Below are 48,224 nucleotides of genomic sequence, written 5' to 3'. Positions count from 1 at the left end.
TTGACTGCTCGATATCCACTCGCAAGGCCTCCATCTGCCCCGCGAAATTCACGCCCACCCCAATCCGCACAAGGCCGGGTTCCGTCGGCGCTTACGAAACAAGTTCAGCATGACGATAGAGGCGGGATCAGTTCATATGCCCCTGCCGTTCAGCCTTGCGACAGCCTGTCCCGGCTATGCCTCCATCCATCGCAGGAGACAGGCAGATGATCGGGACCAAGGCACGCTGGATGACCGGAGCGCTGGTAAGCGCGGGGCTGATGCTGGGTAGCGTCGGCACGGCACAGGCGCAGCCCGGTTGGGGCGGTGGCTATGGTGGCCGTGGTGGCTGGGACCATCATCATCGCCATCGCGGCAATGGCTTTGGCTTCGGCGATGCGGTGGGCGTCGCGGCGCTGGTTGGCGCGGTGGCGATCGTTGCCTCCTCGCTGAACAAGGACAAGCAGGCGCAGACCGCCCGCAACGACAGCTATGACGGCGATCAGGATGCGCCGCCGCCCAGCAGCGGCACCGACTATGGCGCCGACGTCCATAGCGCCCCCAGCAGCGACGATGCCGACTTTTCCGATGTCGCCGCCGGGGATGACGCGCTGACCGACGCCTGCGCGCTCGCCGCGCGGGACGAAGCCCAGGGCCAGAGCGGCTATGCCGAAATCCGCCATATGGAAGCGCCCCGCGCCGGACAAAGCGGCACGACCAATATCGATGGCGAAGTGGAAACCCGCGCCAGCTATCGCGCCGCCAGCGGCACCACCCGTCGCTTCACCTGCGCGATGAAGGATGGCCGCGTGGCGCAGGTCTATCTCAGCCGCGACGTGGTGATGCAGTAAAATAATACACCTGAGTCGCTTTGTCCTGTCCCTGCCTCCATTCGTCGGTTAGCATCGCTGGCGAATCAGGAGGTTAGGAGTGGAGGCCTTTCTTTTCGCGCCGGAAAATATCGTCTTCGTGTCGGCGCTTGTGCTGATGCTGCTGATCGGCGCCGTGCAGGCGCTGGGCTTTGCCGGCGATGCCGGTCTGGATCTGGATACGGATGCCGATCTGCTCGGCTGGCTGGGTCTGGGCCGTCTTCCCTTGCTGGCGCTGGTCGCCCTGTTCCTCACCCTGTTCGCCATCATCGGCCTGCTGGGGCAGCAGGCGGCGCATGATATGTTCGGCGGCATGATCACGCCGTGGATCGCCGTCCCCGGCGCGGCGGTCGCCGCCCTGCCCGCCACCGGCGTTGCCGCGCGCATCGTCGCCCCCTTCCTGCCACAGGATCACACCACCGCCATTTCGCTCGACCATCTGGTCGGCAGCCGCGCGACGATCGTCACCGGCCGCGCCACCGGCGGATCGCCCGCCCGTGCGCGGGTCGAGGATCATCATGGTCAGGCCCATTATGTCATGGTCGAGCCCGACAATGGCAATCAGACACTGGAAGAAGGAGAAACCATCCTGCTCGTCCGCCGGGAAGAGCATCTGTTCCGCGCCATTTCCCATGGCGACCATTATCTGCCGAGAATTTAAATCCCCACAAAGTCCAGGAGACAGACATGAACCTGCCTGCCGTCCAGCAAAGCTTTTCCATCCTTCCCTATGTCGTCCTGCCGGGCGTCGGCGTTATCGCCCTGCTCGTCATCGGCGTCATCATAGCCCGCCTCTATAAACGGGCATCGAAGGAAATCGGCTTTGTCCGCACCGGCTTTGGCGGGGAAAAGGTCGTCATGAACGGCGGTGCGCTGGTGCTGCCGATCTTCCATGAGACGATGCCGGTCAACATGAACACCGTGCGCCTGGCGGTGGAGCGCAAGAATAGCGACGCGCTGATCACGCTCGACCGGCTGCGCATCGACGTGAAGGCTGAATTCTATGTCCGCGTCCGTCCCGATGCCCAGTCGATCGCCACCGCCGCGCAGACGCTGGGCATGCGCACGATGAACCCCGAAGCCCTGAAGGAACTGGTCGAAGGCAAGTTCGTCGACGCGCTGCGTTCGGTCGCGGCCGGCATGACCATGAACCAGTTGCACGAACAGCGCGGCGATTTCGTGCAGAAGGTGCAGCAGGTGTCGTCGGTCGATCTCGCCATGAACGGTCTGGAACTGGAGAGCGTTTCGCTCACCGGCCTCGACCAGACGTCGATCGAGCATTTCAACGCCAACAACGCCTTCGATGCCGAGGGTCTGACCAAGCTGACCGAACAGATCGAGCTGCGCAAGAAGACCCGCAACGACATCGAGCAAGATACGCGCGTCCAGATCGAGACGAAGAATCTGGAGGCCGAGCGCCAGTCGATGCTGATTGCGCGCGACACCGAATTCGCCCGGCTGGAGCAGCAGCGAGAAGTGGAAATGCGCCGCGCCGTGCAATCGGCCGAGGTCGCCCGCGAACAGTCGCTGCGCAGCCAGGAGGCCGAGCAGGCCAAGATCGAGGCGAAGAAGCTGGTCGACAGCCAGCAAATCGAGGCTGACCGCGCCGTGCAGCAGGCGAAGATCGCGCAGGCGCAGGCACTCGAACTCGCCCGGCAGGAACAGCAGATCGCAGTGCAGAACAAAAGCCGCGAGGAAAGTCAGGCCAAGGCGCAGGCCGACGAAGCCCGTGCCAAGGCGGTCGCCGCCGAGGAGCAGGTGCAGACATCCCGCGCCACTGAAATCGCCGAGCGCGCCAAGCGCATCGAACTGATCGACGCCTCCCGTGAGGCCGAGCGCGCCGCCATTTCGATCCGGGTCGAGGCGGAGGCCGAGAAGCATGTCGCCGCCGACCGGGCCGAAGCGCTGCGTGTCGCGGCCGAGGGTGAAGCCGAAGCCGCCAAGCTGCGCGCGGAGGCCGACCGGGTCCGCTTCGAAGTGGAAGCGGCCGGCCAGCGCGCGGTCAATGAGGCCGCAAACCTGCTGTCATCCGACCAGATGTCGCTCCAGACCAAGATGGCGTTGCTCAAAGTGCTGCCCGACCTGATCCGCGAGGCCGCCAAACCGATGGAATCCATCGACTCGATCAGGATCGTGCAGGTCGATGGGCTGACTGGCGGTCATGGCGGTGGCGACGGCGCGATCATCGGCGCTGGCGGCGACCAGAATCTGGCCAGCGCCGCCGTCTCCGCTGCCCTGCGCTACCGCGCGCAGGCTCCTGTGATCGACGGGCTGATGAAGGAACTGGGCCTTGATGGCTCCAGCCTCGACACGCTGGTCAAAAGCGCCGTCGATCCGGTGCCGGTCGCCCCGGTGATCGTGGAAAAGATCCTGCCGGAACAGCATAGAGAATAGGGATCGATAGCAAGCTGCCTCTTTCCCGCAGCATGGCCCTGCTCCGGAAGAGAGCAACAGCTTATCCGCCAGACCTACCCATCAGGCGTGGCGCACATCATCACCGCCACGCCCGATCCCGGGTCATTTTTGCCTGATGACCAGCGTCTTTCCGGCATAGCGCGCCGGGGCAATGTTCCGCACCGTCTGTAGCTTGCGTCCCGTGCGGCTCATCCAGGTCACCTCGACCGTCACGGCATCCATCGACTTCAGGCCGAAATGCAGAGGCGCGGCATTTTCCGAATTATAGCCGTCACCGGTCGAAAGCTGGCGCGTGGCCAATATCTTGCCCGCCTTGTCATACAGGCGCACTTCCGCCCCCATGCGGGTGAAGCGGCCCTTCACGTCGAGCAGCGTTACCGACAGGCCGCGCTTTGCCGCCGCCCGATCCAGATCATTATGGAACAGGAAATGCCCGCCCTGGCTGGTGTAGCCCCGCATGACCGACAGGTCGAGCGCGCCGTCCCGGTCATAATCGACCCATTGCACGCCATGATCGCCGACATTCAGCTTCGACGTTTCGGTCAGAACCTGCCGGAACCCCTTGCCGCCTTCATTGTGGAACAGGCTGTCTTTGGGCTGCTGCTGGTCACGCGGGCCATGATAGGAAGTGACATAGAGGTCAAGGAAACCGTCATTGTCATAATCGCCCCATGCGGCGCCCACGGCATGATTGTCGATCTCCACGCCCATTGCCCCGGCGACGTTGGTAAAGCTGCCGTCGCCATTATTATGGTAGAGCGTGTTCACGCCATAATTGGGCACGAACAGGTCGAGAAAGCCGTCATTATCATAGTCGCCAACGGCGCAGCCGACCCCGCCTTCCTCCTTCGTGCGGCCCGGATTGTCCATGCCCAGTGCAGGCGCGACATCGGTAAAGCTGCCGTCGCCATTGTTGCGCCAGAGCGCATCCGTGGCGCCAGACTGATTGGCCAGGAAGACGTCGAGAAAGCCGTCGCGATTGTAATCGAACCAGCAGGCGCCGACCGTGGGCCGGGAGTCCGACACGCCGGTGCCCGCCGAAACCTGGACGAACTTGCCCTTGTCGTTGCGATAAAGGCTGTTCGGGCCGATGCGGTTGGCGGCATAGACGTCCAGATTGCCGTCATTGTCAAAATCGACCCAGCTGGTCTGGCGCGCCGAGCGGTTGGGAATGGTCAGTCCGATTTCGGGCGCGACATTGGTGAATGCCTTACCGCCGTCATTGTGGAAGACCAGGCTCAGTTCACCCGGCATGGTCGCGCCACCCAGCAGGTCGACCCAGCCATCGCCATCATAATCGCCCCAGGCGACGCCGCGCATTTCCGGCCCCGATGTCGGCAGGCCCAGTTGCGGCCCGACATTGACGAACCGGCCATTGTCGTTGCGGTAGAGACGAATGTCGCCGCCCTTGAGCGACACAGCGAGATCGAGATCGCCATCATTGTCGAAATCCGCCCAGCTGTTGGACAGCGATCCGGCAATGGCAAAGTCGCCCGGCTGGACCGAGGTGAAGGCCGGCTCGACCGGCGATGGGGCGTCCTGCGCCGTTGCCGGCTGGCACAGCAGCATCAGCGGCAGGATATGACAAAGCGTCCGGTTCAGCGATGGCATGGGCTTCTTCTTCCCTCTCTTCAGATTTGGCTGATTTTGCGCGTATCGGGCATGCGCAGATAGACGATCAGCGACACGGCGATCATCGCCGTGACATACCAGTAGAAGCCGCCTTCCATCCCCGCCTGCTTCATCCAAAGCGCGGCATATTCGGCCGTGCCGCCGAACAGGGTGTTGGCAAGGGCATAGGGCAAGGCGACACCCAGAGCCCGGATATTGGCCGGGAACAGCTCCGCCTTCACAATGGCATTGATCGACGTGTAGCCAGTGACGATCACCAAACCGGCCAGCACCAGCAGGAAGGCGCCGAAGGAGGATGTGACGCTTTCCAGCGCGGTGAAGATCGCCGTGGTGAACAGCACCCCGCTGACGCCGAAACCGATGAGCAGCGGCTTGCGTCCGATCCGGTCGGACAGCCACCCCGCCATGGGTTGCAGGAGCATGTAGATGAACAGCGCCGACGCCATGATGGCGGTCGCGGTCTGGCGGCCGAACCCAGCGCTGTTGACCAGGAATTTCTGCATATAGGTGCTGTAGGCATAGAAGGCGAGCGTGCCGCCGGCGGTCAACGCCATCACCAACAACACTTCGCGCGGATGGCGGCGGATGAGATTCCATCCGCTTGACTGCGGCTGTTCCTTCACTGCCGCGCTTTCTGCGAACGCTTCGGTTTCCTTGAGGCCCCGGCGAAGGCGATAGACGCCGATGGCCATCACCCCGCCAATGACGAAGGGCACGCGCCAACCCCAGCTTTCCAGTTGATGTTCGGTCAGGAACAGCTGGAGCAGCAGCAGCACGCACAACGCCAGCAACTGCCCTGCGATCAACGTGACATATTGAAAGCTGGAAAAGAAGCCGCGCTGGTCGCTCTGCGCCATTTCCGACAGATAGGTGGCGCTGGCGCCATATTCACCGCCGATCGACAGCCCCTGTATCAGCCGCGCGAACAGCAGCAGCACCGGCGCGGCGACCCCGATCGCACCATAGCTGGGGATGGCCGCGATCATCAGCGATCCGCCCGCCATCATCATCACCGACAGGGTCAGCCCGGCCTTGCGCCCCCGGCGGTCGGCATAGATGCCCATCGCCCAGGCACCGATCGGCCGCATGAGGAAACCGACGGCGAAAATCGCCGCCGCGTTCAGCAACTGCGCCGTGCTGTCGTCCGAGGGGAAGAAGATCGGCGCGAAATAGAGGGTGAAGGCCGAATAGACATACCAGTCATACCATTCGATCATATTGCCGATCGATCCGCCCAGAATCGACCGCAAGCGATCCTGGCGGGATATGGTGGTTTGCCCGGCCGTGCCGGAGGACGGCGATAGTCTGGCTGACGCGAAAGAAGAAAGCTGATCCATCCCCGTTGATACGGGCGGCGGGCGCCATTCTGCTAATCGCCGTTGGCAGAAACCAATATTATCGAATTGTCGCTGCCCGGCACGGCCCGAATGGCAAAGCCGCTTTCCAGCGCATCGACGAAATCCTGCGACCGGTCGAGCCGGAAAGCCCCGCCCACGCGCAGGCTGGCGATTTCCGGATCGCCGATGACCAGCGGCGTCGCGCGGTATCGGTTGAACTCTTCGACCGCCTGCGCCAGCGTATCGCCTTCAAACTCGACCATGCCGTCCTGCCAGGCGATGCGCTGCTTGATCTTGGCGGGTTCCAAATGGGTAACGGCGATGCTGCCGCTACGCACGGCGGCACTACGCCCGCTTTCGATCCGTCGTACGGCGGAATCGCCGTTGCGCACCGCCACGATCCCTTCGATCACCGTCAGTTCGGTCACGTCCGCCCGCAGGCGCACATTGAACATGGTGCCGACCGCGCGCACCAGAGTCCCGTCCGCATTCACGATAAACGGCCGTTTTGCGTCATGCGCCACATCGAAACGCGCTTCGCCCCGCAGCAGCTTGATGGACCGCATATCATCGCGCAGGGCGACCTCGACCGAACTGTTGGTATTGAGGTGGATCAGCGATCCGTCGGCCAGGCGCACCGTGCGGGTTTCGCCCAGCGCCGTGCGATAATGGTCGACCGTGTCGAACAGCCGCAAGGCGACGGTAGAGGCCACGCCGATGGCTGCGGCGGCCGTCGCCAGACCGACGAGCAGACGGCGCCTGCCGATCAGCGGCCTTGCTTCCGCCTGCGCAATGACGGCCTGCGGTGCGGGGGCCTCATCCTGGCTGGCCGGCAGTTCGTTCAGCCGTTCGGCCAGTTCCCATCCGGCCTCTGCCTTGGCAAAGGCGAAGCCATGGGCCGGGTTTTCCGCTACCCAGGCATAGGCCGCGTTCCAGTCATCGGCCGCGTCGCTCGCCCGCGCCTTCAGATACAGGCGCGCCGCTTCGGCCTCGATCGCCTGCATGTCCTGTGCGCTTGTGTAGCGACCAACCAAATCCGGAACCCTCAAACTGACCGATGGCCTGCATTATCTTCACAGCTGCGCGCGTCAAATGCTTGTCTACCGTAAAGACGGATAGCTCCATCTCCTCTGCTATCTCCTTCACGGATTTTCCATGAACCCGGCGCATTATGAAGGCCCGGCGACATTGCTGCGGCAATGTGTCGAGAATAGCCTGAAGATGACGCAACTCGTCGCGCGCCTGTAAGGCTTCTTCGGTCGAATTGTCGACCTGAAGCATGTCGAGTTCGGCGACAAGTTCCAGCGAAACGATCTTTTCCCGCCGCGCTTCATCGATCAGCAGGTTACGGGCAATCTGGAAGAGAAATGCCTTGCCGCTATGCGTGCGGTGAATGTCACCGTTCGCATAAGCGCGGGTCATGCATTCGGCCACCAGATCGTCCACATCATGGCTGCGCGACACGATGCGGCGCAAGCGCGATCGCAATGCCCCTTCATGCGGCAGGATCGCCTGCTTGAACCAATCCAGCCTTGCCCTGATCGATTCCATGTTCACGCTGTTCCCCTGTTTTCTCATCTCTCCTGTTTCGCCTTCATCCCCGTGACGGTGAAACAGGATGCCCCGATAGCCGCAGCGCCGGGGTCACAAAAATGAGATATTTTTAAGCGTCGTTAGCAGAAACGCGATCCGCCTCCGTATCCACCACTGAGATTTCAAATATTTCACGGGGGGTAATAGATGCGGAATTTTCGTAACCTGTCCTTGTGCGCGACGGCGGCGATCGTCGCCCTCGCCACCCAGTCTTCCGCCAGCGCGGCCGAACCGGCAAAATTCAAGATTCCGGCCCAGTCGATGCAGACGGCGCTGACATTGTTTGCGCGCCAGTCCGGCGTCCAGTTGCTCTTCCCCTATGATCAGGTCGCGGGGCTGCATGCGCAATCCGTCAACGGCAAGATGACGCCAGACGTCGCCTTGCAGCGGCTGATCGCCGGATCAGGCCTGAAGGTCACGCTGAACAGCAAGGACGTCATCGCATTGTCGCTCAGCAATCCGGCGCAAAAGGCACGTGGCGTGGAAGTCGCCAGCCTTGGTGTCACCGGCCTGCCCTTTGCGGCGCAGGCGAGCAGCGCGGCGCTCTCTCCGCAAGCCAGTCTGGCCGATGAGCCTGCCGCCCCCGCCATCGTCGTCACCGGGTCGCGCGGTCAGGCGCGCACCGTGACCGACAGCCCCACTCCGATCGACGTGATTTCGGGCGAAGACCTGACCCGCACCGGCAAGGCAGGCGTGTTTCAGGCGCTCAATACGCTGGTCCCTTCCTTCAACCTGCCGGTGCGCGCGGGTGGCGCGACCTCAACGGTGATCGCGACCGGCGGCCTGCGCGGCCTCAACCCCGATCAGGCGCTGATCCTGGTCAACGGCAAGCGTCGGCACAAGACGTCGCTGATCAACGCCGTGTCGTCCCTCTATAATGGTTCGGTCCCGGCCGACCTCGACATGATCCCGACCTCCGCCGTCGACCATATCGAAGTGCTGCGCGACGGCGCCGCCGCCCAATATGGGTCGGACGCCATCGCCGGGGTCATCAACATCATCCTGAAGGACGATGCGAAGGGCGGATCAGCCAATTTCACCGCCGGCCAGAATTTCGACCGGTCGGACGGCGAACTCTATCAGGCGGACCTGAATGTCGGCATGAAGCTGGGCGACAATGGCTTCGCCAATTTCTCGCTGAACCTCAAGAAACAGGCAATGTCGAACCGGGCGCTGCCGCTGGCCGACTGTTCGGTGACGGCGACCACGACCTGCCTCTATCCGCTGGTGAATGGTGCGCTCGATCCGCGCGATGCGGCCGCTGTCGGTACGGAACGGATCGTCACCACCAGCTATGGCGTCATGCCCTCGCGCAGCATCAACACCGCGCTCAACGCCGGTTATGATCTGGGCGGCGTGCAGCTCTATGCCTTTGGCACCTACAGCCAGCGCCGTTCGGACCTGTGGTACAGCTATCGCTATCCCAAGGACATCAACAATGTCATGGGCATCTATCCGACCGGCTATCGCCCGCATGTCATGATCGACGAAGAGGATTTCGAACTCACCGTCGGCGCCAAGGGCGAACTGTCCGGATGGGACTGGGACTTCTCGACCGGCTATGGCCGCAACCGGGCCCGACAATCGTCGGAAGGCACGCTCAATCCCTCGATGGGGACGCTCAGCCCGACCGAATTCTATATCGGTACACTCAAGTCGTCGGAATTCGTCACATCGCTCGACATCACGCGCGGCTATGACGTCGGCGGCGGCAATCTTCAGGTGTCGGCCGGCGCCCAGCATCGGCATGAACGCTACCAGACCTTTGCCGGCGACGAAGCCAGCTATCTGGTCGGCGACTATATCGTGTCGGGCATGACGCCCGGTGCGCAAAGCTCGGCAGGTTTCCAGCCGGAAGACGCCGCCTATATGTCGCGCGACAATCTGTCCGTCTATGCCGATGTGGCGTGGGACCCGACCAAGGATATCACGATCGGCGCGGCCGCCCGGTTCGAACATTATGACGATGGCAGCGGCAATACGCTGATCTGGAAAGTGAACGGCCGTTACGCCGCGACCGACTGGATCGCCTTCCGCGCGGCGGCCAACACCGGTTTCCGGGCCCCCGCCGTGGCCCAGCAAATCTATACCCAGACGACCAACCAGTTCCGCACGGTCAACGGCGTTCCCAACCAGCTGCTCCAGATCAAGACGCTGGCGGTCGATGATCCTGCCGCCATCGCGCTGGGGGCCAAGCCGCTCCAGCCCGAAACATCCTTCAACATCTCGGCGGGCGTGGTGCTGACGCCGCTGCCTAATTTCAGCCTGACGATCGACGCCTATCAGATCGACGTGGATGATCGCATCACCATCACCAGCACGCTGACCGGTACGGCCATCTCCAACATCCTGATCGCCAGCGGCATCCCGGCATCGGAAGCCAATACGCTGACGGCGCAATATTATACCAACGCCATCGATACCCGCACCCGCGGCATCGATGTCGTCGCCTCCTACCGGCACGACCTGTTCGATGCAGTGAAGATGCAATGGAACCTTGGCTTCAACTATAACCGGACCAAGATCACCCATATCATCGACAACCCGGCCGAACTGGCATCGACCGGCTATGTCCTGTTCGACCGCGCGCGCCAGAGCAACATGACCAACAATCTGCCGCGCACCAAGCTGTCGATCAGCAATCTTGCCACGATGGGCGACTTCACCCTGTCGTCCCGCCTGACCCGTTTCGGCGGTTTCAAATCCTATCAGAATGGCGTGACCAGCAATGGCGTAACCACCTATCCCAACGACCGCAGCTATGGCGCCAAGTGGATCACGGACCTGGAGGGAAGCTGGCAGGTGACGCCGATGATCAACATCGCGATCGGCGCCAACAATATCTTCAACGTCTATCCTGACAAGAACCGCGCCAGCGACGTCAGCGCCACGCTGGGTCAGGGCTTATACGCCGGCACGTCGCCGATCGGCTTCACCGGCGGCTTTTATTATGCCCGTGTCGGGCTGACCTTCTGATCGATCGGCAGGAATGCGCCGTCCCGGCTTGGGACGGCGCATCGTCTTTCCTAATCCTCGCCGAAATGCACCCGATTGGCCTTGATCACCGCCTGCGTGCGGCTGAGGACGCCCAGCTTCTGGAGGATCGCAGAGACATGCGCCTTGATCGTCGTCATCGACACGTTGAGGTCGTGGGCGATCTGCTTGTTGAGGCGACCGTTGACGAGATGGCCCAGCACCGTCTTCTGCTGTGGCGTCAGGCTGTCGATGCGGCGGGCGATATCATCTTCCTCGGCTGAGGGCGCCGCCCCCTCCCCCATGGTTTCGGGCAGGTAGATTTCGCCCGACACGACCCGGTGCAGGGCGTCGACGATCGCGCTGCGCTTGAGCGATTTGGGGATGAAGCCAGCCGCGCCGGCGGCCAGCGCCTCCTGCACGATGGCGCGGTCGAACGCGCCGGACACCATCACCACCGGCAGGATCGGAAACCGATCGCGCAGCAGCTTCAGGCCATCGAGACGGCGGACGTCGGGAATATTGAGGTCGAGCAGGATCAGGTCGAAATTATCCTGCTTTTCCAGCGTCGCGACGGCCTCATCCAGACCCGCCGCCTCGAAAATCTCGATATTGTCGAAACTGATCGCGATCACGCTGCGCAATCCATCCCGCACCAGCGGATGATCATCAATGATCAGCACCCGCTCCATGATCGCGTCCCCGCCCATATAATGTCCCATATCCTGCCCCTGCACATGATGATCGGACACATCATGGGACGTGGCAAGCCGCATTGCGCCGGGCGGGATGGCCGGAGCGGATTGCGCATAGTGTCCACGTCCCATGACGATCATTGTCCTGATCCTTTCTACTTAGGCAGCTTGAACACCCAGAGGGCGCCGCCCTGGTTGATATCCTTGAACGACTTGGCGACTTCGCCGCCCCATAGCGGCACCGCGCCGCCCCAGCCGGACATCACCGCCACATATTGTTCGCCATCCTGTTCCCAGGTGACGGGCGAACCCACCACGCCGGAGCCGGTCTGGAATTTCCACAATTCCTGTCCGGTCTTGGCGTCGAAGGCCTTCAGATAGCCTTCGGGCGTACCGGTGAAGACGAGGTTGCCGCCCGTGGTCAGAACGCCGCCCCACAAGGGCGCCTTGTTCTTATATTCCCACATGATCTTGCCGGTCTTGGGGTCCATGGCGCGCAGCGCGCCGATATGGTCCTCCGCGATCGACTTGATGGTGAAGCCTGCGCCCAGATAGGCCGCGCCCTTCTTGTAGGCGATCGGTTCGTTCCAGATGTCCATGCCCCAGTCGTTGGACGGGATGTAGAACAGGCCGGTATCCTGGCTATAGGCCATGGGCATCCAGTTCTTGCCGCCCAGGAAGGAGGGCGAGGCGAAGACCGGCTTGCCCTTGCCTTCGCCGGGGGCTGGCGGACGACCTTCGGGGATATAGTTGGGCTTGCCGGCCTTGTTGAAGCCGTTCGCCCAGGTCGTCTGCATCACAAACTTGTTGGCGCTGATGAACTTGCCGTTGGTGCGATCCAGCACGAAGAAATAGCCGTTGCGGTCAGCCTTCGCGCCCAGCTTCATCGGCTTGCCGTTGATCGTGGCGTCGAACGGAATGAATTCATTCACCCCGTCGAAATCCCAGCCGTCATGCGGCGTGGTCTGGAAATGCCATTTGATGACGCCGGTGTCAGGGTCGATCGCCAGCGTGGAGGCGGTGTAGAGATTGTCGCCGGGGCGCAGATGGCTGTTCCAGGGCGCCGGGTTGCCGGTGCCGAAGAAGAGCAGGTTGGTTTCCGGGTCATAGGTGCCGCCCAGCCAGGTCGCGCCGCCACCGCTCTTCCACAGGTCGCCGGTCCAGGTCGCGTTGAGCTTGCCGGTGATGCCGTTATCCTTGCCCTTGAGCGTGCCCATATGGCCTTCGATCACGGGGCGATGCCAGATCAGCTCGCCGGTGTTCACATCGCGGGCTTCAACAGCCCCCACGACGCCGAATTCGCCGCCCGAATTGCCGGTGATGACCATGCCCTTGACGATCAGGGGCGCGGCGGTGGCGCTATAGCCTTCCTTATAATCGGCGATCTGCTTGTTCCAGATCACCTTGCCGGTGTTGCGGTTGAGCGCCACAAGCCGCGCGTCCAGCGTCGCGAAGATGATCTTGTCGCCATAGATGGCCGCGCCGCGATTGACGACGTCGCAGCAGGGCATGATGCCATCGGGCAGGCGGGCGTCATATTGCCATTTTTCCTCGCCGGTGCGCGCGTCGAAGGCGAAGACGCGCGAATAGCTGCCCGTCACATAGATGGTGCCGTCATAGACGATCGGCTGGGCTTCCTGCCCGCGCTGCTTCTCGCCGCCCAGCGAAGCGGCGAAAGCCGGGACCAGCTTCGACACGTTGCTCGTATCGATCGCCTTCAGCGTGCTGAAGCGGTGCGCCTGCGGCCCCATGCCATAGGTCAGCACGTCGCCGGTCGAGGCCGCGTCGTTCATCAGATCCGCGTCCGTCGGCCCCTGCGGAGCCTGCGCAATCAACGGCGCCGCAGCGACCGCCAGCGACAGTGCGGCAGCGCCCGACAGCGCCCGCATCATCGGTCCTTTCATAACCATCCTCCCTATTGAAACGGGCGCTCTACGCCCCCCGTTTGTGTGCAGACTATGCCGCCCCGACAAAGCGGCAATTGGACCTTGGGTCGGCCCTTCACCCCGCCGCGTTCGCCGGCGTCCAGGTGACGCCATAGCGATCGAACAGCGCCTTCATTTCGCCACTCGTGCCCATGGCGGTGACGATTTCCTCCACCGCGTCGCCCAGCGTGCGGCTATTCTCCTTGACCGCCATGCCGATGTCCCAGCCGGGCGAAGCGAAGGCGGGCAGTGGCCCCTTGCGCAGTGCCAGCGGCTTGCCGCCGGACCGGTGAGCGCCCTCCTCGATCTGGGCGCGGCTCGCCAGAACGGCATCGGCCTGCCCCGCCATCGCCGCGGCGACGGCATCCGACCCGGTCGGATAATGGGTGACATCCTTGGCCAGCACGCCGCCGAAGCTGCCGATCAGGTAAAAGTCGGGAATGGAGTCCAGCTCGACCGCCAGCTTGCGGCCCTTCCATTCGGTCGGCATCGCTTCCACCGCCATGCCGCCACTACCGGCCAGACCGAAGCTCTCGCGATAATATGGCGCGATGATCGCCACCTGATCGTTGCGCGCGGCGAAGACCCGGTCGAACGGAACATGCAACATGATGTCGCCGGGCGTGAAGCCGAGCAGCCCGCCCTTCCACACGCCGTTGCGCAGATCATCGTCGGCGCTTTCGTCCGCCACCAGCTGGGCTACATCCGCGCGCACGCCCAGTTTGGTCGCGATCGCCTGCGCCAGATCGGCGTCGAGGCCGACCAGCTTGCCGCCCTCCTCCCAGGACCATGGGCGATTATTCTGATAGACGACCACCCGGATGGTGCCGAGCGCCTTGACCTTGGCGAGCGGTGCGGCGCTGAGGCCGCCGGGCATCAGCCCGAGCGCCAGCGCCGCCCCCGCCCCGCCGATCAGCCTCCGCCGCGAGAGCATGGCGATCAGCCTTCGTGCTTGGTTTCGAGCCAGGCGCGAATCGCCCAGCCGGCCTTCTGGCCCAATACGTCGCCGAAGGGCGGCATATAGACCTTGCCATCATGGCTGGAGCCATGACGGAAGCGTTCGGCAAACCACTGATCGCCCGATTCGCCTGCTTCGAGGTAGCGCAGATCGGGGGCGATGCCGCCGCTCTCCGCGTCCAGCCCGTGGCAGCGCGCGCAATTCTGGCCATAGGCCGACTGGCCGATCTCGATCGCCTTGGCATTGCCGCTATAGGGATTTTTCTCCAGCCAGGCCTCGCCGATATCCGGCAGCGCGGACGTATCCACCGCCTGCGGCGTCACGTCGCCATGCGCCATCAATGCACTTGTCGCGGTCATGCCCAGAGCAGCCATGGCACCCAGCAACGCGACCCTTCCCACATTCATCATTATATCCTCACCCGGTCGGTTTTCCCCTGATGAGCCCGAGTGTAGGCAAGGGCGGGCCGCGCCCCCATTGGCCATTGGTACAATCCCGTAGAGACAGGGCTGCGGATAGACCCTTGGGGCAAGAATGAGGGCATGGAGAGGAAGAGAATGAAATGCATCGTCATCGCGGGGTTGATGCTGCTGCCCGCTGCGGCTCAGGCCGAAACCCTCTATGTCTCCAATGAGCGGGGCGACAGCGTCAGCGTGATCGACGCGACAGCGGGCGCGGTGAACGCGACATGGAAGGTCGGCGGTCGGCCGCGCGGCATCACCGTGTCGAAGGATGGGCGCTATATCTATCTGTGCGCCAGCCTGGACCATGCGGTGCAGGTGATCGACCGGGCGACCGGCGCGGTCGTGGCGGAACTGCCGTCGGGCCAGGACCCGGAGCAATTCTTCCTGTCGCGCGACGGCAAGACCCTGTTCGTCGCCAATGAGGATGATTCGGCGCTGACCGCAATCGATCTGGCCAGCCGGAGCGTCGCCTTCCAGGTCGATGTCGGCGGCGAGCCGGAGGGGGTGGCGCAAAGCCCGGACGGCAAATGGGTGGTCGTCACGTCCGAGGAAGATAATGTCGTCAACTGGATCGATGTCGGGGCCAAAGCGATGGTCGCCGAAACGCCGGTCGACCTGCGCCCGCGCCATGTGGAATTTACCGCCGATGGCGCGCAGCTATGGGTCGCGGCGGAAGTGGGCGGCACGGTGCAGATTGTCGACACCGCCACCCGGCAGGTCAGCGACACGCTGCACTTCGCCATAACCGGCATCCCCGATCATCGCATCCTGCCCTGCGGCATCCGCTTTACCCCCGACGGCAAGACGGCGGTGATCGCGCTGGGCCGGGCCGATCATGTCGCCATCGTCGATGTCGCGACGCGCAAGGTGCGGGCCTATGTGCCCGTGGGCAAGCGCGTGTGGCATGTCGCGATCAGCGCGGATGGCGCCCGCGCCTACAGCGCCAATGGCCTTTCGGACAATGTGTCCGTGATCGATCTGGCCAAGGCGCAGGTCACAGGCACCATCGCGGTCGGCGCAGCACCGTGGGGAATCGTCGCCGCGCCCTGATGTCCCGCCTGTCCGAAGGGACGAGAACCTAAGTTCAATTTCTTGGGTCCCCCTTCCGCCGCACTCTCCGCCCCAGCCGGAGAGAACACGGCGTGAAGACAGGGAGGATGATATGAAGGGGACGTTGCGCCTGATGAGCGCGGCTGGAGCGCTGATGCTCGCCGCCACCGCAGCGCCGGCCATGGCCGGCACCACTGCGGATCTGCTGAAGCGGCTGCACGAAAAGGGCATCCTGACCGACGATGAATATCAGGAACTGGTGAAGGGGCAGGCTACCGAAACGGCGCAGGCCGCCGCCGCACCCGCCCCGGCCGTAACGCCCGATGCATCGGGCGGCGCGGGCTATGTGCGGATGACAGAAAGCGGCGTGGGGCTTCAGGTCGGCGACGTGACGCTGAAATTCTCCGGCTCCGTCAACGGTTTCTATGTGCATGACAATGGCGATGCGCCCAGCGCGACCAATGCGGTGACGGGCGGCGTCGCGACCGTGGGCGGCAGCACCTCGGCCGTGCGCAACGGCCTGCTCCCCGGTTTCCTGAAGGTGGAGGCAACCACGACGCAGGGCGGCTGGGACGTGGGCGCGCATTTCGGCATGTATCCCGGCATCAACAGCGTCAGCTATTCGGGTGGCGGCGCGAACAGCGGCGGCAATCCCCGCGCGCTCCAGACCAGCGGCATCGATTTCCGCCAGACCTATCTGACGTTCGGCCGGGCCGGTTTCGGCGAGGTGAAGATCGGCCGCGACATCGGCCTGTTCCAGTCCGAAGCGATCCTGAACGATATCACCCTGCTGTCGTCGGGCACCCCGGCCGGCAATGTCGCCCCGTCCAACACCACATTGGGGCGGATCGGCACCGGCTATATCTACACCGATTTCCAGCCGCAGATCACCTATACCACGCCCAGCTTCAGCGGCTTTACCGCCAGCATCGGCATTTTCGAACCGCTCTCTTCGCTAACCGGCCCGGCCGAAACCAACAAGCAGCCCGGTTTCCAGGCCAAGTTCATCTATGACGGCAAATTCGGCGACGTCGCGACCCGCCTCTGGCTGTCGGGCACCACGCAGAAGCATAATGTCGACCTGGGCCCCGACTATACCGGCTGGGGCTGGGATGCGGGCGCGAAGGTCACTTTCGGCCCGGTCACGGTGGTCGGCACCTATTATGATGCGTCAGGGCTGGGCACGACCGCGCTCAACCTGTTCGACACCGATGGGCTGGGCAACAAGCGCGACAGCCATGGCTTCTATCTTCAGGGACTGGCGACCTTCGGCAAGATTTCGGTCGGCGGCAGCTATGGCGAGAGCAATCTCGACTATGCCAATGCCGCCGATGCGCTGGCCAACCCGACGCTGGTGGACAAGAATAGCAGCTGGGTCGGGCAGGTCCGCTATGGCCTCAATAGCTGGGTCACGCTGCTGGCCGAATATGTGAATACGAAGTCGGAAGCGCATAACGGCAACAAGGCAACGTCGGACGCCGTCGCGGCAGGCGCAATTCTCTTCTTCTGACCGAAGGACCAATGTCACGAAGCGGGGGCCGCATCCTAGAAGGGATGCGGCCCTTTTTTGATCAAGGCTTGAAAAACAAGCATAGGGGCGCGAGGGGATCGCTATGAAAAATTTCGTGCTGCCTGCCATTTTGCTGACCGTTCCGACCGCCGCGCTAGCGCAGGCGCCCGATGAGGCCGCCGGGGACGCATCCGCCATCATCGTGACGGGCGCTGGGCTGGATCTGCCGCCCGGCACGCCAGCCTATGGATCGGTGGTGATCGACCGGCAGCGCCTGCTGGACAGCGCGTCGGACCGGATCGAAAGCGTGTTGGGGGACGTCGCCGGGTTCCAGCAGTTCCGCCGATCGGACAGCCGTTCGTCCAACCCCTCCAATCAGGGCGCGACGCTGCGGGCGCTGGGCGGCAATGCGTCCAGCCGGACACTGATGCTGCTGGACGGCGTGCCCGTCGCCGATCCCTTTTTCGGCTATATTCCCTTCAGCGCGCTGGCCCCGGAACGCCTGTCGGTGGTCCGGGTGACGCGCGGCGGCGGCATCGGCGCCTTTGGCGCGGGCGCGGTGGCCGGCACGATCGAAATGGCCAGCGCGACGCGCGACCAGTTGCCCGATTTTACCGCCAGCGCCTTCTACGGCAGCCGCGATTCGACCGAGCTGTCCGCTGGACTGACCCAGGATCTGGGCGGCGGCTATGTCTCGCTGTCGGGCCGCTGGGACCGGGGCGATGGCTTCCAGACCACGCCGAAGGACCAGCGTGTCTCTGCCACCGTGCCCGCCGCCTATGATGGCTGGTCGACCAATTTGCGGGCCGTAGCGCCCCTGTCCGCTCGCTCGGAACTGCAATTTCGCGCGACCCTGTTCGAGGATAATCGCACCCTGCGTTTCAAGGGCGCGGACAGCATGAGCCAGGGGCAGGATGCCAGCATCCGCTATATCGATCGCGGACCGTGGCAGGTGGACGCGCTGGCCTATATCCAGGCGCGCAACTTCTCCAATATCGTGATGTCCTCCTCCACTTTCCGCAAGTCGCTGGACCAGCGCAACACGCCCTCCACCGGCATCGGCGGCAAGATCGAGATACGGCCGCCCGTGGGAGACGCCCATATGCTGCGGCTGGGCGTGGATACGCGCTTTGCCACCGGCGACATGTATGAGGATGCCTATAACGCCAATGTCGCCGCCAATCCGCGCACCTTCCTGCGCCATGCCGGCGGCGATCAGTGGACGCGCGGCATCTTCATCGAGGATGACTGGACGCTCGGCGATCTGGTGCTGACCGGCGGCGCACGCGCCGATCGCTGGTCGATCACCAACGGCTTCTATCATCAGGTCAGCGCCTCCACCGGCGCAGCGACCGGCAGCGACTATGCCGACCGGTCGGGCTGGGAGACGTCCGGCCGGATCGGCGCGCTCTATCATGTGGCTGATGCGGTGGCGCTGCGGGCATCGGCCTATAGCGGTTTCCGCCTGCCGACCCTGAACGAACTCTATCGCCCCTTCGTGGTCTTCCCGATCACGACGCAGGCCAATGCCGCGCTCAATCCGGAAAAGCTGAAGGGTGCGGAAGCGGGCATCGACCTGACCCCGGCCAAGGGGATCACCCTGTCGGCCACAGCCTTCTACAACCGGCTGGACGACGCGATCGCCAATGTGACGATCGCCACCAACACGCGCCAGCGGCAGAATGTCGACCGGATCGTCGCCAAGGGCGTGGAACTGACCGCCGCCGCAAAGCTGGGCGATATCAACCTGTCGGCCTCCTACGCCTATAGCCACAGCCGCGTGCATGCGCCGGGCGCCGCCTTCGACGGCTTCACCCCGGCCCAGACACCGCGCCATGCCGCCAGCGCCACGGTCGCCTACAGCCCCGCCTCCGGCCCGTCGCTGTCGACCACGCTGCGCTATGTCGCCAAACAATATGAGGACGACCTGCAAAGCGACGTCCTGCCCGACGCACTGACGGTGGACGCCATCGCCCGCCTGCCGGTCGGCCATGGGATCAACCTGGTGGCGCGCGGCGAAAATCTGTTCGACAAGGCGGTGGTCACCCGCAATTCGGGCGGATCAATCGATCTGGGCACGCCGCGTACACTGTGGATCGGCGTCACATTCGGGGGGTAAGGAAGGGCTGTTGATCGCGGCTGGGCTGACGCAGGATCGCCGCGCCCAGGATCAGCATGACGATCAGCAGCAGCCCCTGCGCGGCGAGGAAGGGCGGCTCCTTGCCGGTCGGTGCGAAGGCGTTGAGCGCCGGCACCTTCAGGAAGCTCTGCACCACCAGAACGAACAGGTTCATCCACAGGGCGGCGGTGGCGCTCACTGCATAGACGGCGCGCGCCCGTCCGCGCAGCTTGAGCCCATAGAGCGCGACGAAGGCAAGGATCAGCACCAGCGTCGAGATTATCCCCACCCCGATCGCGGGCGTGAAGCCGCGAAAGGGAAAGAGGAAGCCGGTCAGGCTGGTGAGCAGGGTGGTGACGAGGAAGATCGCCTGCGTGCGCGGCAGGAAATGCCCCCGCGCCTGCGCCGGCAGCGCGATGAGGCCGCTAACGATGCCGACCAGACTGATCGCGACATGCAGCGCGATGAAGACGGGAATGGAAAGACCGAGGATCATGATGCTTCTCCTTGGAAAGCTCTCTCAATTCCGTTCGCCCTGAGCCTGTCGAAGGGCCTCTTTTCTTTAGGAAAGGAGGGGGCTTCGACAGGCTCAGGGCGAACAGTGTTGCTATTCAAGCCCGATAGCGGGCCGCCGCGTCTTTCAGCGACAGATTGGGCCGCAAGGCCGCCCGCGCCGCCAGATAGGCGTCGAGGTCGGCATTGTCGGGCAGCGCGGGAATCGTGATCGGCTCGCCCATGTCCAGCCCAGCCAGCGCCGCGTCGACCATCACCTCGACATCCATCACCATGGCGGCGGGGATGTTGGCGATCTGCTCTGCGGTCCAGATGGCGGTACGGGTGATGCCGGGCAGCACCGCCTGCACCTTCACCCCCTTGGCGCCCAGTTCGACCTGCAACGCTTCGGTAAAGGCCAGCACATAGGCCTTGCTCGCCGGATAGACCGCGGTGAAGCCATCGGGCATCAGCGCCGTGACCGACGTGATGTTGATCAGCGTCCCCGCCCCCTTCGCCGCAAAGCGGGGCGCGACAGCGCGGGACAACCGCGTCACCGCCAGGATGTTGAGGTCGATAAGGCCGGTCAGATAGGCCGGGTCCGTCTGGGTAAAGGCCTGTTCGCCGGCGATCCCGGCATTGTTGATCAGGCCGGTGATGGCGTCATCATCGCGCAGCCGCGCCTCGATCCGGGCGAGATCGTCGGCTTTCGACAGGTCGGCCGCGATCACCTCGACGGCGACTCCGGTTTCGCGCAGGCTGGCGGCCAGCGCCTCCAGTCTCTCGGCCCGCCGGGCGACGAGGATAAGATTGGCGCCGCGCTTCGCAAAACGATCGGCATAGACCGCGCCGATACCGTCCGACGCGCCGGTGATGAGAATGGTGTCTTTGGTCATGGGATGTCTCCAGTTATAGAGCAATTTTGATCCCGTTCGCCCTGAGCGAAGTCGAAGCCCTCTGCTGAGCGAAGCGAAGCAGCCTCCCTTCGGTCGGCCGAGCCCTTCGACTTCGCTCAGGGCGAACGGAACTTTGTTGTCAGCCGTTGATGAAATCGAGCAGGTCGGCGTTGAACCGGTCCTGATGAGTCTGCGTCAGCCCATGGTCGGCGCCTTCATACACGATCAGCACCGCATCCGTAACGATCTTCACCGTGGAGAGGGCGGCCGCGCCGATCGGCACGATCTGGTCGTCATCGCCATGCAGGACGAGCGTTGGCACATCGACCTTCGCCAGATCGGCATGGAAATCGCTTTCCGAAAAAGCGCGGATCGAGTCGAGCTGGCCCTTGAGGCCACCCATCATCCCCTGCCGCCAGAATTCGTCGCGGATACCTTCGGAGATCACCGCGCCTTCCCGGTTGTAGCCATAGAAGGGGATCGTCAGATCCTTGAAGAACTGGCTGCGATTGTCGAACGTCCCCTTGCGGATGCCATCGAACACCTCGATCGGCAGCCCGCCCGGATTGGCCTCCGTCTTCAGCATCAGCGGCGGCACCGCGCCGATCAGCGCCAGCTTGGCGACCCGGCTGGTGCCATGGCGGCCGATATAGCGGGTGACTTCGCCACCGCCGGTCGAATGGCCGACCAGCACCACATCCTTCAGGTCCAGCGCTGCGATCAGGTCGGCCAGATCGTCGGCATATTGGTCCATATTATTATTGTCCCACACCTGATCCGACCGGCCATGGCTGCGGCGGTCATGGGCGATGGTGCGGAAGCCTTGTTGGGCGAAGAAGACCATCTGCGCGTCCCAGGCGTCGGCCGACAGCGGCCAGCCATGGGAGAAGATGATCGGCTGACCATCGCGCGGCCCCCAATCCTTGTAGAAGATGCGGGTGCCGTCCTTGGTGGTGATGAAATTGCTCATGATGAAAGTCCCTTTCCGTCTCTGGAAGAGCGTCTCTCACGCCCTGTGCTTGCAGAATTAGGGGGAATCGCGGAGGATCGGGATTGGCGGTTCCGACATTAAGCGGGCCGATTCCGACATCGGAGCGTTCACATGCCCCCAGCCCCTCTGCCGAAAGCCGAAATCGGCATTCTCCTCTATCCCCGTTGCCAATTGTCGATGGCCTATGGGCTGACGGACATGATCGCGATCGCCGGGCAATTTTCGATCGACCATGGCGGCCAGACCCTGCGCGTCAGTCGTTGGGAGCATCAGCCCGATGGCGGTTTCGCCCGCAGCCATGACACGCACCCGGAACTGGGCGACGCCACCCGCCCGGAAATCTGGCTGGTGCCCGGTCGCCTGACCGGCGTGCCCGATGCACAGGAGGCCGCGCCCTATGCCCGCTGGCTGGTGGACCGCCATGCCCAGGGCGCCACCCTCGCCTCCAATTGCGGCGGCGCCTTCCTGCTGGCGGCGACAGGCCTGCTTTCCGGCCGGCCCGCCACCACCCACTGGTGGTTCGCCGACCAGTTCCGCACCCGCTTTCCCGATGTGAAACTGGATTGCGACCGCATCGTCATCGATGATGGCGACATCATCACCGCCGGCGGCCTGATGGCCTGGACCGACCTGGGCCTGCGGCTGGTCGACCGGTTGCTGGGGCCGACAGTGATGCTCGACACCGCCAAATTCCTGCTGATCGACAGCGCCGGGCGCGAACAGAAGCATTTCGCCCGCTTCATGCCGCGCCTGACCCATGGGGACGAAGCGATATTGAAGGTGCAGCACTGGCTCGCCGCGCGGGAAGCGAAGGCGATCAGCGTCGGCGAAATGGCGACGCAGGTCGGCATGGAGGAGCGCACCTTCCAGCGCCGCTTCAAGGCGGCCACCGCCATGACGCCGATCGAATATGTCCAGCATCTGCGCGTCACCAAGGCGCGCGAACATCTGGAATTCACCAGACGCACCGTCGACCAGATCGCCTGGAGCGTCGGCTATGAGGATGCCGCCGCCTTCCGCAAGCTGTTCCACCGCCTCGTCGGCCTGTCGCCGGGCGACTATCGCAGCCGCTTCGCCGCGCCAGCCGCACAGGCGGCATGATCATACTTGCGGGGAAGACGGGAGGCGTTTAGGTTCCCGTTTCGTTCTAGACACCATCCAATAATAGAAAACACCGTTCGGGCTGAGCGAAGTCGAAGCCCTCTACTGAGCGAAGCGAAGTGACCTCCCTTTCGGTCGGTCCAGCCCGTCGACTTCGCTCAGGGCGAACGGAGCCTAATGAGGTTAAAGCAAATCCCATGGACAGCCTGACCGCCCTTCTGATCGTCATCGCGCTGCTGATCGGCCTTGCCGTCGGCTGGCTGCTCAAGGGCAGGGCGCTGGCGCCGCTCGCCGCCGAGAAGGCCGATCTGGCCACGAAACTCGACCTCGCCGCCGCCCAGCGCAACGCCGCCATCGCCGAACTGGCGGTGGAGCAGGAACGGGTGACGCAGGGCCATGCCCAGATCGCCCGGGTCGAATCGGCGCTGCACGCGGCCGACCAGCGGCTGGAATCGGCCCAGCTTGCCGCCAGCGAGAAGGTAGACGCGCTACAGGCCGCCGCCGCCCATCGGATCGAGGCGATCCAGACCGAACGCGAAGCCGCCCTGCGCGAACTGGCCGGCCTCAAATCCGACATCGAAGCCCGCACCCGCGCGTTCGAACAGCAGATCGCCGCCCTGAAGGACGCGAAGGAACAGCTTTCCGCCCAGTTCAGCGAGATTGGCAGCAAATTGCTCGACCAGGCCCAGACCCAGTTCCTGACCCGCGCCGACCAGCGCTTCGCCCAGGCCAATGAGAAGAGCGAGGCGCAGCTCAAGACCCTGCTCAATCCGGTCGAAACCACGCTGAAACGCTATGAGGAAGGGCTCGCCCGCGTCGAGAAGGATCGCGTCGGCAGCTATGCCGAACTGCGTGAGGCGGTGCAGCAGGTGCATCTGGGGCAGGGACAGGTGCGCGAGGAGACGGCCAAGCTGGTCAATGCGCTCCGCGCCGCGCCCAAGACGCGCGGCCGCTGGGGCGAACAGCAGTTCAAGAATCTGATCGAGACCGCCGGCCTCTCCCCCTTCGTGGATTTTCAGGAGGAAGTATCGGTCGCGGTCGAAGATGGCCGGATGCGACCCGACTTCATCATCAATCTGCCGGGCGACCAGCAGATGGTGGTGGACGTCAAATGCTCGCTCGTCGCCTATCTGAATGCCGTCGATCAGGTCGATCCGGCGCTGCGCGACGCCCATATGCTCGACCATGCCCGCGCCATGCGCACCCATGCCGACGCGCTGGGGCGCAAGGCCTATTGGGAACAGTTCGACAAGGCGCCCGACTTCGTCATCATGTATGTCCCCGGCGACAATTTCGTCACCGCCGCGCTGGAGGCGGACATGGACCTGTGGGAACGCGCCGCCAAGAATCGCGTCATCATCTGCGGCCCCGCCACCTTCCTCCCCCTCGCCCGTACGCTGGCGGGCCATTGGCGGCAGGCCAAGATGCAGGAACAGGCGCAGCAGGTCGGCCATCTGGGCAAGGAATTGTACGAGCGGCTTGCGGTCGCGGCCGGCCATTTGCGCAAGCTCGGCTCCGGCCTCAACAGCGCTGTGTCCAACTATAACAGCTTCATCGGCAGCTTCGAAAGCCGCGTCCTTTCCACCGGCCGCAAGTTCCGCGATCTCGACATCGAAACCGGCGGCAAGGAAATTGAGACGGTCGAGCCGCTGGACGTGATCGCCCGCGACGCGCAGGCGGACGAGGCAAAGGCGCTGCCCGCCGCCGAATAAAAGAACGGAACAAGCCCGCCGCCGCCGCGTATCTTCTCTATAAGCGACCATAATCCCCCGTGGTCGCGGACAGGAGAGCATCATGTGGAAGGCCCTGCTGGGGCGCCGCCCGCTGCGTCGGCGCACCGTCCCGATCCCGGATCGGCCCCCGATCGGAAAAGACCGCCCCGTGCGCGACGATCCCTTTGCGGACCTGATCGCGCAACTGAACAAGATCCCCTATCAGCGCCGCCGCAAGGCCGGGATGGGCTGCTGAAATCTGTCCTATTTCAGCGGTGCGCTCTATAAGCGATGCACGGTCCAGCGGATTATGCCCTGCGTACTATAATTTCCAACTTTTGTTTCATAATGTCGAAATTTGCGGGAAATATGCGAAGTTAAGCGCGCATGTTCCTATCGCCCGCCGCCCCGATGCAGCCCCGGCGCGCGCCCGCGGCCCATTGCCGCCCCGCCCCGGCGCTGGCATGGCAGCGTCATGAAACGCATCGGCCTGCTCGGCGGCTCCTTCAATCCGGCCCATGGCGGGCATCGCGCCATTTCGCTCTTTGCCAAAGACGCGCTCGATCTCGATGAAATCTGGTGGCTCGTTTCGCCCGGCAATCCGCTGAAACCCGCCAAGGGCATGGCCCCGCTACCCGCCCGCCTCGCTCATGCCCGCAAGGTCGCCCGTCGCGCCCCGATTCGCGCCACCGCGATCGAGCGGCATTTGCGCACCCGCTACACCATCGACACGCTCCGCGCGCTGACCGGACGCTACCCCCGCCACCGCTTCATCTGGCTGATGGGGGCGGACAATCTGGCGCAATTTGGCCAGTGGCGCGACTGGCGTGGCATCGCCCGACAAATGCCCATTGCCGTAATCGCCCGTCCGGGCTATAATGAGGCTGCCCGTGGCTCTGTGGCCATGAGCTGGCTGCGGCGCTTCGTCCGGTCCGCGCGCCAGAGTGCAGACTGGACGAATTGGAGACCACCGGCGCTCGTGCTATTGCGCTTTCGCCCTGATCCAAGATCGGCGACCCTGCTGCGGCAGGCGGACCCCCTCTGGCATCGCGAATATGAAGCAACGTGTGTGCGCGATCCGCTCACGCGCCGGTTGGTCGTATGAAGCATTTCGAGGAGGACCGCCGCAGGCGGGCATCCGGCTCGGAAATGCGGCCAGCACAAACAGATTGGAGCTTAATTGACTAACCTCGCCCCTGCCAACGATACCGCGCTTGGCGCAGAATCCGTGGCCGCCCTGCACGCCATCGTCATGCAGTCGCTCGACGACGATCAGGCACAGGAAACCATCTCCATCCCGCTGGAAGGCAAGAGCAGCATCGCCGATCATATGGTGATCGCGAGCGGCCGTTCGTCGCGCCAGGTCGCGGCCATGGCCCAGCACCTCGCCGAACGCATCAAGAAGGAAACGGGCCGCTCCGCACGGGTCGAAGGCCTGCCCGTCGCCGATTGGGTGCTGATCGATGCCGGCGACGTGATCGTCCATCTGTTCAAGCCGGAAGTGCGCAGCTTCTACAATCTGGAACGGATGTGGGGCTTCGTCGACGCACCGGTCGCGGGCAACGCCTGAGAATATAAACGACCGTTCGGACCTTCGACAAGCTCAGGAGAGCGAAGTCGAAGCCCTGCACTGAGCGAAGCGAAGTGGCCTCCCTTGCGGTCGGCCGAGCCCTTCGACAAGCTCAGGGCGAACGGGCTTGGGTGTAGCTATGCTCCTCCACATCATCGCGCGCGGCAAGATCGGGCGATCGCCCGAGGCCGAACTGGTCGACCGCTATGTCAAGCGGCTGACCATGCCGCACAAGATCACCGAAATGCCCGACCGGGGTGGCAAGCTGCCCCCCGTCGGCCCCGGCACCGTCACGGTCATGCTGGACGAAAAGGGCAAACAGCTCGGCTCCATGGATTTCGCTCGCCGGATCGAGGGCTGGCGCGACGCAGGCACGCGCGAATGCCGCTTCCTGATCGGCGCGGCGGACGGCTTCGATGATGCCGACCGGGCCAATGCCGATCTGCTGATCGCTTTTGGCGCGATGACCTGGCCGCACATGATGGCCCGCGCGATGCTGGCCGAACAGCTCTGGCGCGCCTGCTCCATCCTCTCCAACCACCCCTATCATCGCGAAGGCTGAAGCATTCTGGAGTCGGCTGGCACAGCCGACGACTCGCAGAATGCGACCAACAAAAGAAAGAGCGGCGAACGACGTTCGCCGCTAGAAAGCCGCCTGCTTTCCGCCTAGTCAGGGCGAAATAAGGCAGGGCATCGGGTGAAGCGCAATCTCCTCATCGCTGGCGGACTGGCGGGCCTTCTGGCTCTCGCCGCCACGCGCCTGCCCGCCGCCGACGACAGCGCCATCATCCTGTCCGGCACCGCCGGCACTACGCTGGCGCAGGAACAGCAGGCGCTCAAAAACGCCCGCCGCCAGTCGGACGAAGCGCGCGACCGCTCCGCGCGCCTCGACCAACAGGCCGGCGCCGCCCGCGACGAAGCCGAACAGGCCCGTCGCCGCGCCGCCGCCGTCGCTGCCCGCATCCAGCAGGCGGAGGCGGATATTCAGGCGGCGCAGGCCCGCATCGCCATCATCGCCCGGTTGCAACGCGCGCAGGCCGCGCGCCTTGCGGCCAAACAGGAGCCCGTGGTCCGGCTGACCGCTGCGCTCCAGATGATGGCCCGGCGTCCGCTTGCCTTGGCGCTGGTCCAGCCCGGATCGGTGGCCGATGCCGTGCATATGCGCGCGGTGCTGGGCCAGATCCTGCCGGTGATCCAGCAACGCACCGCAGGTCTGCGGCAGGAACTGGACAAGAGCCGCGCCCTGCGCGCCACCGCCCAGCAGGCCGCCGATGCGCTGGGCAAGGCGCAGGCCGACCGCAAGGATCGCCAGACCGCGCTTGCCGCCCTCGAAGCGCAAAAGCGCGTCGCCGCCCGCGACTATCGCGCCAATGCGGGGCTGGAGAGCGAACGCGCGCTGGCGCTGGGCGAGCGGGCTCGCGACATCGTCGACCTGATGGACCGGCTGGAGGAAGCCGGCGATTTGCGCGACCGGCTGGCCGCCCTGTCCGGCCCGCTGCTGCGCCCTGCCCGCCCCGATCAGGCCGCCGCCCCCGCGCCCGAACGCGAAAACGCCGCCGATGGCCCGCCACCCTATCGCCTGCCGGTGATCGGCCAGCTCGTCACCGGCATGGGCGAGGTGAATGACGGCGGCGTCCGCTCGCGCGGCCTGACACTTGTGACGCAGCCCGGCGCGCAGGCGATCGCCCCCACGGCGGGTCGCGTCGCCTTTGCCGGTCCCTATCGCGACTATGGCCAGATATTGATCATCGACCATGGCCAGGGCTGGACCACCCTGATCACCGGCCTCCACCGCGTGACCGCGCAGGTCGGCGACAGCGTGCGCCAGGGCGACCCCGTCGGCATCACCGGCCCCGAACGCCCGAACATCACCGTCGAACTGCGTCGCAACGGACGCCCGGTGGATATCGTGCCGCTGGTGGGGCTGGGGTGAGGTATTGAAGACGGCATCATTTGATGCTAATTTTTGTGCCTTGCGGAGAAAAGATGATGCGCACAACCGTCGTTCTTGATGACGAACTTATGGCGAAGGCCCAGCAATATACTGGCCTCACCGAAAAATCGGCACTGCTGCGGGAAGCGCTCAAAGCATTGGTGAACCGCGAAGCAGCGCGGCGCCTTGCCCTTTTGGGCGGCTCTGACCCCGATGCCAAGGCAGCACCCCGTCGTCGTTCACCCATGCCGTGATCCTGATCGATAGCTCGATATGGATTGACCATCTGCGCAGTGAAAACCCGCTGTTGCAAGCGCTGCTCAATGATGGCCAAGTTCTTGGACATGCCCTCGTCACCGGAGAGATTGCCATGGGTAGCTTGCGGCGACGGCAGGACGTTCTGGAGATGCTTGATGATCTGCCCCAGGCAATTGAAGCGGACCATGGCGAGGTAAGATTGCTGATCGAGAAAGCGACGCTTTTCGATCTGGGCATTGGCTATCTCGATTCGCATCTGCTGGCGTCCACCCGGTTGATGCCTGGCGCAAAATTATGGACGCGGGATCGCAGACTGCATGATGCTGCCGCTTGTCTGGGCATCGCCTTTCAATCTGATCGGCCCCATTAACCCGACGCTCATCGACCCTGCGCGACACTCCATCGAAGCGCGCTTTTGCGTTGGCACGCGAATCGGCCTATATCGGGGATCAGATGCCGGAATCTAGGACAGCCATGAAATCCACCTTCCTCCAGGGCGCGGTTGCGCTCGGGGCGCTTGCGCTCATCCCTGCTACGACTGCCGCTCTCGCCGATGGGGAAGCGTCGAGCTACAAGGCGCTCGATGAATTCATGGATGTGTTCCAGAAGGTGCGCAGCGACTATGTCGAGAAGGTCGACGATGAAAAGCTGATCAAGGGCGCGATCGACGGCATGCTGGCCAGCCTCGACCCGCACAGCAGCTTCCTTGACGCGCGCGACTTCCAGAATCTGCGGACCCAGACGGAGGGCAGCTATGGCGGCCTGGGCCTGTCGGTCACGCAGGAGGATGGCGCGGTCAAGGTGATTGCGCCCACGCAGGACACCCCCGCCTGGCGCGCGGGTATCAAGGCGGGCGACTATATCACCCATATCGACGGGCAGTTGATCTATGGCGGCACGCTGGACGAGGCGGTGGACAAGATGCGTGGCGCGCCGGGCACCAGCCTGAAGCTGACGCTGGTCCGCGCCGGTCGCGACAAGCCGATCGAATTGACCCTGACGCGCGAGATCATTCAGCTCAAGCCCGTCAAATGGGAAGTGAAGAACAATATCGGCGTCATCAACATCGTCAGCTTCTCGGCCAACACCGGGGCGGACGTCCGCTCGGCAATCCGCAGCATCGACAAGTCGCTGGGCCACAAGCCCACCGGCTATATCCTCGACCTGCGCTCCAACCCCGGCGGCCTACTGGACGAGGCGGTGAGCGTCAGCGATACCTTCCTGGAGCGGGGCGAAATCGTATCGCAGCGTGGCCGGGCGAAGGGCGATGTCGAGCGCTATTACGCCAAGCCCGGCGACGATGCGAAGGGGCTGCCGGTGATCGTGCTGGTCGATGCGGGCTCCGCCTCGGCCTCCGAAATCGTGGCCGGCGCCTTGCAGGATCAGCATCGCGCGCTGGTGATGGGCGAACGCAGCTTCGGCAAGGGATCGGTCCAGACCATGTTGCCGCTGTCCAGCACGACCGCGCTCAAGCTGACCACGGCGCGCTACTATACGCCGTCGGGCCGCAGCGTGCAGGAAGGCGGCATCCAGCCGGATATCCGCGTGCCGCAACTGTCCGACCCCGATTACAAGAACCGACCGAAATTCCGCGAAAGCGATCTGCGCCGTCACCTGATCAACGAGATCAAGACCGACGACAAGGCGCTGGAAGAGGACACGAAGGACGATCCACGCTTCGCCATGTCGGCCGAGGATCTGAAGAAGAAGGGCGTGGAGGATTTCCAGCTCGACTATGCCTTGAAGACCATCTCGCGCCTCGCCAGCACGCCGGGCGCGACCATCGCGCAGGCGCAGGCCCGCAAGCCGGCGGCGAAATGATCCGATGTCCTTCGGTTCTGGCCGCGCCCGAACCGAAGGACATCCTTATCGTTCAACAAGTTCAGCATGACGAAAGGCGGACGAGGGTTTAAGCGGGCATCATGAACAGCCTGTCTCCCTCCCTCGCCAAGGCGCGCGCTCTGGCCTTGATTGCGCCACTCCTCATGCTGGCTGGCGCCTATGCTTTCCAATATATTGGCGGCTTGCACCCGTGCGAAATGTGCTGGTGGCAGCGTTATGCCCATTTCGCGGCGATTCCGCTGGCGCTGATCGCCTATCCCGCGCGCGGCCGCGCCTGCATCAGCGGCCTGTTCGCCGGGTTCGCCGGTATTGCCGTGGGCGTAAGCGGCCTCATCGGCCTGTTCCATGCGGGGGTCGAATATGGCTGGTGGGAAGGGCTGACCACCTGTTCCACTTCGCCCGCCGGGGGCAGCGCCACCGATCTGCTCAACCAGATCATGGCCAGTCCGATCGTGCGGTGCGATGTCGCCCCCTGGCACCTGTTCGGCATTTCGATGGCGGGCTATAACGGCCTCTTGTCCAGCGCCGTCGCACTCGCCATCTTGGCCCTGCTGCTGAAAGCGAGGAAAGCATGAGCGCCGCAAAGGATTTTCCGCGTCCCGGCAAGCGGTCCACCCCGGCCGACCGCGCATCCATGGTGCGCGTCGATCAGGCGGGCGAGTTCGGGGCCGTGCGCATCTATGGCGGGCAGTTGGCGGTGATGGGCGATCGCCACCCCTATGGCCGGCTGATCGCGGGCATGGCGGCGCAGGAGGAACGGCATCGCGCCGCCTTCGACGCGATGATCGCCCGGCGCGGCGTACGCCCTACGGTGCTGGCGCCGATCTGGAATGTCGCGGGCTTTGCGCTGGGCGCGGTCACGGCGGCGATGGGGCCACGGGCCGCCATGGCCTGCACCGCCGCCATCGAAACCGAAATCGACCAGCATTATGCCGACCAGCTGGAACAGCTGGGATCGGACGATCCGGAACTCTCCACCGCCATCGCGGATTTCCAGGCGGAGGAGGTCGAGCATCGCGAAGCCGCCATCGCCCATGGCGCGGAGCAGGTGCCGGCCTATCCCCTGCTCTATGGGGCGATCCGGCTGGGCTGTCGCGCCGCCATCGCGCTGTCGAAGCGCATCTGATAAGGACGGATATATGAACAGGATTCCGATGATCGCCAGCAGCCTGACCATGGGCATGATGCTGGGCGCGTCCGTCCCCGCCATCGCGCAGCCGGCCAGCAGCACGACGGAAAAAGTCAATATCGTCATCGTCTATGGCGAAGACGCCTGCCCGCAGAGCAAGGGCGACGATATCGTCGTCTGCGCGCGCAAGGGCGAGGAAGAGCGTTACCGCATCCCCGAACCTTTGCGTGGCGACCCCAACATGCCCAGCCATCAGGCCTGGGGTGAACGGGTGCGGTCGATGGAATATGTCGGCGCCAGCGGCACGGAAAGCTGCTCGCCCGTGGGCGCGGGCGGCACCACCGGCTGCTTCACCCAGCTCGCCCGCCTTGCCAAGGCGGAACGACAGGCGGCGGACAATGCCAGCTGGAAGGATCTGGTCGAAGCGGAGCGCGCCAAGCGCCTGTCCACGATCGATGCCGACAGCAAGGCGATCGAAGAGCGGGTGAAGGCGGAAGAAAAGGCCGAGCAGGAGCAAAAGGGCACGCCGCCCCAGCCATGACGGTTCGGGAACGCCGGTGGCGTCTTCGCCTTGAATCGCCGGGCGCGGGGCGCACCCGGCATTCGACAGGGGATATGAAGGATATTTCTATGCGACGCTCTGTCGTGCTTCCCCTGATCGGCGCCTTGCTGATCCCGATGCTCCCCGCGCCCGCGCTCGCGCAGCCCGAGCCGCCGCCGGATCGCATCATCAACCTGCTGGTCTATGGCGACGACCCTTGCCCAGAGAGCAAGGGAGACGAGATTGTCGTATGCGCGCGCAAGCCCGAATCCGAACGTTATCGCATCCCCAAGAAGCTGCGCGAAAAGCCCGAACCCGTCGGTGGTCCGGGCTGGGGCAGCCAGGTGGCGACGATGGAACAGACGCAGCGCCAGACCCTGCCCAACAGTTGTTCGGTCATCGGCAGCAACGGCTTTACCGGCTGTACCGCCCAGATGCTGCAACAATGGTTCGCCGAACGGCGGATGCAGGAAAGCAACGGCGAACCGTAAGAATCGGGCCGTAAAAATCAGGGAAGATGGCCTTCCAGTTCCGGGCCGGTATCGGCGGTCGGGCGGAAGGAGGGCCTGACATGGATGCCCGACGCCTGTTCATAGGCCAGCCCTGCATCCAGCAATGTCTGTTCGGCATAGGCCGTACCGATAAAGCTCAGCCCCACCGGCAGGTCGCGCACCAACCCCATCGGCACGGTCAGATGCGTATAGCCCGCAATCGCCGCCGGGCCGGTCGATCCGCCCGGCCCCTCATATTGATCGCCCCACACCGTATCGGACGGCCAGGCCGGGCCGTAGCTGATCGTCACCAGCAGGTCAGCGCGGTTGTCGGCCAGCATGGCGTCGATCCCTTCCCGTCCGGCCAGCCGCAGCGATTTCTCCCGTGCTGCCTTGTACGCTGCATCGTCCAACCCCGCCTTGGCCTGCGCCATCGCAAAAATCTCCTGCCCGAACAGCGGCATTTCCCGATCGGCATGGGCGGTGTCGAAGGCGATCAGATCCTCCAGCGTCCGGACCTGCACCTGATCGGCGCGGGTCGTCGCCAGATAGGCGTTCAGGTCCGCCTTGAACTCATATTGCAGCACGTCGTAGCTGGCGGCGGACATGCCCTCCATCGCGGGCTTCTTCACCTCGACCAGCGTCGCGCCCAGCCCCTTGAGCACGGCCAGCGCCGTCTCATAGCGGGCCAGCAATTCCGGCTGTGCCCCGCCGCGCAGCACGCCGATGCGCATGTCCCTGATCTTTGCCGGGTCGAGCGCGGCGGCATAATCCTTTGCATGGGCCATGGCGTCAGCGGTGGCCGGATCGCCGGGATCGCTGGCGATGAGAGCAGACAACAGGATCGCGACGTCGCGCACGCTGCGCGCCATTGGCCCGGCCGTGTCCTGGCTGTGGCTGATCGGCACGATATGGGTGCGCGGGATCAGGCCGATCGTGGGCTTCAGCCCAACAAGACCCATCATCGATGACGGGCAGATGACCGACCCGTTCGTCTCGCTGCCGATCGCGCCGGGCGCGAAGCCGGCCGCCACCGCCGCCCCCGATCCGCTGGAGGAGCCACAGGTGGTGCGATCGAGCGCATAGGGATTGCGGGTGAGGCCACCGACCGCGCTCCATCCGCTCATTGACCGTTCCGACCGGAAATTGGCCCATTCGGACAGGTTGGTCTTGCCCAGAATGATCGCGCCCTTCGCTTTCAGCGCGGCAGCCACGGGCGAATCCCGGCCCGGATCGTTGCGGGCGAGCGCGAGCGATCCGACGGTCGTCGGCATGCCCGCCACCTCGATATTATCCTTGAGCAGGATCGGCACGCCATGGAGCGGCCCGCGCAGCTTGCCCGCACGCCGTTCCGCATCCAGCGCGCGTGCCTGTGCAATCGCCTGCGGATTGAGCGTGATGATGCTGTTGAGCCGTGGCCCCTTGCGGTCCATCGCGGCGATGCGTTTGAGATAGGCCCGCACCATCTTCTCGCTGCTCGTCCGTCCGCTGGCCAGATCGGCGGACAGGGAGGCGATCGTCGCCTCCTCCACCTGCGCCTGCACGGGCGATGCGATCAGCAGCAGGGCAAGGATCGGCAGCAGACACTTCATTGCGGATAGACCTTATCCATATGGGCGATGCTCCTGACGATCAGCGCTTCCAATACCGCCATGTCGACGCCTGCCAGCCGCTTGACATAAAGGCAGCCTTTCCCACGGCGATACTTGCCCAGCAGCGCTAAATCATCATCTTCCAGTCCCGCCAGATAGAAGACCAGTTCCGCTTTGCGCGGCGAAAAGCCGATCCGGCACATGTCGCCTTCCCGCCCGCTGTCATAGCGATAATGATAGCGACCAAAACCGATGATACTCGGCCCCCACATGGCCGCCGCCTCGCCCGACAGGCGCGCCATAAGCGCTGTGACCGTCCGGCCATCCGTCTGCCGCTCTGCCGGTTCGACCCGCGCCAGAAAATCCTCGACCGCTGCGTCCGTCTCGACCGTCTTGTTCGCCTGCGCCATGGCTTGCCTTCCCCGCCTGCCTCGTCTAGAGGCTAGCGCGTCATCTGGGGAGTAGCCAGCCGTTCCGATTGCCGGAACGGGCCATACGTCAACATATTTGGCCGAGAGGTCATGGCGTATGGGAAGCAGCCAAAGGCTGCATCGGGCGAGACCAATGGCATCGGCGCTTTTCTGTCCGGCCGGGCGGGAAGCGACGGTGGCATTGTGTCTGTCAATCTTCGCCCGGCCCCGGAACAGTCAGATGGAAGCTCTTCTTACCTCCGCCGCTTTGGTCGCGCTCGCCGAAATGGGCGACAAGACGCAGTTGCTCGCCATGCTGCTCGCCACCCGCTTCAGGAAGCCGGTGCCGATCATCCTGGGCATATTATTTGCGACGCTCGCCAATCATTTCCTCGCCGCGCTGGTCGGCCATTCGATCGCGGGCGTGCTGACGCAGGGCTGGTTCCGCTATGCGGTTGCCGCCTCCTTCATCGCCATGGCCGCCTGGACGCTGGTCCCCGACAAGATCGACGAAAATGCCCCGCTCAAGGCACCGTCGAAGGCCGGCGTATTCATGACCACACTGATCGCCTTCTTCCTGGTGGAGATGGGTGACAAGACGCAGGTCGCGACCGTGGCGCTGGGCGCGCGGTTCGACAATCTGATCGCCGTCACCGCCGGCACGACGCTGGGCATGATGCTGGCCAATGTGCCGGCCGTGCTGTTCGGCGAAGCGCTGGGGCGCAAGGTGCCGATGCGCGCCTTGCAGGTCGGCGCTGCGCTGCTTTTCCTGGGTCTGGGCCTGTGGATGCTCGCTGACTTGCAGGGCTGGATCGGCTAAAAAGCGGACCGTGCAGCGTGCGGGCGGTTGTCAGCGCGCGGCGGAAGTTGCAAGGGGATTGGCAGAGTCATTCCCCTTATCGATGAACATGGGACGCGCGTGATGAAGGACAGTCTGGTTACGATCTTCGGCGGCGGCGGCTTTCTAGGCCGGCAGGTTGCGCAGGCGCTGATGGCGCGCGGCGCGCGGGTGCGGATCGCCCAGCGCGACCTGGCCGTCGCGGTCAAGGTGAAGTCGCTCGGCAATCTGGGCCAGAGCCAGTTCGTGGGCGCCGACATCCGCAAGCCTGCGACCGTCGCCCGCGCCATTGCGGGCAGCGACATCGTCATCAATCTGGTCGGCATCCTGTCGGGCGATTTCGACGCGGTCCAGCATGAAGGCGCCGCCAATGTCGCGCAGGCCGCGGCAGCCGCCGGCGTGAAGGCGCTGGTCCATATCTCGGCGATCGGCGCGGACGCGAACAGCCCGTCGGCCTATGGCCGGTCGAAGGCGGCTGGCGAGGCCGCGGTCAAGGCCGCCTTCCCGACCGCGACCATCCTGCGTCCCTCGATCATCTTCGGCGCGGAAGACCAGTTCCTCAACCGCTTCGCCCAGATCATCGGCTCCGCGCCGGTGATCCCGGTGATCGGCGCGGCGACCAAGTTCCAGCCCGTCTATGTCGCCGATGTGGCGCAGGCGATCGCCAATGCGGCCGAACAGCCGGGCGTTTTCGGCGGCAAGACCTATGAAGTCGCCGGTCCGCAAGTGCTGAGCATGAAGGAGATCAACGCCTGGATCGCCAAGGCGATCGGTCGCGACAAGCCTCTAGTGGAAGTGCCCAATGGTTTCGCCACGCTGCTGACGCTGCTGCCAGGCGGCCCCATCACCCGCGACCAGCTTGCCATGCTGGGTCGTGACAATGTCGCGACGGCAGGCTCGGAAGGACTGGAGGCGCTGGGCGTCGCCCCGACGCCGATGGGCGCGGTCGCCGACAAGTGGATGGTGCGTTATCGCCGCCACGGCCGCTTTGCCGGCCGGGCGAGCGCCTGAACTGCAACCGAAAATGACAGGGCGGGGCACGCATCACGCTGCCCCGCTTTTCATGCCCCTCCCCGCAAACCGGGGAGGTTTTTTATGCCAGGACATTAGGGACCATCCATGGACCTCCATTATCTGACCGTCATCCTGCTGGGCATCGTCGAAGGGCTGACCGAATTTCTGCCCGTCTCCTCGACCGGCCATCTGATCCTGGCGAGCGAATTGCTGGGCTATGACGCCGCCACCTGGGCGATGTTCAACGTCGTGATCCAGCTTGGCGCGATCCTGGCGGTGGTGGTGCTTTACTGGCGCACCTTCTGGGCGGTCGGCATGGGCCTGTTGCGGCGCGAGCCGACAAGCTGGCGCTTCCTGCGCAACCTCATCATCGCCTTCATTCCTGCGGCCGTCATCGGGCTTGCGGTGCATGACTATGTCGAAATGCTGCTCGGCGCTCCCAAGGTCGTCGCCTGGGCGCTGATCGTCGGCGGCATCGCCATTTTGCTGATCGAACGGGCGGTAAAGGAACAGCGTTTCCACGGCATTGCCGATATTCCCGTGCTGCGCGTGATCGGCATCGGCCTGATCCAGTGTATCGCGATGATCCCCGGCGTCAGCCGTTCGGGCGCGACGATCATGGGCGCGCTGACACTGGGCGTGGAACGACGCACGGCGGCCGAATTCAGCTTCTTCCTCGCCATCCCGACCATGCTGGGCGCGACGACGCTGGAACTGCTCAAGAAGGGCGACCAGATTACCAGCGCGGCCGTGGGCTGGGACAGTATCGCGCTGGGCTTTGTCGTCGCCTTCATCGTGGCGCTGCTGGTCATCAAATGGTTCGTCGGCCTGGTGTCGAAACATGGCTTCGCCCCCTTCGCCTGGTATCGAATCATCGCAGGCATCGCCGCGCTCATCTGGCTCACGGCCAGATAGTTCCGATACGGACCTAATAAACTGGCATTATTTGCGATCCATTCTCAAAAAAGGCAAAAACAGCTATATAATAGGTCATTATAACTGTCCTATATGCCAGAATCCACGTGACTCCGTGGGTTTTTATGCTATGCGCGCTTCAGCAACATAGGCAGGGACAGGGTAATGGGCGACAATCCGATGCTGAAATTCGTGGGCAAGGCGCAGGCCTACCCGGAAAAGCGCGCGGCCGATGATCGCGCCGATGACTTTCTGGAAATCAGCAAGTCCTTCATTCTGGACAAAGCCGAGGAACAGGCATCGCGTTGCTCGCAATGCGGCGTGCCCTATTGTTCGACCCACTGCCCGCTGCACAATCATATCCCCGACTGGCTGCGCCTGACCGCCGAAGGGCGCCTGCGCGAAGCCTATGAACTGTCGAACCTGACCAGCACCATGCCGGAAATCTGCGGCCGCATCTGCCCGCAGGACCGGCTGTGCGAGGGCAACTGCGTCATCGAATTTTCCGGCCATGGTTCCGTCACCATCGGTAGCGTCGAGAAATACATCACCGACACCGCCTGGAAGGAAGGCTGGGTCGAACCTTTGGTCCCCGGCAAGCCGCGCGGCCAGTCGATCGGCGTGATCGGCGCAGGTCCGGCGGGCCTGACCACCGCAGAATATCTACGCGTGGCTGGCTATGACGTGCATGTCTATGATCGGCACGATCGGGCCGGCGGGCTGCTGATCTATGGCATCCCCGGCTTCAAGCTGGAGAAGGACGTCGTCATGCGCCGCGTCCAGCGCCTGAAGGACGGCGGCATCGTCTTCCATGAAAGCTTCGAGGTCGGCCGCGACGCCACGATGGAGCAGTTGCGCGAGAAGCATGACGCGATCCTGATCGCGACGGGCGTGTACAAGCCGCGCGATATCAAGGCGCCAGGCGTCGGCGCACCGGGCGTGGTCAAGGCGCTCGATTATCTGACCGCGTCCAACAAGGCCGGATTTGGCGATGCCGTGCCGGAGCATGAGGATGGCACGTTGCTCGCCACGGGCAAGAATGTCGTCGTCATCGGCGGTGGCGACACCGCGATGGACTGCGTGCGCACCGCAATCCGCCAGGGCGCGAAGTCGGTGAAGTGCCTCTATCGCCGCGACCGGGAAAATATGCCCGGATCGCAGCGCGAAGTCGCCAATGCCGAGGAAGAAGGCGTCGAGTTCGTCTGGCTGACCGCGCCGATCGCGTTCGAAGGCACGGAGCATGTCACTGGCGTCAAGGTGACGAAGATGCGTCTGGGTCAGCCTGATGCTTCGGGCCGCCGCGCGCCCGAACCCGATCCGGGCAGCGAACATACGCTGGAGGCCGATCTCGTCATCAAGGCGCTGGGTTATGACCCGGAAGAACTGCCCCGCCTGTTCGGTGCGGAAGACCTGTCCGTCACCCGCTGGGGCACGCTGCGCGTCGATCACAAGACGATGATGACCAGCATGGACGGCGTGTTCGCGGCGGGCGACATCGTGCGCGGCGCATCGTTGGTCGTCTGGGCGATCCGCGACGGCCGCGACGTGACCGACCATATGCACCGCTATCTGAAAGCCAAGGCAAAGGCTGGCGAGAAGGTCGCGGCGTGATGCGCGCCGCTATCCTATCCCTGCTCCTGCTGGCGGCTCCGGTCGCGGCACAGGCGCAGCCGGTCGGCGCGCAGGCCGAAGCCACGGCATCGGTCGATCCGACGCTGCTGGCCAAGGCGCAACCCATCGCCGCCATCATCCTGCCGAACGGCACTATGGAACGGATGATGGGGCCGATGATGCAGAAGATGATCGGCCCGATGATGGACGGCATGACCAAGATGCCGATCCGCGAATTCCTGAAGGTCGGCGGGATGGACCCGGAACAAGCGGACAGTCTGGGCGAGGCCACGATCGAGCAGATGATGGCGATCATCGATCCCAATTTCCGCAAGCGGATGGACGTGATCGTCAACACCATGATGCCGGCAATGGGTCGCTTCATGGGCCGGTACGAACCGGATATGCGGGAAGGCATGGCCGAAGCCTTTGCCCACCGCTATGATGCGGCCGAACTGGACCAGATCGCAGCCTTTCTGAAGACTCCGACCGGCGGCAAGTTCGGGGCGGGCTTCATGGAGCTGGCGACCGATCCGCACTATATCGGCCGCATGCAGAAGATCATGCCCGATATGATGCGGGCCATGCCGGACATTCTGAAATCGTCCGAAGCCGAACTCGCGAAACTGCCGAAACCGCGCACCTATAATGATTTGAGCAAGGCCGAACGCGATCGTCTGACCGCCTTGCTCGGCGCGGATGCCAAGAAGGCGAACTGACAATCGGAACCGGCATCATCCGGCTCCAGCAAGTTGACAGCGGCCATGACCGGAAAACGGATGGCCACAAGCAAGGGTAAGTCATCATGACCGACACCAATTTCATGGCCAGCCCCGAAGAGCGCGCACGCATCGCTGCCGAGGGCATGTATCATCCCGATCTGGAGGGCGACGCCTGTGGCGTGGGCCTCGTCGCCGCAACGGATGGCCGCGCCAGCCGCCGCGTGGTTGCGAGCGCGATCGATGCGCTGAAGGCCGTGTGGCACCGTGGCGCGGTGGACGCGGACGGCAAGACCGGTGACGGCGCGGGCATCCATGTCGACCTGCCGGTGCGTTTCTTCGACGATGCGATCGCCGATTCGGGCCACAAGCCGCTGCCCAACCGTCTCGCCGTCGGCATGATCTTCCTGCCGCGCACGGACCTTTCCGCGCAGGAAGCCTGCCGCACCATCGTCGAGAGCGAGATCATCGACGCGGGCTACACCATCTATGGCTGGCGTCAGGTGCCGGTCGACGTGTCGGTCATCGGCCAGAAGGCGCAGGCTACCCGCCCCGAAATCGAACAGATCATGATCGCCGGCCCGATGCCGGAGGAGCGCGATCAGGCCGAGTTCGAAAAGGACCTCTACCTGATCCGCCGCCGGATCGAGAAGAAGGTGATCGCGAACCAGATCAACGACTTCTACGTCTGCTCGCTGTCCTGCCGCTCCATCATCTACAAGGGGCTGTTCCTCGCCGAATCGCTGTCGGTCTTTTACCCAGACCTTCAGGACGAGCGGTTCGAGAGCCGCGTGGCGATCTTCCATCAGCGCTATTCGACCAACACCTTCCCGCAATGGTGGCTGGCCCAGCCGTTCCGCACCCTCGCCCATAATGGCGAAATCAACACGATCCGCGGCAACAAGAACTGGATGAAGAGCCACGAGATCAAGATGGCCTCGCTGGCCTTTGGCGAGCAGTCGGAGGATATCAAACCGGTGATCCCGGCCGGTGCATCCGACACCGCCGCGCTGGACGCCGTGTTCGAGGCGATCTGCCGTTCGGGCCGCGATGCGCCGACGGCCAAGCTGATGCTGGTGCCCGAAGCCTGGCAATCGGCCAGCGCCGACCTGCCCCAGTCGCATGCCGACATGTACGACTATCTCGCCTCCGTGATGGAGCCGTGGGATGGCCCGGCCGCGCTCGCCATGACGGACGGCCGCTGGGTGGTGGCCGGTGTGGACCGCAATGCGCTGCGCCCGCTGCGCTACACGCTGACCGGCGACAATCTGCTGATCGTGGGCTCCGAAACCGGCATGGTCGTGGTTCCCGAAACCACCATCGTCAAGAAGGGCCGCATGGGCCCCGGCCAGATGATCGCGATCGATCTTCAGGAAGGCGAACTCTATGACGACCGGCAGATCAAGGACCAGATCGCCGGGGAACGCCCCTATGGCGAACTGATCAAGGACTTCCTGACCGTCGGCGATCTGGCCGACGCGCCGACGGCCCTGCCCGGCTGGGACAAGGCCGAACTGACCCGTCGTCAGGTCGCTGCCAATCTGACGCTGGAGGATATGGAGCTGATCCTCAGCCCCATGGTGGAGGATGCCAAGGAAGCGATCGGCTCCATGGGGGACGATACGCCGCTGGCCGTCATTTCCGACAAGCCGCGCACGATCAGCCATTTCTTCCGTCAGAATTTCAGCCAGGTCACGAACCCGCCGATCGATCCGTTGCGCGAACGGCATGTGATGAGCCTGAAGACGCGCTTCTCCAACCTCCACAATATCCTGGAGGAAGATGCGCAGAACAGCCATGTGCTGGTGCTGGAATCGCCGGTGGTGACGAGCCATGAATGGGCGCGGCTGAAGGCCTATTTCGGTCCCGCCGTGGCGGAAATCGACTGCACTTTCCCCGCGACCGGCGGGCAGGAGCAACTGCGTGCGGCCATCGCCCGCATCCGGGAGGAAGCCGAACAGGCGGTGCGCGAGGGCCGTACCGAAATCTTCCTGACGGACGAGGGCGTCGATGCGAACCGCGCCGCCATTGCCGGCGTGCTGGCGGCGGCAGCTGTCCACACCCATCTGGTGCGCAAGGGGCTGCGCAGCTATGCGTCGATCAACGTGCGCTCCGCCGAAGCGCTCGACACCCATTATTTCGCGGTGCTGATCGGCGTGGGCGCGACCACGGTGAACGCCTATCTGGCCGAAGCCAGCATCGCGGATCGTCACAGCCGCGGCCTGTTCGGCGACCTGTCGCTGGACGCCTGCATCGAACGCTATCGCGTCGCCATCAACGAAGGCCTGCTGAAGATCATGTCCAAGATGGGCATCGCGGTCGTCAGCAGCTATCGCGGCGGCTATAATTTCGAAGCGGTTGGCCTGTCGCGCGCGCTGGTCAACGATCTGTTCCCCGGCATGCCGGCGAAGATTTCGGGCGAAGGCTATGCCTCGCTCCACTACAGCGCGATGCTGCGTCACGAAAAGGCGTTCGACGCGGCGGCCGTGCGCCTGCCGATCGGCGGCTTCTATCGCCAGCGTCAGGGCGGGGAAGCGCATGCCTATTCGGCGCAGCTGATGCACCTGCTCCAGACGTCGGTCGCAACCGACAGCTATTCGACCTATCTGCAATTTTCGCGCGGCGTGCGCGATTTGCCGGCTGTCTATCTGCGCGACCTGATGGAGTTCAACTTCGCCCGCGAAGCGGTGCCGATCGACGAGGTGGAAGCCACCACGGAAATCCGCAAGCGCTTCGTGACGCCGGGCATGTCGCTCGGCGCGCTCAGCCCCGAAGCGCATGAAACGCTGGCAATCGCCATGAACCGCATCGGCGCCAAGGCCGTGTCGGGCGAAGGCGGCGAGGATGCGAACCGCTTCAAGCCTTATGAGAATGGCGACAATGCCAATTCGGTGATCAAGCAGATCGCGTCGGGCCGCTTTGGCGTTCATGCCGAATATCTGGGGTCCGCCGAGGAAATCGAGATCAAGGTCGCACAGGGCGCCAAGCCCGGCGAGGGCGGCCAGCTGCCCGGTTTCAAGGTGACCGAATTCATCGCCCGCCTGCGCCATTCGACGCCGGGTGTGATGCTGATCAGCCCGCCGCCGCACCATGACATCTATTCGATCGAGGATCTGGCGCAGCTCATCTACGACTGCAAGATGATCAACCCGCGCGCCAAGGTGTGCGTGAAGCTGGTCAGCCAGGCCGGTATCGGCACCGTGGCCGCTGGCGTGGCGAAAGCCCACGCAGACGTCATTCTGGTCGCCGGCCATGTCGGCGGCACCGGCGCCAGCCCGCAGACCAGCATCAAATATGCCGGTACGCCCTGGGAAATGGGCTTGTCCGAAACCAATCAGGTGCTGACCCTGAACGGCCTGCGTCACCGCGTGAAGCTGCGCACCGACGGCGGCCTGAAGACCGGTCGCGATATCGTGATCGCGGCGATCCTGGGCGCCGAGGAATATGGCATCGGCACGTTGTCGCTGGTCGCCATGGGCTGCATCATGGTGCGCCAGTGCCACAGCAACACCTGCCCGGTCGGCGTGTGCGTGCAGGATGAAAAGCTGCGGGCGAAGTTCACCGGCACGCCGGAGAAGGTCATCAACCTGATGACCTTCATCGCCGAGGAAGTGCGCGAAATCCTGGCGCGTCTGGGCTTCCGCAGCCTGGATGAGGTGATCGGCCGCACCGAATTGCTCAAGCAGGTCAATCGCGGCGCCGAGCATCTGGACGATCTCGACCTCAACCCGATCCTCGCCAAGGTGGATGCGCCCGACGATCAGCGCCGTTTCAGCCTGGACGGCCGCAATCCGGTGCCCGACAGTCTGGACGCGCAGATGATGAAGGATGCGCGCGCCGTGTTCGAGCGCGGCGAGAAGATGCAGCTTACCTATACGGTGCGCAACACGCATCGCGCCGTGGGCACCCGCCTGTCTTCCGCCGTGACCGAGAAGTTCGGCATGTCGACGCTGGCGGACGGACACCTGACCGTGCGCCTGCGCGGCAGCGCCGGTCAGTCGCTGGGCGCCTTCCTGTGCAAGGGCATCACGCTGGAAGTGTTCGGCGACGCGAACGACTATGTGGGCAAGGGCCTTTCGGGCGGCATCATCAAGGTGCGCACGACCGTTTCATCGCCCCTTTCGAGCAAGGACAATACGATCATCGGCAACACCGTCCTCTACGGCGCGACCAGCGGCAAGCTGTTCGCGGCGGGTCAGGCCGGGGAGCGCTTCGCGGTCCGCAATTCGGGCGCGCAGGTGGTGGTCGAGGGCTGCGGCGCCAATGGCTGCGAATATATGACCGGCGGCACGGCGGTCATCCTGGGCAAGACCGGCGCCAATTTCGGTGCGGGCATGACCGGCGGCATGGCCTTCATCCTGGATGAGGATGGCAGCTTCCCGACGCAGGCCAATCCGGAAAGCATCATCTGGCAGCGGCTGGAAAGCGCCCATTGGGAGGCGCAGGCCAAGGCGCTGATCGCCGAACATGCGGTTGCCACCGACAGCAAATGGTCGAACACCATCCTGGACGACTGGGATCGCTGGCGCCGGTACATCTGGCAGGTATGCCCGAAGGAAATGGTCAGCCGCCTCGCCCATCCGCTGAGCGATGCGCCGGCCGAAACGGTCGCGGCCGAGTAAGACCCTCTCCTATCTGGGTTGCCCCGGTATCGTCGCCACGACAGGCGGCGGTGCCGGGGCATCCTCCACCGCGACCTGCATGATTCCCGCGGCTTGCGGCGCTTCCCCTGCCGCGAATCGCGTGATCTGCGGGGGCAATGGATGGACCGGCTGCGCTGGACCATCGGGCAGCAGATTTTCCGGTGCTTCCACCGCCTGATAATCCTGTTCCACCAGGTCGCTGGCGTCGGGCGGCATCGCATCCAGATTCAGCCCTGCCATATCCGCTTTCCAGCGTCGTTCCGCCAAGGTCGGTCCGCAGCCGGTGCAGTGGATCGCGATCGGGCGATCTTGCGATACAATCGTCGTATCGGCCAGCGGCTGGCTGTCATAAGCGGAATCCGTGACGGGCTGGTCTGCGGGGGACCGACCCTGCGGGCTGGTGACATAGCCACCCAGACCCAGGCCCATCAGCGACGCCGCCACAACGGTCCCGCCCGCCGACATCCAGAAATGCATCGCCATCTTCGCCTGCTCCCGTGCCGGCAGCTTCCTCTCACGACTGCGGCATCCTCATTCCCGATCAATCACAACGCGGATGCAGATCATATGTTGCATGACCCAAAAGCCTTTGCTAAGGGCCGCCTCCTACCAAGGCACCGGCCCCGCCGGTTTCCTGTTTGATTGTGCGGTCATGGCGGAATTGGTAGACGCGCAACGTTGAGGTCGTTGTGGCCGAAAGGCCGTGGAAGTTCGAGTCTTCTTGACCGCACCATCACCCTGCACCGGGGCTTTACCCGGCAGAATCTTTACCCGCGAAACGATTGGCTGTTGCATTGCAACAGGGGCTGGCGTTTGATCCGGCCATGCTCAAGGCCGCACTCCACCACCTGACATCCTACCGCTACAACCGCCCAATCCGATTGGGCCCTCAGGTGATCCGATTGCGGCCCGCGCCGCATAGTCGAACCAAAGTGCCCAATTATGCGCTGAAGATCGAACCGGCGAACCATTTCCTCAACTGGCAGCAGGATCCGCACGGCAACTGGCTGGCGCGGATCGTCTTTCCCGACCCGATCGATCATTTCAGGATCGAGGTCGACCTGCTCGCCGATCTGGACATCATCAATCCGTTCGACTTTTTCGTGGAGCCTTATGCGGAGGAATATCCCTTCGCCTATGACGATCAGTTGAAGACCGATCTGGCCGCCTATTTCGATCTGGAGGATCAGGGGCCGCTGTTCGACGCGCTGGTCGCCGAATATGACGGACATACGTCCCGCACGGTCGATTTTCTGGTCGAGGTGAATAGCCGCCTGCAACAGCGGGTCGGCTATGTCATCCGCATGGAAGCGGGCGTGCAGACGCCGGAAGAGACGCTGGACGTCGGCACCGGCTCCTGCCGCGATTCGGCCTGGTTGCTGGTGCAGTTGCTGCGGCGGCTGGGCTTTGCCGCGCGCTTCGTATCGGGCTATTCGATCCAGTTGGTTGCAGACGTCGAGCCGCTGGACGGCCCCAAGGGCGTCCGCCAAGACGTGGTCGACCTGCATGCCTGGGCCGAAGCCTATGTGCCGGGCGCCGGCTGGGTGGCGCTGGACGCGACCAGCGGCATGTTCGCGGGCGAAGGCCATATCCCGCTTTGCGCCACGCCGCATTATCGTTCCGCCGCGCCGATCAGCGGCATGGCCGAACCGGCCGAAGTCGATTTCGAATTCGCGATGAACGTGTCGCGCATTGCCGAGGCGGTGCGCATCACCAAGCCCTTCACCGACGCCCGATGGGACGCGGTGATGGCGCTGGGCGTGAAGGTGGATGCCGACCTGCAAGCGCAGGATGTGCGCCTGACCACCGGCGGCGAGCCGACCTTTGTCGCGGAAAATGGCGGCGATGCGGGCGAATGGAATGGCGATGCGGTCGGCCCGACCAAGGCGGCCTATGCCGACAAGCTGATCCGCAAGCTGCGCGCCGAATTCGCGCCCGGCGGCCTGCTGCATCATGGCCAGGGCAAATGGTATCCGGGCGAAAGCCTGCCGCGCTGGGCCTATGCCGTCTATTGGCGCAAGGATGGCGTGCCGGTGTGGCGCGATGCCGACCTGATCGCTACCGATGATGCGCCGGAAGGCGCGAAGACGGTGACGGCGGCAGATGCGCAAGCTTTTCTCTCTGCCCTTGCCGGCAATATGGGCTTTTCGGCCGAATATACCCATCCGGTTTATGAAGATCCGGCGGTCTGGGCGGTCAAGGAAGCCGACCTGCCGGTCAACACCACGCCAGACGCGCCGGAGATCAGCGACCCCGAAGCCCGCGCCCGGATGGTGAAGGCGTTCAGCCGCGGCCTCGACCAGCCGGTCGGCTATGTGCTGCCGGTGCAGCGCTGGCAGAGCGCGGTGGCCACGCCGCGCTGGCAGAGCGAAATCTGGCAGTTGCGGCGCGGCAAGCTGTTCGCCGTGCCGGGCGATTCGGCGCTTGGCTATCGCCTGCCGCTGGGGTCGCTGCCCTATGTGCCGCCGTCCGACTATCCCTATATCCACCCTCGCGACACCAGCGAGCCGCGCGGCCCGCTGGCCGACTATCGCGTGCAGGTGAGCGAGGCGGCAACCCGCGAGGAAGCGCTAGCTCAGCCGGTCCAGCGCGTGGCCGAAGCGGAAAGCGGCATGGCGGCCCAGACCCGCGTCGAACAAGTCATCATCGAAGGCGCCGTCCGCACCGCCATCACGGTCGAACCCAACGGCCATTGCCTGTCCGTCTTCCTGCCGCCGGTGCAGACGCTGGAAGATTATCTGGAGCTGATCGCGCAGGTCGAGCGGGTCGCGGAAGCCACCCGCATCCCCGTGCGGATCGAGGGCTATACGCCGCCGCCGGACCCGCGCCTCGATGTGCTGAAGGCCACGCCCGATCCCGGCGTGATCGAGGTCAATGTCCATCCCGCCGGTAGCTGGGACGAGACGGTAGCCATCACCGAACGGCTCTATGCGCTGGCCCGCGAATGCGACCTGACCGCCGACAAGTTCATGGTGGATGGCCGTTCGGTCGGCACCGGCGGCGGCAATCATATCGTGCTGGGCGGGGCGAGCCTGAACGACTCTCCCTTTATCCGCCGGCCGGACCTGCTCAAGAGCTTCGTCCTCTACTGGCAGCGCCATCCTTCGCTCTCCTATCTCTTTTCTGGGCTGTGCATCGGCCCGACGAGTCAGGCGCCGCGCATCGACGAAGCACGGCATGACGGCCTGTATGAGCTGGAGATCGCGCTGGCGCAGGTGCCCGATCCGGTGAAGGAGGGCGTGGACAGTCTGCCGCCGCCATGGCTGGTCGATCGGCTGTTCCGCAACCTGCTGGTCGACGTGACCGGCAATACCCACCGCACCGAAATCTGCATCGACAAGATGTTTTCGCCCGACGGCCCCACGGGCCGCCTTGGCCTTCTGGAGTTTCGCGGCTTCGAAATGCCGCCCGAAGCAAAGATGAGCCTGGCCCAGCAATTGCTGATCCGGGCGCTCGCCGCCTGGTTCTGGCGTCAGCCGCAACAGGGCGGGCTGGTGCGTTGGGGCACGACGCTGCATGACCGCTTCATGCTGCCCCATTTCGTCTGGGCCGATTTCCTGGAGGTGCTGGGCGACCTGCGCGGTGCGGGTTACGACTTCGATCCCAACTGGTTCGAGGCGCAGCGCCAGTTCCGCTTCCCCATTCATGGAGAGGTCGAAGCCGGCGGCGTTACGCTGGAGATCACCCATGCGCTGGAGCCGTGGAATGTGCTGGGCGAAACCGGCGCGATCGGTGGGACGGTGCGCTATGTCGACTCCTCGACCGAGCGGTTGCAGGTGCGCGCCACCGGTCTGGTCGCCGGGCGGCACATCATTGCCTGCAACGGGCGTCAGGTGCCGATGACCGCAACCGCCGTGCCGGGCGAAGGGGTCGGCGGTGTCCGCTACAAGGCCTGGACGCCCGCCAATTGCCTGCACCCCAATCTGCCGTCCAATGCGCCGCTGACCTTCGACGTGCTGGATAGCTGGAGCGGCCGATCGCTGGGCGGTTGCGTCTATCATGTCGCG

The 48,224-nt window shown here is 64.2% G+C and carries 42 protein-coding genes, 1 tRNA gene and 1 riboswitch (1 of these 44 running past the window's edge); of the genes, 29 read left to right on the top strand and 14 right to left on the bottom strand.

Annotated features, from left to right (window positions below):
* Positions 1 to 206: 206 nt before the first annotated feature.
* From BMX92_RS13515 to BMX92_RS13505, 3 genes are all read left to right on the top strand, one after another.
* Positions 207 to 830 carry a hypothetical protein gene (locus BMX92_RS13515; RefSeq protein ID WP_177185041.1) on the top strand — a complete coding sequence of 208 codons (624 nt, stop codon included), beginning with the start codon at positions 207 to 209 and terminating at the stop codon, positions 828 to 830.
* A 79-nt stretch (positions 831 to 909) separates the two neighbouring features.
* Positions 910 to 1,509 (top strand): OB-fold-containig protein, encoded by a 600-nt coding sequence (locus tag BMX92_RS13510; RefSeq protein ID WP_093017286.1) that lies wholly within the window; start codon positions 910 to 912, stop codon positions 1,507 to 1,509.
* 26 nt (positions 1,510 to 1,535) lie between these two features.
* Positions 1,536 to 3,242, top strand: a complete 1,707-nt coding sequence (locus tag BMX92_RS13505) for a flotillin domain-containing protein (RefSeq protein ID WP_093017284.1) — start codon at positions 1,536 to 1,538, stop codon at positions 3,240 to 3,242.
* 123 nt (positions 3,243 to 3,365) lie between these two features.
* Here the strand turns inward: BMX92_RS13505 and BMX92_RS13500 are convergent, their stop codons facing one another.
* The 4 genes from BMX92_RS13500 to BMX92_RS13485 all read right to left on the bottom strand — a co-directional run bounded on the left by BMX92_RS13500 (position 3,366) and on the right by BMX92_RS13485 (position 7,783).
* On the bottom strand, positions 3,366 to 4,874 hold the full coding sequence (locus BMX92_RS13500) for a CRTAC1 family protein (protein WP_093017282.1): 1,509 nt from the start codon (positions 4,872 to 4,874) through the stop codon (positions 3,366 to 3,368).
* 20 nt (positions 4,875 to 4,894) lie between these two features.
* Entirely contained in the window at positions 4,895 to 6,112 is a 1,218-nt protein-coding gene (locus BMX92_RS13495) for an MFS transporter (RefSeq protein ID WP_256213423.1), read from the bottom strand.
* A gap of 152 nt (positions 6,113 to 6,264) precedes the next feature.
* The gene (locus tag BMX92_RS13490; RefSeq protein ID WP_093017278.1) at positions 6,265 to 7,236 is read right to left on the bottom strand and encodes a FecR family protein; all 972 of its coding nucleotides are present in this window, start codon (positions 7,234 to 7,236) and stop codon (positions 6,265 to 6,267) included.
* Positions 7,169 to 7,783: an RNA polymerase sigma factor gene (locus BMX92_RS13485; protein ID WP_256213422.1), complete on the bottom strand. Its 615-nt coding sequence runs from the start codon at positions 7,781 to 7,783 to the stop codon at positions 7,169 to 7,171. Before BMX92_RS13485 ends, BMX92_RS13490 begins: the two co-directional genes overlap by 68 nt.
* A gap of 189 nt (positions 7,784 to 7,972) precedes the next feature.
* Between BMX92_RS13485 and BMX92_RS13480 the strand changes: the two genes are divergently transcribed.
* Entirely contained in the window at positions 7,973 to 10,801 is a 2,829-nt protein-coding gene (locus BMX92_RS13480) for a TonB-dependent receptor (protein WP_093017274.1), read from the top strand.
* Positions 10,802 to 10,851: 50 nt separating this feature from the next.
* On the opposite strand, the gene BMX92_RS13475 is transcribed toward BMX92_RS13480, so the two are convergent.
* The 4 genes from BMX92_RS13475 to pedF form a co-directional block, all read right to left on the bottom strand.
* Complete coding sequence (locus BMX92_RS13475; protein WP_093017272.1) at positions 10,852 to 11,634, bottom strand: response regulator; 783 nt, start codon at positions 11,632 to 11,634, stop codon at positions 10,852 to 10,854.
* A 14-nt stretch (positions 11,635 to 11,648) separates the two neighbouring features.
* Positions 11,649 to 13,397, bottom strand: coding sequence for a methanol/ethanol family PQQ-dependent dehydrogenase (locus BMX92_RS13470; RefSeq protein ID WP_093017270.1), 1,749 nt, complete (start codon positions 13,395 to 13,397; stop codon positions 11,649 to 11,651).
* A gap of 97 nt (positions 13,398 to 13,494) precedes the next feature.
* The gene (locus BMX92_RS13465) at positions 13,495 to 14,352 is read right to left on the bottom strand and encodes a substrate-binding periplasmic protein (RefSeq protein ID WP_093017268.1); all 858 of its coding nucleotides are present in this window, start codon (positions 14,350 to 14,352) and stop codon (positions 13,495 to 13,497) included.
* A 5-nt stretch (positions 14,353 to 14,357) separates the two neighbouring features.
* Positions 14,358 to 14,783: a cytochrome c-550 PedF gene (gene pedF / locus BMX92_RS13460; RefSeq protein WP_177185043.1), complete on the bottom strand. Its 426-nt coding sequence runs from the start codon at positions 14,781 to 14,783 to the stop codon at positions 14,358 to 14,360.
* Between the two features lie 135 nt (positions 14,784 to 14,918).
* On the opposite strand from pedF, the gene BMX92_RS13455 reads away from it, so the two are divergent.
* The 3 genes from BMX92_RS13455 to BMX92_RS13445 all read left to right on the top strand — a co-directional run bounded on the left by BMX92_RS13455 (position 14,919) and on the right by BMX92_RS13445 (position 19,519).
* Positions 14,919 to 15,890 (top strand): PQQ-dependent catabolism-associated beta-propeller protein, encoded by a 972-nt coding sequence (locus BMX92_RS13455; protein ID WP_371262336.1) that lies wholly within the window; start codon positions 14,919 to 14,921, stop codon positions 15,888 to 15,890.
* Positions 15,891 to 16,002: 112 nt separating this feature from the next.
* On the top strand, positions 16,003 to 17,400 hold the full coding sequence (locus tag BMX92_RS13450; RefSeq protein ID WP_093017262.1) for a porin: 1,398 nt from the start codon (positions 16,003 to 16,005) through the stop codon (positions 17,398 to 17,400).
* A gap of 103 nt (positions 17,401 to 17,503) precedes the next feature.
* Positions 17,504 to 19,519 carry a TonB-dependent receptor gene (locus BMX92_RS13445; RefSeq protein WP_093017260.1) on the top strand — a complete coding sequence of 672 codons (2,016 nt, stop codon included), beginning with the start codon at positions 17,504 to 17,506 and terminating at the stop codon, positions 19,517 to 19,519.
* On the opposite strand, the gene BMX92_RS13440 is transcribed toward BMX92_RS13445, so the two are convergent.
* The 3 genes from BMX92_RS13440 to BMX92_RS13430 form a co-directional block, all read right to left on the bottom strand.
* The gene (locus BMX92_RS13440) at positions 19,503 to 20,015 is read right to left on the bottom strand and encodes a hypothetical protein (protein WP_093017258.1); all 513 of its coding nucleotides are present in this window, start codon (positions 20,013 to 20,015) and stop codon (positions 19,503 to 19,505) included. The genes BMX92_RS13445 and BMX92_RS13440 overlap by 17 nt on opposite strands.
* 115 nt (positions 20,016 to 20,130) lie before the next feature.
* Positions 20,131 to 20,907 carry an SDR family NAD(P)-dependent oxidoreductase gene (locus BMX92_RS13435; protein WP_093017256.1) on the bottom strand — a complete coding sequence of 259 codons (777 nt, stop codon included), beginning with the start codon at positions 20,905 to 20,907 and terminating at the stop codon, positions 20,131 to 20,133.
* Positions 20,908 to 21,046: 139 nt separating this feature from the next.
* Positions 21,047 to 21,877, bottom strand: coding sequence for an alpha/beta fold hydrolase (locus BMX92_RS13430; protein WP_093017254.1), 831 nt, complete (start codon positions 21,875 to 21,877; stop codon positions 21,047 to 21,049).
* A gap of 132 nt (positions 21,878 to 22,009) precedes the next feature.
* Here BMX92_RS13430 and BMX92_RS13425 point away from each other — a divergent pair, with 132 nt between their 5' ends.
* The 14 genes from BMX92_RS13425 to BMX92_RS13365 all read left to right on the top strand — a co-directional run bounded on the left by BMX92_RS13425 (position 22,010) and on the right by BMX92_RS13365 (position 32,475).
* Positions 22,010 to 22,999: a GlxA family transcriptional regulator gene (locus tag BMX92_RS13425; RefSeq protein ID WP_093017252.1), complete on the top strand. Its 990-nt coding sequence runs from the start codon at positions 22,010 to 22,012 to the stop codon at positions 22,997 to 22,999.
* 197 nt (positions 23,000 to 23,196) lie between these two features.
* Positions 23,197 to 24,711, top strand: coding sequence for a DNA recombination protein RmuC (rmuC, locus tag BMX92_RS13420; RefSeq protein WP_093017250.1), 1,515 nt, complete (start codon positions 23,197 to 23,199; stop codon positions 24,709 to 24,711).
* Positions 24,712 to 24,793: 82 nt separating this feature from the next.
* Positions 24,794 to 24,967: a hypothetical protein gene (locus BMX92_RS27360; protein WP_177185040.1), complete on the top strand. Its 174-nt coding sequence runs from the start codon at positions 24,794 to 24,796 to the stop codon at positions 24,965 to 24,967.
* Between the two features lie 219 nt (positions 24,968 to 25,186).
* Positions 25,187 to 25,816 (top strand): nicotinate-nucleotide adenylyltransferase, encoded by a 630-nt coding sequence (locus BMX92_RS13415; RefSeq protein WP_093017248.1) that lies wholly within the window; start codon positions 25,187 to 25,189, stop codon positions 25,814 to 25,816.
* Between the two features lie 75 nt (positions 25,817 to 25,891).
* Positions 25,892 to 26,281 (top strand): ribosome silencing factor, encoded by a 390-nt coding sequence (gene rsfS / locus BMX92_RS13410; protein ID WP_093017246.1) that lies wholly within the window; start codon positions 25,892 to 25,894, stop codon positions 26,279 to 26,281.
* A gap of 139 nt (positions 26,282 to 26,420) precedes the next feature.
* Complete coding sequence (locus BMX92_RS13405) at positions 26,421 to 26,843, top strand: 23S rRNA (pseudouridine(1915)-N(3))-methyltransferase RlmH (protein WP_093017244.1); 423 nt, start codon at positions 26,421 to 26,423, stop codon at positions 26,841 to 26,843.
* Positions 26,844 to 26,978: 135 nt separating this feature from the next.
* The gene (locus tag BMX92_RS13400) at positions 26,979 to 28,214 is read left to right on the top strand and encodes a murein hydrolase activator EnvC family protein (protein WP_093017242.1); all 1,236 of its coding nucleotides are present in this window, start codon (positions 26,979 to 26,981) and stop codon (positions 28,212 to 28,214) included.
* 23 nt (positions 28,215 to 28,237) lie between these two features.
* A complete protein-coding gene (locus BMX92_RS13395) occupies positions 28,238 to 28,468 on the top strand; it encodes a type II toxin-antitoxin system VapB family antitoxin (protein ID WP_256213421.1) in 231 nt (76 codons plus the stop codon).
* Complete coding sequence (locus BMX92_RS13390; protein WP_093017240.1) at positions 28,465 to 28,842, top strand: type II toxin-antitoxin system VapC family toxin; 378 nt, start codon at positions 28,465 to 28,467, stop codon at positions 28,840 to 28,842. Before BMX92_RS13395 ends, BMX92_RS13390 begins: the two co-directional genes overlap by 4 nt.
* Positions 28,843 to 28,946: 104 nt before the next feature.
* Complete coding sequence (locus tag BMX92_RS13385) at positions 28,947 to 30,293, top strand: S41 family peptidase (RefSeq protein ID WP_093017315.1); 1,347 nt, start codon at positions 28,947 to 28,949, stop codon at positions 30,291 to 30,293.
* A 101-nt stretch (positions 30,294 to 30,394) separates the two neighbouring features.
* The gene (locus BMX92_RS13380; protein WP_093017238.1) at positions 30,395 to 30,889 is read left to right on the top strand and encodes a disulfide bond formation protein B; all 495 of its coding nucleotides are present in this window, start codon (positions 30,395 to 30,397) and stop codon (positions 30,887 to 30,889) included.
* Positions 30,886 to 31,440 carry a demethoxyubiquinone hydroxylase family protein gene (locus tag BMX92_RS13375; protein WP_093017236.1) on the top strand — a complete coding sequence of 185 codons (555 nt, stop codon included), beginning with the start codon at positions 30,886 to 30,888 and terminating at the stop codon, positions 31,438 to 31,440. Before BMX92_RS13380 ends, BMX92_RS13375 begins: the two co-directional genes overlap by 4 nt.
* Before the next feature lie 13 nt (positions 31,441 to 31,453).
* Positions 31,454 to 31,984: a hypothetical protein gene (locus BMX92_RS13370; RefSeq protein ID WP_093017234.1), complete on the top strand. Its 531-nt coding sequence runs from the start codon at positions 31,454 to 31,456 to the stop codon at positions 31,982 to 31,984.
* An 89-nt stretch (positions 31,985 to 32,073) separates the two neighbouring features.
* On the top strand, positions 32,074 to 32,475 hold the full coding sequence (locus tag BMX92_RS13365; RefSeq protein ID WP_371262335.1) for a hypothetical protein: 402 nt from the start codon (positions 32,074 to 32,076) through the stop codon (positions 32,473 to 32,475).
* A gap of 17 nt (positions 32,476 to 32,492) precedes the next feature.
* On the opposite strand, the gene BMX92_RS13360 is transcribed toward BMX92_RS13365, so the two are convergent.
* Both BMX92_RS13360 and BMX92_RS13355 read right to left on the bottom strand, forming a co-directional pair.
* A complete protein-coding gene (locus BMX92_RS13360) occupies positions 32,493 to 34,067 on the bottom strand; it encodes an amidase (RefSeq protein WP_093017230.1) in 1,575 nt (524 codons plus the stop codon).
* Positions 34,064 to 34,477 (bottom strand): DUF1801 domain-containing protein, encoded by a 414-nt coding sequence (locus tag BMX92_RS13355; RefSeq protein ID WP_093017228.1) that lies wholly within the window; start codon positions 34,475 to 34,477, stop codon positions 34,064 to 34,066. Before BMX92_RS13355 ends, BMX92_RS13360 begins: the two co-directional genes overlap by 4 nt.
* Before the next feature lie 33 nt (positions 34,478 to 34,510).
* A riboswitch (yybP-ykoY riboswitch) is annotated at positions 34,511 to 34,672 on the top strand.
* Positions 34,673 to 34,718: 46 nt separating this feature from the next.
* On the opposite strand from BMX92_RS13355, the gene BMX92_RS13350 reads away from it, so the two are divergent.
* The 6 genes from BMX92_RS13350 to gltB all read left to right on the top strand — a co-directional run bounded on the left by BMX92_RS13350 (position 34,719) and on the right by gltB (position 44,196).
* Complete coding sequence (locus BMX92_RS13350) at positions 34,719 to 35,297, top strand: TMEM165/GDT1 family protein (RefSeq protein WP_093017313.1); 579 nt, start codon at positions 34,719 to 34,721, stop codon at positions 35,295 to 35,297.
* A gap of 102 nt (positions 35,298 to 35,399) precedes the next feature.
* On the top strand, positions 35,400 to 36,326 hold the full coding sequence (locus tag BMX92_RS13345) for a complex I NDUFA9 subunit family protein (protein ID WP_093017226.1): 927 nt from the start codon (positions 35,400 to 35,402) through the stop codon (positions 36,324 to 36,326).
* A gap of 108 nt (positions 36,327 to 36,434) precedes the next feature.
* Positions 36,435 to 37,244 carry an undecaprenyl-diphosphate phosphatase gene (locus BMX92_RS13340; protein ID WP_093017224.1) on the top strand — a complete coding sequence of 270 codons (810 nt, stop codon included), beginning with the start codon at positions 36,435 to 36,437 and terminating at the stop codon, positions 37,242 to 37,244.
* 165 nt (positions 37,245 to 37,409) lie between these two features.
* Positions 37,410 to 38,855 carry an NAD(P)-dependent oxidoreductase gene (locus tag BMX92_RS13335; RefSeq protein WP_093017222.1) on the top strand — a complete coding sequence of 482 codons (1,446 nt, stop codon included), beginning with the start codon at positions 37,410 to 37,412 and terminating at the stop codon, positions 38,853 to 38,855.
* Positions 38,855 to 39,574 carry a DUF2059 domain-containing protein gene (locus tag BMX92_RS13330; protein WP_093017220.1) on the top strand — a complete coding sequence of 240 codons (720 nt, stop codon included), beginning with the start codon at positions 38,855 to 38,857 and terminating at the stop codon, positions 39,572 to 39,574. Before BMX92_RS13335 ends, BMX92_RS13330 begins: the two co-directional genes overlap by 1 nt.
* 86 nt (positions 39,575 to 39,660) lie before the next feature.
* Positions 39,661 to 44,196, top strand: a complete 4,536-nt coding sequence (gene gltB / locus BMX92_RS13325; protein ID WP_093017218.1) for a glutamate synthase large subunit — start codon at positions 39,661 to 39,663, stop codon at positions 44,194 to 44,196.
* Positions 44,197 to 44,205: 9 nt separating this feature from the next.
* Here the strand turns inward: gltB and BMX92_RS13320 are convergent, their stop codons facing one another.
* Positions 44,206 to 44,700: a hypothetical protein gene (locus BMX92_RS13320; protein ID WP_143066789.1), complete on the bottom strand. Its 495-nt coding sequence runs from the start codon at positions 44,698 to 44,700 to the stop codon at positions 44,206 to 44,208.
* 163 nt (positions 44,701 to 44,863) lie between these two features.
* Between BMX92_RS13320 and BMX92_RS13315 the strand changes: the two genes are divergently transcribed.
* Together BMX92_RS13315 and BMX92_RS13310 are read left to right on the top strand one after the other, a co-directional pair.
* Positions 44,864 to 44,950, top strand: a tRNA-Leu gene (locus BMX92_RS13315).
* 91 nt (positions 44,951 to 45,041) lie between these two features.
* Positions 45,042 to 48,224: the 5' portion of a transglutaminase family protein gene (locus BMX92_RS13310; protein ID WP_093017214.1), read on the top strand. The gene runs 180 nt beyond the window's last position; only the first 3,183 of its 3,363 coding nucleotides appear in the window; it begins with the start codon at positions 45,042 to 45,044; its stop codon lies beyond the right edge, outside the window.

Source organism: Sphingobium sp. YR768 (assembly GCF_900111125.1).
GTDB lineage: Bacteria > Pseudomonadota > Alphaproteobacteria > Sphingomonadales > Sphingomonadaceae > Sphingobium.
Note: the sequence above shows the minus strand (reverse complement) of the source record. Positions and strands in the feature narration are given on the sequence as shown.

What these genes read in the sequence shown, in the direction of transcription:
- BMX92_RS13360 (WP_093017230.1), bottom strand. Translation starts at nt 34,067, where the DNA reads ATGAAGTGTCTGCTGCCGATCCTTGCCCTGCTGCTGATCGCATCGCCC.
- BMX92_RS13455 (WP_371262336.1), top strand. Translation starts at nt 14,919, where the DNA reads ATGGAGAGGAAGAGAATGAAATGCATCGTCATCGCGGGGTTGATGCTG.
- BMX92_RS13340 (WP_093017224.1), top strand. Translation starts at nt 36,435, where the DNA reads ATGGACCTCCATTATCTGACCGTCATCCTGCTGGGCATCGTCGAAGGG.
- BMX92_RS13370 (WP_093017234.1), top strand. Translation starts at nt 31,454, where the DNA reads ATGAACAGGATTCCGATGATCGCCAGCAGCCTGACCATGGGCATGATG.
- BMX92_RS13355 (WP_093017228.1), bottom strand. Translation starts at nt 34,477, where the DNA reads ATGGCGCAGGCGAACAAGACGGTCGAGACGGACGCAGCGGTCGAGGAT.
- BMX92_RS13450 (WP_093017262.1), top strand. Translation starts at nt 16,003, where the DNA reads ATGAAGGGGACGTTGCGCCTGATGAGCGCGGCTGGAGCGCTGATGCTC.
- BMX92_RS27360 (WP_177185040.1), top strand. Translation starts at nt 24,794, where the DNA reads ATGTGGAAGGCCCTGCTGGGGCGCCGCCCGCTGCGTCGGCGCACCGTC.
- BMX92_RS13320 (WP_143066789.1), bottom strand. Translation starts at nt 44,700, where the DNA reads ATGGCGATGCATTTCTGGATGTCGGCGGGCGGGACCGTTGTGGCGGCG.
- BMX92_RS13395 (WP_256213421.1), top strand. Translation starts at nt 28,238, where the DNA reads ATGCTAATTTTTGTGCCTTGCGGAGAAAAGATGATGCGCACAACCGTC.
- BMX92_RS13440 (WP_093017258.1), bottom strand. Translation starts at nt 20,015, where the DNA reads ATGATCCTCGGTCTTTCCATTCCCGTCTTCATCGCGCTGCATGTCGCG.
- BMX92_RS13445 (WP_093017260.1), top strand. Translation starts at nt 17,504, where the DNA reads ATGAAAAATTTCGTGCTGCCTGCCATTTTGCTGACCGTTCCGACCGCC.
- BMX92_RS13380 (WP_093017238.1), top strand. Translation starts at nt 30,395, where the DNA reads ATGAACAGCCTGTCTCCCTCCCTCGCCAAGGCGCGCGCTCTGGCCTTG.
- BMX92_RS13495 (WP_256213423.1), bottom strand. Translation starts at nt 6,112, where the DNA reads ATGATCGAATGGTATGACTGGTATGTCTATTCGGCCTTCACCCTCTAT.
- pedF (WP_177185043.1), bottom strand. Translation starts at nt 14,783, where the DNA reads ATGAATGTGGGAAGGGTCGCGTTGCTGGGTGCCATGGCTGCTCTGGGC.
- BMX92_RS13365 (WP_371262335.1), top strand. Translation starts at nt 32,074, where the DNA reads ATGCGACGCTCTGTCGTGCTTCCCCTGATCGGCGCCTTGCTGATCCCG.
- BMX92_RS13485 (WP_256213422.1), bottom strand. Translation starts at nt 7,783, where the DNA reads ATGGAATCGATCAGGGCAAGGCTGGATTGGTTCAAGCAGGCGATCCTG.
- BMX92_RS13480 (WP_093017274.1), top strand. Translation starts at nt 7,973, where the DNA reads ATGCGGAATTTTCGTAACCTGTCCTTGTGCGCGACGGCGGCGATCGTC.
- BMX92_RS13425 (WP_093017252.1), top strand. Translation starts at nt 22,010, where the DNA reads ATGCCCCCAGCCCCTCTGCCGAAAGCCGAAATCGGCATTCTCCTCTAT.
- gltB (WP_093017218.1), top strand. Translation starts at nt 39,661, where the DNA reads ATGACCGACACCAATTTCATGGCCAGCCCCGAAGAGCGCGCACGCATC.
- BMX92_RS13505 (WP_093017284.1), top strand. Translation starts at nt 1,536, where the DNA reads ATGAACCTGCCTGCCGTCCAGCAAAGCTTTTCCATCCTTCCCTATGTC.
- BMX92_RS13350 (WP_093017313.1), top strand. Translation starts at nt 34,719, where the DNA reads ATGGAAGCTCTTCTTACCTCCGCCGCTTTGGTCGCGCTCGCCGAAATG.
- BMX92_RS13470 (WP_093017270.1), bottom strand. Translation starts at nt 13,397, where the DNA reads ATGAAAGGACCGATGATGCGGGCGCTGTCGGGCGCTGCCGCACTGTCG.
- BMX92_RS13435 (WP_093017256.1), bottom strand. Translation starts at nt 20,907, where the DNA reads ATGACCAAAGACACCATTCTCATCACCGGCGCGTCGGACGGTATCGGC.
- BMX92_RS13430 (WP_093017254.1), bottom strand. Translation starts at nt 21,877, where the DNA reads ATGAGCAATTTCATCACCACCAAGGACGGCACCCGCATCTTCTACAAG.
- BMX92_RS13335 (WP_093017222.1), top strand. Translation starts at nt 37,410, where the DNA reads ATGGGCGACAATCCGATGCTGAAATTCGTGGGCAAGGCGCAGGCCTAC.
- BMX92_RS13345 (WP_093017226.1), top strand. Translation starts at nt 35,400, where the DNA reads ATGAAGGACAGTCTGGTTACGATCTTCGGCGGCGGCGGCTTTCTAGGC.
- BMX92_RS13465 (WP_093017268.1), bottom strand. Translation starts at nt 14,352, where the DNA reads ATGCTCTCGCGGCGGAGGCTGATCGGCGGGGCGGGGGCGGCGCTGGCG.
- BMX92_RS13385 (WP_093017315.1), top strand. Translation starts at nt 28,947, where the DNA reads ATGAAATCCACCTTCCTCCAGGGCGCGGTTGCGCTCGGGGCGCTTGCG.
- BMX92_RS13490 (WP_093017278.1), bottom strand. Translation starts at nt 7,236, where the DNA reads ATGCAGGCGATCGAGGCCGAAGCGGCGCGCCTGTATCTGAAGGCGCGG.
- BMX92_RS13415 (WP_093017248.1), top strand. Translation starts at nt 25,187, where the DNA reads ATGAAACGCATCGGCCTGCTCGGCGGCTCCTTCAATCCGGCCCATGGC.
- BMX92_RS13405 (WP_093017244.1), top strand. Translation starts at nt 26,421, where the DNA reads ATGCTCCTCCACATCATCGCGCGCGGCAAGATCGGGCGATCGCCCGAG.
- BMX92_RS13375 (WP_093017236.1), top strand. Translation starts at nt 30,886, where the DNA reads ATGAGCGCCGCAAAGGATTTTCCGCGTCCCGGCAAGCGGTCCACCCCG.
- rmuC (WP_093017250.1), top strand. Translation starts at nt 23,197, where the DNA reads ATGGACAGCCTGACCGCCCTTCTGATCGTCATCGCGCTGCTGATCGGC.
- BMX92_RS13500 (WP_093017282.1), bottom strand. Translation starts at nt 4,874, where the DNA reads ATGCCATCGCTGAACCGGACGCTTTGTCATATCCTGCCGCTGATGCTG.
- BMX92_RS13515 (WP_177185041.1), top strand. Translation starts at nt 207, where the DNA reads ATGATCGGGACCAAGGCACGCTGGATGACCGGAGCGCTGGTAAGCGCG.
- BMX92_RS13330 (WP_093017220.1), top strand. Translation starts at nt 38,855, where the DNA reads ATGCGCGCCGCTATCCTATCCCTGCTCCTGCTGGCGGCTCCGGTCGCG.
- BMX92_RS13475 (WP_093017272.1), bottom strand. Translation starts at nt 11,634, where the DNA reads ATGATCGTCATGGGACGTGGACACTATGCGCAATCCGCTCCGGCCATC.